The following is a 56128-nucleotide window of genomic DNA, read 5'->3' on the forward strand; positions in this document are numbered from 1 at the left end:
CACGGCGGCTGCTCACCCCTCCTCACGTTCAGACGAAACGACCCTCACATCCAGTCGGTTACGCCCACCCTCAAAAAGTTAGGACCTCTTAACACGCGCCATCGGCGCGCCGAACGCGCCGCCCGTCCACGCGACGGCGTGGGCGGCGACGGCGCGGCACGTCAGAGGTCGGTTACCCGGATGCCGGCGTGCGCCTTGTAGCGCTTGTTGATCGCGATCAGGTTGGCGGTGAACGCCTCGATCTGGTGGGCGTTGCGCAGCCGCCCGGCGTAGATGCCCCGCATGCCGGGGATCCGCGCGGCCAGCGCGCCGACCACGCCCACGAGTTCCCGGTCCTCGGTGCAGATCAGCACGTCCAGGTCGATCCGGTCGATCTCCGGGTCGGCCAGCAGCGGCGCGCTGACGTGGTTGAACGCGGCGCAGACCCGGGACTCGGGCAGCAGCGCGGCGGCCTGCTGCACGGCGCTGCCCTCGGCGACGGTGAGCGCGTACGGGCCCTGCTTGTCGAAGCCGAGCGGGTTGACGCAGTCCACCACGATCTTGCCGGCCAGCGGCTCGGCGAGCGCGGCGACGGTGGCGGCGTGCCCGTCCCACGGCACCGCGACGATCACCACGTCGCTGCGCCGGGCGACGTCCTCGTTGTCGCCGCCGGACACGACGGCGCCCTCCGGTACGCCGGGCAGGGCGGCGATCTCGGCGGCGGCCTGGGTGGCCCGCTCGGCGGTGCGGGAGCCGATCAGCACCGTCTGCCCGGCCCGGGCGAACCGGTAGGCGAGCCCCCGTCCCTGGTCGCCGGTGCCACCGATGATGCCGACGGTCAGCCCGGAGACGTCGGGCAGCGTGGTCGCGTCGTAAGCCATGGGCTCATCCTCGCAAAGCGCGGCGGCGTGCGGTGCATCCCGTCGCTGTGACAATCGCCGCGCTGGTCACGCCCGTTCGAAGGCGACCCGGCGCTGGGCCGGATCGGCGGCGGTGAGGCGTACCCGGACGCGTTCGCCGAGCGGCAGCTCGCCGGTGCAGCGGGCGCGCACCGGCGGCTCGTCCAGTGCGATCGTGCCGCCGGGCTGACGGCCGGGGCGTCCGTTGCCCGCCGGACGCGGTTCGTCCACGTCGAGCACCGCCGCCTCGAACGTCTCCCCCACCCGGTGCGCGAGCAGCACCGCCTCGGCCAGTTCCACGGCGCCCCGGGTGGCGGCTCCAGCGGTCCGGTCGGTCGCGGCCATCACCTCGGGCAGCTTCGGCAGCGCCGCCCGGACCTGCTCGGGCACCTCGCGGCCCTCGTGCAGCGCCAGGCAGACCTCGGTGGCGTAGCGGTCGGCCAGGCGGCGCAGCGGCGCCGTGACGTGCGCGTACGCGGCGGCCACCCCGCCGTGCCCGGGCTGCTCGGGCAGCTCCCCGTCGAAGGCGGTGTACGCCGCGCCGCGCATCAGTTCGGCGGCCTGGTCGACGAAGGCGGCGACCCGGGGCTGGGAGGTGTCCAGCCCGTCGAGCACCTGGCCCACCGGGGTGCCGTCCGGCCAGGGCACGCCGAGCGGTCCGGCGGCCAGCCGCAGCCGCTCGACCGCCTCCGGGCGCGGGCCGGGCATGGTGCGCAGCAGCCCGATCCGGCCGGCCAGCATGATGTCGGCGGCGGCCATCCCGGTCAGCAGCGAGATCTGGGCGTTGTGCTCCTCCATCGGGCCGGGGCCGCGCAGCACCAGCCGCCACCCGTCGCCGTCGGGCTCGACGTCCTGCTCCGGCAGCGGCAGGTTGATCGCGCCCCGGCTCAGGCCCCGGGCGGTGAGCAGCGCACCGATCTCGGGCAGCAGGGCGATCGGCTCGGGCAGCCGGCCGGCGTCGGCGTCGCGCTGCACGCCGCCGTAGTCGAGCTTGGCCCGGCTGCGCACCAGCGCCCGCTCCAGGGTGACCGCGACGGTGCCGCCGTCGGCGTCCAGGTCGACGGTCCAGAGCACGGCGGCCCGGTCGGCGTCGGGCAGCAGGCTGGCCGCACCCTCGCTGAGCGTGTGCGGGTGCAGCGGCACGTTGCCGTCGGGCAGGTAGACCGTCTGTCCCCGGCGCCACGTCTCGGCCTCCAGGTCACCACCGAGGCGTACGTGCGTCAGGACGTCGGCTATCGCGTACCGGACGCGGTAGCCGCCGCCGGGACGGCGGGTGAGGTGCATGGCCTGGTCGAGGTCGCGCGAGCTCGCCGGGTCGACGGTGACGAACGGGATGTCGGTCCGGTCGGCGACGGCGGGCGGCGGCGCGGCGGCGGCCAGGTCGGCCTCGCGCGGCGCCGCGGCCGGGAAGCTCTCGGGCAGTCCCAGCTCGCGGCGCAGCGCGCCGAAGTCGATACGGGGCGCCAGTACGCGTCGGATCACCACGCCGTCAATCCTGACAGCGCCCCGCTCGTTCCGCCCTCCGGGGCGAGCGCCGTGTCCGCCCGGCGCCGCGCGGGAGGGCGGCGGGGGTCAGGCGCGGCGGGCCGGCGCCTTCCGGGCGATGCTCTTGGCGGCGGTGGTCTTGCGGGCGGGCGCCTTCTTCGCGGCGGTGGTCTTCTTCGCCGTGGTGGTGGTCTTGCGCGCGGTGGTGGTCTTGCGCGCGGGCGCCTTCTTGGCCGCCGCCTTGCGCGCCGTGGGGCGGGTCGAGGCCGTGGTCTTCTTCGCCGGGGCCCTCTTCGCCGCTGTGGTCTTCTTGGCGGCGGTGGTCTTCTTCGCCGCCGCGGTGACCTTCCGCGCTCCGGTCGCCTTCGTCGCCGCCGCCGTCTTCTTCGCGGTCGTCGTCTTGCGGGCCGGCGCCTTCTTCGCGGTGGTGCTCTTGCGCGCGGTAACCGTCGACTTCGCCGCCGTGCTCTTGCGGGCGGCGGTGGTCTTCTTCGCCGCCGTGGTCTTCTTCGCTGTCGTCTTCTTGGCGGTGGCCTTCTTGGCGGGCTCGCTCTTGGCGGTGGCCCGGCCGGCCGGCGCCGTCCGGGTGCCTGCCTTCTTCGCGGTGGTCTTCTTGGCGGTCGTCCTGGTGGTGGCCTTCGTGGCCGGGGCCCTGCGGACCGCCGACACGACCTTCTTGGCGGCCGCCTTCTTCGCCACCGCCTTCTTCGCCGGCGTCCGTCCGGCGCCGGCACCCGAGGCGTTCGGCGACGCCTTGGTGACCGTGGTCGACCTGCCCGCGGTGGTCCTCTTCGCGGTCGTCCGTTTCGCGGCCGGGCGGGTGGCCTGCTGTGCTTCGGCCATCTCGGTTCCCTTTCCTGGGGACGTGCTCTCGCCCTCGCGGAGCACGGATCACCTCGACGCGGGCCCTCCCGCGCCGTCTAGCGGCCCTCCCCGGCCCAACGGGCGTCCTCGGCGTCCCACGCGTCGTTCCGCTCCCGCACCGTCTGCAGGGCGTTGTCCGCGTCGGCGGCTGAGGCGTACGGTCCGAGAACATGCCGTGCGGGGCACACGTCGGCATCGGTCTCGACCCGGTGGTGTCGCGTGCACCAGTAGTAGTGCCCACCACTTCCGTCGTCGCTCATGCGATCACTGTGCACCGCGAACCGCCCGTCCGCCACCGGAACGGCGCAAATAGTCACTCTTCTCCACATTAGACCTGGTCGGGGAGTTGCGACGGGGAACGGCGGAAGACCGGCGCGAGCCCTGTCCTCGTCCGAACGGCCGGTACCGGCACCGGTGCGAACCGGACAGGATCAGCGCTCGTGATCATCAAGACGACGGGCACGGGGGCCTGTCCGCGATGCGGCGCGACGCCGGTGTCGCTGGACGGGGCGTTGCCGTGGTGCGCCGGATGCGACTGGAACCTCGACACCTATGACGCGGGCCGCCAGGCGCCGGAGTTCGGCTGGTCGTGGATCGACCGGCGGACCCACCGGCTCGCCGCACGGCTGACCCGTCAGCAGTACGCCGCACTGGCCGGCCGGCCGCTGGAGTCGACCGGGCGCGGGCTCACCGGCGTCCTCGTCGCCGGCATCTCGGTGCTCCTCCTGCTCGGCGTGGCCGGACTCGCGGTGGCCGGGGTGTGGCTGCTGTTCGCGTACCCCTTCCCGAACCTCGCCGTGGTCGGCGGCGTGGCGCTGATCGCGCTGGCGGTGGCGCTGCGCCCGCGTTTCGGCCGGGTCGACCCGGACCTGGACGTGCTCACCGAACGGGACGCGCCGGAGCTGCACGCGCTGGTCCGGGAGGTGGCGTCGGCGGTGGGCGCGCCGGTGCCGCACGTGATCGGCGTCGACGGCGGCATCAACGCGTACGCGACAGCGGTGGGGCTGCGGCGGCGGCGCGTACTCGGCCTCGGTCTGCCGCTGTGGGGCGCGCTGGACGGCCCGTCGCGGGTCGCGCTGCTCGGCCACGAGCTGGGCCACTTCGTCAACGGCGACGTACGCCGCGGGCCGGTGACCCAGCCGGCGCTGACCATGCTCGGCAACGCCGCCGACCTGTTCCGGCCGCGGGGCGGGTCCGACGGCGGCGGGCTGCTGGTGATGGTCGGCGAGTGGCTCGGGCACCTCGCCTCCTGGACGCTGTCCCGGCTGCTGTTCGCCGGGCACGTGGTGCTCGTCGCCACCGCGCTGCGCGACAGTCAGCGGGCCGAGTACCTGGCCGACGAGATGGCCGCCCGCGCCGGCGGCACGGCGGGCGCGACCCGGCTGCTGGACACGACGCTGCGGACCGACTCGGTGGCCACAGCGGTGCGCAACGCGGTACGCGGCGGCCACGGGCCGGACGCCTGGCGGGTGGAGACGGGGCGCGCGCTGGACGCCGCTACCGAACGGCTGTCGCTGGAACGCCAGCTCACCGTCCGGGAGGAAACCTCGCTGTTCGCCACCCACCCGCCGAACGGCCTGCGGCACCGGATGCTCGGCGCGCGGCAGTGGCAGGATCCGGCCGTGACGCTCACCGAGGAGCGGGCCGCGCGGATCGACGCCGAGCTGGCGCGGCACTACGAGCGGGCGGGCCGGGCGCTGAGCTGGAGCGCCTGACCGCTCAGGCGAGGACCGGTACGGGCGCCGGACCGGCCACGGCGGCCGGCGCCGGCCGGGCCGCCGTGATCGCGTACGCCACGGCGTAGGGCGTGCAGGCCAGGTAAAAGATCGGCTCGACGAGCACCCGGTCGGTGATGAGGAACCGTTCCCACCCGGTCGGCCGGGGCAGCCCGAACGAGGAGTCGGTCCAGCAGGTGAACAGCCAGAGCGGCGCGGAGATCCGGTCCACCGAGTCCGGCGGCAGGCCGTCCGCCACCGGTGCGCCGGCCGGGATCGAGGTGACCACCGCGAGCACCACCGCCGCGTCCGCCGCCACCAGCGCGCCGGCCAGCCCGAGCAGCCACGCGAGGCGGAGCCGGCCCCGTCGCGCCAGCGCCCCGGCGGCCCAGAGCGCCGCCGTCAGCAGGCCCAGCCAGAGCAGCAGCCCTGATGCTCTCTCCCAGACCCGGCTCTCGCCTCGGGCGGCGAGCAGCGCCGACGTGACGGTCACCGTCGCGGCGATCGGCAGCACCACGCCGAGCGCGGTGGGCAGCGCCCCCACGCGTACGGTCCGGCGGGCGGCCCGGGCGACGACGAGCGCGAGCGCCACGCCGAGCAGCGCGGTGAGCCCGGACCAGGCCGGCAGTTGCGCGGCGGCGCGCATCTCCAGCCACCCGTGCGCCAGGGCCATCACCGCGGCCGCGACCGCGAGGACCGCGAGGCAGGCCGGCGGCGCGAACAGCAACACCCCTGCGGTACGCCCCAGCCGCCGCGACCCGGCCCGGCCGGTCAGTGGCGTGGCCGACCGGGCGGCCGCGAGGCTCCCGGCGAACCGGAGCATTCCCCACCGCCGGCTGGTCCGGGCCAGCTCGTGCAGCTCGGCGTCCCATTCCCGGGCCAGGTCGGCGCGTAGCTCCACCGGCCAGCGGCGCGCCGCGACGCGCAACAGCAGCATCGCCACCCGCCGGGTCACCACGCCGGCGCCCCGGCCGGGTCCGCGCCACCGGCACGTTCGGCGGGTACGAGGGCACGCAGCTCGGCCAGCGCCAGCCGGGCGGACCGGACGCCCTCGCCGGTGAGGCGGTAGTAGCGGCGGGCCGGGCGGCCGGCGGCGACCGGGTCGACGTCCTCCCAGTCGGCGGCAAGCCAGCCGGCCGCCTGGAGGCGGTGCAGCACCGGGTAGAGCGTCCCGCTGGGCAGGCCGGTGAGCCGCATCAGGTCGAGCCCGTAACGCGGCCCCTCGGGCTCGGAGAGCAGCGCCGAGAGCACCTTCACCACCGGGATGGTCAGTCGCACAGCGGTACTCTATCGGAACTCTACATAGGGCGAGTGCACCCCGAGGTAGCAGGACGAACGGTGATCGACAATGGGACGGTGTGTCCCCTTCGGCGGGACCGGTGGCCGGTCCGGCGGGGCCCGCTCAGGTGGATCACCGGTGGCCCTGGTGCACCGCACGACTCCATATGCGAGCCTCGACGGACGAATCCGCTGTCGCGCTTCCGGCGACAGCGGCCCGAGTTGGGGAGAGAAATCGTGGGCAACCTTGACATCGCGCTGAAGAACGCGATGAACATCGACGGCGCGATCGGTGCCGCGCTCGTCGACTACACCAGTGGCATGACCCTCGGCGTCGCCGGTGGCACCGGCGAGATCGACCTGACCGTCGCCGCCGCCGGCAACACCGACGTCGTACGCGCCAAGCTGCGCACCATCGAGATGCTCAAGCTCGACGACGAGATCGAGGACATCCTGATCACGCTGGGCAGCCAATACCACCTGATCCGCCCGCTGAGCAACCGCACCGGCAAGGGCCTGTTCCTCTACCTGATGGTGAGCAAGAGCCGGGCCAACCTCGCGATGGCGCGGCACCAACTGCGCACGATCGAGGAGAGCCTGGAACTGTGAGCCGGGTGGACGACCTCCCCCGCCGTTCGCGCGCCCAGGCCGGCACGCTGCCGCCACTACGCGCGCTGCCGCCATCGCTGGCCGGCAACCCGGCGCTGCCGTACCCGGCCATCGGCCAGGAGCTGTCCGCGCTGCGGTTGCAGATCCCCGGCGTGCACGGCTGCGTCCTCGGCGGCGTCGACGGCCTGCTCGTCACGCACAACCTGCAGAACGGCGCCGACCCGGACGACCTGGCCGCGCTCGCCGCCACCATGTACGGCCTCGGCCGCCAGGTCGGTTTCCGGCTCGAACAGGGCGACTTCCAGCAGTCCACAGTGCGCAACGCGGGCGGTTACCTCAGCGTGTACGCGATCAACGGGCAGGCGCTGCTCGCCGTGATCGGCACCGACAGCATCAACGTGGCGCGGCTGCACCTGCACGCCCCGACCACCGCGGCCCGGCTCGCCGAGCTGCTCGACGGCGTCAGCCCGGCCACGTCCTGACGTACGCCGGTCGTCCCGGTCCCACCCGTCCGGGCCGAGGCGGCCGGCGTACCCCTGGATCCTGCCGCTCGTGTGACGCGGCGGGCGGTCAGAGGCCGAAGCGGCCGGCCCACGCGGTCACGTCGGCCACTGTGGCGTTGCCGCCGCAGACCACCAGGCCCAGCCGGACGTCGCCGCCCACCCGCTCGACCACGCGGCGGGCGGCGGGCAGCAGGCACCCGGCGGCCGGTTCGGCCCACACCTTGGCGTGCTCGGCCAGCTCCAGCGTGCCCCGCACCGCCTCGGCGTCGGAGACCACGAGGACGTCGCTGACCAGCGCCGTCACGTGCTCGTAGGTGAGCTGCGAGACGCTCGGCGCGCTGAGCGTGGTGACGATCGACGACAGCGGCACCTCGACCGGGCCACCCTTGGCAAGCGCCTGCGACATCGCCTGCGCGCCCTCGGTCTCCACGCCCCAGACGCGTACCCCCGGCCGCCGCGCCCGCAGCGCCGCCGCCACACCCGAGATCAGCGCGCCCCCGCCGATGCTGACCAGCACGTCGGTCAGCTCACCGGCGTCGTCGGCCAACTCCAGCCCGACAGTGCCCTGCCCGGCCAGCACGATCGGGTCGTCGAACGGGTGCAGCAACGTCATTCCGTCGTCCCGCAGCCGGTTCATCAGCGCGAACGCGCCGGCCATGTCCTCGGTCAGCCGCACGTCGGCCCCGGCCGCGCGGGCAATCTCGACCGCGCGGGCGGGCGCGCTGCGGGGCATCACCACAGTCGCCGCCACCCCGAGCGCGCCGGCCATCACCGCGACCGCGATGCCGTGGTTGCCGCCGCTGACCGCGACCACCCCGGCCGCCCGCTCGGCGTCGTCGAGCGTGAGCAGCTTCGCCGCCGCGCCCCGGGCCTTGAACGATCCGGTACGTTGCAGCAGCTCCAGCTTGGCGATGACAGGTACGCCGAGCAGATCGGACAGTCCCGGGCTGGGCAGGGTCGGGGTACGTACGACGACGTCGGCGATCCGGTGCGCGGCCGCCTCGATGTCCGCAAGCTCGATCACCTCCGCAGCGTCCCACACGCCGCCCCCCCGCATCCCCAAGCCGTCCGACCGCCCGGCACCCGTCGCAGGCCCCGGCACCGTCGCCGCGTCTCCCGTGCCGGCACTCGACTACCGGTCAGAACTGCCCTCTGTAGCGCAGGACGACGTCACCCAGGCGCGCGGTGGGCTCCCTGCCGCAGTCGTAGGAAATGGCGTTCGGCGCGAGCGGGACCCCCGTATTGACGCCGAGCTCGGCTCCGATGCGACCAAGACCCCGCTGGGCTTCCTCAGCGGGCGCCTCCAGGAATTCCTGACAGGTCGAGTCCTCCGTTATCTCACCCGAGTCAGTGAATTGCCGGACACCGAGGAACATGGCGAGCCCCAGCAAGCAGGCCACGACGATTCCGCCACCGATGATGACGGCTTTCGAATTCGTGGCGCTGTGTGAGTTCGAGGCGTAGTCGTCGACGTAGGTATCGCCGTACACCAGGCCGCTGACGAAACTGGAGTCTTCACCGTCCTCGACGGAACTGTCGGCCTGGTCTCCCTCGGCCAGCCTGCCCTCCTGCACGATCGACAGCGCCCTGGCCTCGTCGATCAGCTCCTTCAGGTTGGCCCCGAAATCAGGATCGTCTCTGGCCAGGAAACCGATGGCGGCTGCCAGATCGCCCTGCTTCCGGGTGCTCCGCGGGGCAACCTCCCAATTCTCGTAGATCTCGCTGCTATCCACATCCACCAGTTGAGAATGAATTCGCGCACGCAATTTCTCAGCCGCTGCCTGAAGTCCGGCGCTCGCGGTGCCGCCCAACGCCGCGACCAGGACACCGACAGCCGCTTCACCAGGTTCCTCGTCCATGACGTTCGAGTGTCAGCCACTTTCCGCAGGTGCGGACCAACCGATCGGACGCGCTCCAGGTCGGGAATCCGACAAGGCTCTGACCAGACGTCGCCTGCCGGCCATCTCGCGGTTCACCACAATCGGGTCGTCACGCGGACGGGTCCCACGCCGCGAGCTGATCGAAGATGCGACTGTCGCCCTCGAACTGCAGCGAATCCAGCGGTATGCGGCCGTAGAAGAACAGCACCAGGTCACTCGCCGTGCCCCGGGCGGAGGCGTCGGCCGTTTCGGGACCCTCTCCGGTAGCGGGCGTGAGCCGGGCGACCTGTGCGCCGTCGCGGGAGAGCCGAAGCCGCCAGGAGCGACCCTCGACGGCGTGGTACTCGACGACGGCGGGGGCATGCGGCCAGGCGACAGTGGTCGCGCAGAGGGTGAACTGGCAGTCGTCGAAACCGTCGAGGGCGACCTCTTCCGGTAACGGCTGCGGGGCGCCCAGAGTGAGCTGGGCATCATAGGTGTGCACCGCGATCTCGGGGACCTGCCGCCGCGCCCAGGCACCAGAGGTCTGCGGTGACGGCGAGTCGTCCCACCACGTCCAACAACTGCGGTCCGGGCCGGCCTCACGCAGCACGCTCGTCAGTTGTTCGATGGACTCGGTCCACCAGGCCAGCAGCGCCTCACGTTCCCGAGGCGCACCCGTGCCGTCGTCCCAGGCCGACTTCTCCGGGGGTGCGTCCGCGGGCCCCGCGGCGACGATGGCGGCCGACTTGCGACGCGCCAAGCCCACGTGTTGCACGAGATCGAACAGCGTCCGGCCGGGGTGGGTCGGAACCTGCATGTCGAGAGCGGGGGCCGCGGCGACCGCAGCGCGGAAGGCCGCAGAGCGTTCGCTGATCAGCCGCAGGTGATCGGCGAACGTGAGAGTTTGATCCACGCGGCTTTCTATCACCGGTCTCCGACGACCGGACAGCGATTTTCGTTGCAGCCGTCCTGCCATGGCCAGCTGGACACCCAGCGGACAACCTCGATGCCCTCACCGTGAGGACCGAGGAACTGCTCGATCTCCTTCCTGCGGTGCGGCGCGCCGAGGAGGAACGACCGGCTGAGGTAGCGCATGCTCGGCGGCTATCCCGCAGCGCCTGGGGTGGGCGACGGACGAGTCGACCTGTACGCCGGATTCTGTGCCCGGCACGCCCGTAGGCGCACCGGCGGCGGCCATCCATCTCGGCCTGCCGTCGCCGGCAGGCTCCAGCGGCCTACCCGCAGACATCGGGCGGGCAGCCCTCAAGCGTCTGCGCGGGTCGTCATCTTGCGGTGACGGCCCTTTCTTGGCCTTGCTCCGGGTGGGGTTTACCGAGCCACCCCGGTCACCCGGGGTGCTGGTGGGCTCTTACCCCACCGTTTCACCCTTACCGTCCCGTGACGGGCCGGCGGTCTGTTTTCTGTGGCACTGTCCCGCGGGTCACCCCGGGTTGCCGTTAGCAACCACCCTGCCCTGTGGAGTCCGGACGTTCCTCGGCGACGGGCCGGAGCCCGTCGACGCGACCGCCCGGTCGACTCGTCCGTCGCGCCCTCATCCTAACGACGCACCCGCCGCCGCCATTTCCACCCCGGTCCACCCCGAGCCAGGGCAGCACGCAAAGCCAGAACAGACCGCATACGGGACGCGCAAGGCCAGCGCGGCAACGAGGCTGGCGCCGTACTAGCCTCGGGGGACCATGGATCTCTCCGACGCCGCGCTCCTGCTCGCCGCCGGTCTCGCCGCGGGCACAGTCAACGCGGTGGCCGGTGGTGGCTCGCTGATCACGTTCCCGGCGATGATCGCGACCGGCCTGCCGCCGGTGGCGGCCAACGTCTCCAACTCGGTGTCGGTCTTTCCCGGGTACGTGGCGAGCGTGGCGGGCAGCCGGGTGGACCTGCCGCGCGGGCGGGAACTGTGGTCGCTGCTGCCCACCGCCGTGCTCGGCACGATCGCCGGGTGCGCGCTGCTGCTCGCCACCCCGGCGCGCGCGTTCGAGCTGGTGGTGCCGTTCCTGGTGCTGGGCGCGACAGCCGTACTCGCGTTCCAGGGTCCGCTGCGCCGGCTGGTCGGCCACCCGGAGCGACTCAGCGCGCGCCGCCGTACCGTCACGGTCCAGACCATGGTCGCGCTCGGCACCGTGTACGGCGGCTACTTCGGCGCGGCCCTCGGGGTGATGCTGGTGGCCGGGTTGGCGCTGGTGCTGGACACGACGCTGGCCCGGGTGTCGGCGGTGAAGAACCTGCTCTCGGCGGTGGTAGGGCTGACCACGCTCGTCGTGTTCGCCCTGTTCGGCCCGGTGAACTGGGCGGCGGTCGCGGTGGTCGCGCCGGCCACCCTGTTCGGTGGGTACGCGGGCGCGCGGCTGGCCCGCCGGCTGCCGCAGGTGGTGTTGAAGACGGTGATCGTGGTGTTCGGCACGGCCATCGGGTGCTACCTGCTGTGGCGGGCGCTCACCTGACGCCGTGCGGCAAGACCGGACCCGTCAGTAGACCTCCCCCACCGGCTCCTCCGGTGCGTGCTCGGCGCGGCGGGCGGCCCGGTTCCAGATGACCCGTTCGCCGTAGCCGGCCGCCATCAGGTGACCGAACGCGAGGTAGGCGATCATGCCGGCGGCGAGCACTCCGAAGCCGACCCAGAACGGCAGCGCGAGGCTGTGCTCGGCGAGTTTGCCGGAGATGATCGGCGCGGGTGCGGCGGCGCCCCAGCGGACCAGGTTGAACGCGCCGGTGGCGACGCGCCGGTCGGCGGAGCCGAGCCCGAGCGCCAGGTCGGTGAGGTTGGCGTTGGCGAGGCCCATGAACAGGCCGGCGATCACCAGGACTACCAGTGACATGGCGGTGCCGGTGGAGGTGGCGAACAGGACCATGCAGGCCAGCAGGCCGAGGAGGGCGACGCCGACGGTCTGCACCGCGCCGATGCGGTGGGCGAGCCGGTGGCCGATCAGCAGGATGCCGGCGGCCAGGCCGAGGCCCCAGCCGGTGAACGCCAGGCCGAGCGGGATGACGTCGAGGCGCAGGAACAGCGGCGTGTAGCCGAGGACGACGAAGAAGACGAAGTTGTACGCGGCGGTGACCACGCAGAGCGTCACGAACGCGGGTCTGCGGTAGGTGGCGAAGATCTGGCCGAGGCGTACCGGCGGCTGTTTGTGAGCCGGTTCGCGGAGCTTGCGGGCGGCGACGCCGAGTGCGAGCACCATGAACACGCCGCAGACGAAGAACGGCAGCCGCCAGCTCACCTCGCCGAGCAGGCCGCCGATGAGCGGGCCGACGGCGAAGCCGAGGCCGAGGGCGGTCTCGAACAGGCCGACCACCCATTCCCTGTCGTTCGCCAGGTTGACCAGCACCACCATGGCGGTGGCGAAGAACATGGCGTTGCCCAGGCCCCAGACACCGCGCAGCACGGAGAGCTGCACGATGTCGTTGCTGAACGAGGCTCCGATCGCGGCCAGGCCGACCACCGAGACGCCGGTGACGAGCACCGGCTTGAAACCGAACCGGCCGCTGGCCAGCGTCGCCGGGATCATGCCGACGGCCATGACCGCGATGTACGCGGTGAAGAGCAGCTCGACCTGCCAGGCGGTGACGCCGATCGCCTCGCCGATGGCGGGCAGGATCGGGTCGACGACGGCGATGCCGGCGATGGCGAGGAACGCCACGAGCGTGGTGGCGTAGATGGCACTGCGGTTGGGCTCGGATCGGCGATCCACCCCGCAACCTCCCAGATAGCTGTATCGTACAGGTATTTTCCTTGTATCATACAGCTATGAGCGATGACGTCCATGCCCCCGAGGCCACGCTCGGCCGGATCGAGACCGAGGTGGCGCTGCTGATGCGCCTGGGCGAGGCGACCCGCCGGGGCACCGGCACGATGGAGCACCGGCTGCTCGACCGCGCCGCGTACGTGATCCTGCGGCACCTCGACGCGGCCGGCCCGCAGAACGTGTCGGCGCTCGCCGCGCGGCTGAGCCTGGACGGCTCCACTGTGACCCGGCAGGTCTCCGCGCTACAGCGCGACGGGCTGATCTCGCGTACCCCCGACCCGGCCGACGGGCGCGGCACGGTGATCTCCGCGACGGCGGCCGGCCTGCAGCGGATGGCCGCCGTGCGGGCGGCCCGCACCCGGCTGTACGGCGACATCCTCGCCGCCTGGCCCGAGGCGGACCGGGAGACGCTGGCGGAGATGTTGCACCGCCTGAACGAGGCGCTCGACGCCCGCAACCGCCGCCGCTGAGGCGTGTTAGGAAGGGCCCCTTGTTATGCAGAATGCGTTAATAAGGGGCCCTTCCTTTCACGCCACGGGCTCCGGCGCGGAGTCGGCGCGGTCGGCGTCGGCTGTGACGCGCGGGTCGCCCTCGTCGGCGAAGTAGTCGTCGGGCGTGGTGCCGTCCGGGCCGTCGGCCACCTTCGCGGCGCGCAGCACAAGCGTGAGCAGCGCCGCCACCACCAGGTTCACCAGCACCGCCACGATGCCGACGTAGATCGTCTTCGGCGTGTCGAAACCGAACTTCTCCAGTGGGAACGCCGACCCGGCGAAGTGCTTCTTCCCGGTCGCCGGGTTGCCGACCTGGTAGAGCATCCACATGCCCAGGCCCATCCCGGCCGCCCAGCCGGCGATCAGCGCGCCCCTGTGGAACCAGCGGGTGTAGAGGCCCAGCGCCACCGCCGGCAGCGTCTGGAGGATGATCACGCCGCCGATGAGCTGGAGGTCGATGGAGAACTGCGGGTCGAGGAAGACGATGCAGGCCACCGCGCCGACCTTCACCACCAGCGAGGTGATCTTCGAGACGTTCGCCTCCTGCGCCGGGGTGGCGTCCCGCTTCAGGTACTCCTTGTAGATGTTGCGGGTGAACAGGTTCGCCGCCGCGATCGACATGATCGCCGCCGGGACCAGCGCGCCGATGCCGATCGCGGCGTACGCGACCCCGGCGAACCAGTCCGGGAACTGCTGGTCGAACAGCAGCGGCACCACCGTGTTGCCGTCGGTGGTGCCCTCCTTCGCACCGGGCAGCGGCTTCACGTTCGCCGCGATGGCCATGTAGCCGAGCAGCGCGATCAACCCCAGCAGCAGGCTGTACGCGGGCAGCGCGGACATGTTCCGCTTGATCACGTCGCGGTTCCGGCTGGCGAGCACGCCGGTGATGCTGTGCGGGTAGAGGAACAGCGCCAGCGCCGAGCCGAACGCCAGTGTCACGTACTGGATCTGGTTGTTCTGGTTGAGCAGGATGCCGTCGCCGGGCGCCGGTGACGCCTGGAACTTCGCGTCCGCGGCGTCGAAGATGGCGCCCCAGCCGCCGAGCTTGTACGGCAGCCAGATCACCGCGACCAGGATCACGATGTAGATCAGCGAGTCCTTGACGAACGCGATCAGCGCCGGGGCGCGCAGCCCCGACTGGTACGTGTACGCGGCCAGGATCGCGAACGCGATGATGATCGGCAGGTGCCGGGCCACCGCGCTGTCCCCGGTCACGCCCATGGTCTTGAGCACCGCCTCGATGCCGACCAGTTGCAGCGCGATGTACGGCATGGTGGCGACGATGCCGGTGATCGCGATCAGCAGCGCCAGGATCGGCGAGCCGAACCGGTTGCGGACGAAGTCGGCAGGGGTGACGAAGCCGTGCCGGTGCGAGACCGACCAGAGCCGGCACAGCACCAGGAACACCAGCGGGTAGATGACGATCGTGTACGGCACGGCGAAGAAGCCCGCCGCGCCGGCCCCGAAGATCAGCGCCGGCACCGCCACGAACGTGTACGCGGTGTAGAGGTCACCGCCGACCAGGAACCAGGTGATCCAGCCGCCGAAGCTGCGCCCGCCCAGTCCCCACTCGTCCAGGTGGGCCATGTCGGTCGGCCGGCGCCACCGCGCGGCCACGAAGCCCATGGCGCTGACCAGCAGGAACAGCAGGGCGAAGACGATGATCTCGGTGAGGTGGTCCCGCCACATCACTGTGCCCCCTTCGTTCGCGACTGCGGGGCTCGCAGGCCCGGCTCACTCCTCGCGCTCACCGGTCACCCCGCTTCTTGGTCATCTGGTAGACGAGCGTGGTGGTGCCGACGCCGAGCAGGATCCAGACCAGTTGCAGCCAGTAGAAGCGCGGGAAGCCGAACAGCCGGGGCGAGTCGGCGTTGAACAGTGCCGGGATCAGCGGCACCACGATCGGGATGAAGAGCAACCAGTTCCAGGGACTCTTGTCCTTCGCCCTGGATCGCGCCGTGTCCGGCGCCTCGGATTCCGGTGCGGCCATGTGACACCCTCCGGGCATTCGTAGCGGGCCATGTGACGGCCGGAGGCTACGACCCTGTGACAGGGGTCACGTTCGATCGGGGGATGTCGATGCGCCGAGCGGCCGTCGGCATGCGCCGAACGGCCGTCAGACGTCCGTGAGGTGAGAGGTGTCGTTCACCGAACGGACCGCGACGCCGCCGTCCGGGTACAGGTCCAGCACCGAGATGCCGGCGGTGTCCAGGTAGAGCCGGTGCAGGAACGCGTCGCTCGCGGCGAGCGCGTCGCGCAGCACCAGCTTGATCGGCGAGACGTGCGAGACCACCACCACCGTCTCCCCCGGGTACGCCGACCGCAGCCGGTCGACAGCCCGCCCGGTCCGCTCGGCCACCGTCACGAACGACTCGCCCTTCGGCGGGGCGACCGCCGTGGAGGCGAGCCAGGCGTCCAGTTCCGCCGCCCAGCCCTCGCGTACCTCGGCGAACGTGTGCCCCTCCCAGGCCCCGAAGTCGCACTCGATCAGGTCGTCGTCGGTGCGTACCGGCGGGTTTCCGACCTGCGCGGCGACCGCCTCGGCGGTGGCCGTACACCTCGACAGCGGCGAACTGACCACCGCCGCGACGGACGGCGCCAGCGCGGCCACCCGGGCGGCGCTGGCCCGGGCCTGGGCGCGGCCGCGCTCGGTGAGCGGCACGTCGCCCCGGCCGGAGTAGCGCTTCTGCACGGTGCGCTCGGTCTCGCCGTGCCGCACCAGGATCAGCCGGGTGGCCTCCTCGGTCGGGCGCGGCTCCCAGGAGGCGGGCGTGGTGGCCGGATCGGTGCCGGTGGCCCGCACGACAGTCGCCGCCCGCGCCTCGGCCTTCGCTTCCGGCGCGGCACCGGACGCGGCGGCGTCCATCGCCGCGTTGGCCAGGGCGTCGGCGTGCCGGTTGCGCTCCCGGGGCACCCAGGTGAACCGTACGGCGGTGAAGCGGCCGACCAGCCCGGCGGCCTGGGCGGCGAGCGGGCGCAGCCCGGGGTGCTTGATCTGCCAGCGGCCGCACATCTGCTCGACCACCAGCTTGGAGTCCATCCGCGCCTCGACCTCGGCCGCGCCCAGCTCGGCGGCGGCCTCCAGCCCGGCGATCAGGCCCCGGTACTCGGCCACGTTGTTCGTCGCCGTACCGATCGACTCCGACCGTTCGGCGAGCACCTCGCCGGTCTCCGGATCCCGGACCACGGCGCCGTAGCCGGCCGGGCCGGGGTTGCCCCGGGAGCCGCCGTCGGCCTCGATCACGACCGCGCGCACCGCCACGGCGGCTACAGTCCCGACTCGTTGGTCCGGACCATGATCCGCCGGCACTCCTCGCAGCGGACCACGTCGTCCGGGTCGGCCTTGCGGATGCGGGCCAGGTCGGCGCCGGACATCTCCAGCCGGCAGCCGCCGCAGCGGCCACCGGTGAGCAGCGCGGCGCCCATACCGGTGTCCTCGCGGATCTTGTCGTAGAGGCCGACCAGGTCCGCCGGGAGGTCACCGGCGAGCGGCTGGCGGGCCGTGCGCTTGAACTCCTCCTCCTTGGCGATTTCCGCCAGGGTCTCGTCGCGGCGCTGCTCGGTCGCGGCACGCCGCTCGCGGGTCTCGGCGAGCCGGCTCTCGATGCCGTCGAGCACACCCTGCGCGGTCTCCCGCTGCTCCATCAGCTCCAGCTCGGCGTCCTCCAGGTCGCTCTGCCGGCGGTTCAGCGAGACCAGCTCGTGCTGGATCGCCTCCAGCTCCCGGGCCGGGCCGCTGCCCGAGGCCAGGCGGGCCTCGTCCTTGCTCTTGCGCGCCCGCACCTGGTCGACGTCCTTCTCGATCCGGGCGATGTCCCGGTCCAGGTCGTCGACCGCCACCTGGGCGCGGACCCGCTCGTCCTCCAGCGCGGACAGCTCACGCGCCAGGGCCTCCAGCTCGGCGCGCTCCGGCAGGCTGCGGCGGCGGTGCGCGAGCTGGGCCAGCGCGGTGTCGATCGCCTGGAGGTCGAGCAGGCGGCGCTGCACCTTCGGGTCAGCCTTCACGTCGGGGCTCCTTGTCGTCCGGCCGGGGCGCGGCGGCGTGCACGGTCCACGGGTCGGTGTCCAGGTCGGACACCACGGTCTCGACGTCCAGCTCGGCGGCCAGGTAGGCGGCCAGGTCGTCCAGCCAGGGTCGCTCCGTCGCCCAGTGGGCGGCGTCCAGCAGCGCCGGGCCACCGGCGGCGAGGTGTTCCCCGGCCGGATGGTGGCGCAGGTCCGCGGTGAGAAACGCGTCCACCCCGGCCGCGGTCGCCTCGGCCAGGAAGCCGTCCCCCGAGCCGCCGCTGACGGCGAGGGTACGAACCATACGCCCGGGATCCCCGGCGGCGCGAACTCCCCAGGCGGTGACCGGGAGCACGGCGGCGGCCAGCCGGGTCAGCTCGGCGAGCGTCATCGGGGTGGGCAGCTCACCGATGCGGCCGATGCCCCGGCCGGGCCCGGCAGCGGGCGAGCCGGGGCGGGGCGGGTGCAGCGGGCGCAGCCCGGTGAGCCCGAACCGGGCGGCGAGCGCGTCGGACACCCCCGGGTCGGCCACGTCGGCGTTCGTGTGCGCCACGTGCAGCGCGACGTCCGCCTTGATCAACCGGTGCACGATCCGGCCCTTGTACGTGGTGGCGGCCACCGAGGAGACGCCGCGCAGCAGCAGCGGGTGGTGCGCGACGATCATGTCCGCGCCGACGTCGAGCGCCTCGTCCACGGTCTCCGGGACCACGTCCACCACGCAGGCGACCCGGCGTACCGGGTTGTCGGGCTCCCCCAGCACCAGGCCGACCCGGTCCCACTCCTCGGCCCAGGCAGGCGGATAACGGCGGTCCAGGGCGGCCACCACGTCGGCGACGGTTGTGCTCACGGGCGGCCAGCTTACCGGCGTCCGCGCCGGTACACGCCGACCGCCGCCGCGCGTGGTCCCCGGGCGAGCCCGGGAACCACGCCCACCGCTCAGGCGACCGGGGCGACCGGCCGGTCCGCGCCGCGCAGGGCGGTCAGGCCGGCGTCCCACGGGAAGGCGTCCGCGCGTCGCTCACCCGTGCCGGGCGGGTGCAGGCGTACGACGTGGTCGCCGAAGACCACCCGGACGCCCCACTGCGCGAGCCGGTCGAGGCTGGCCCGGAACGCCGGGTGCGCCGCCATCGCCTCGTTCGTGTACGGGACGGCCGCGATCGGCACCCCCATTCCCTGCGCCTCGATCAGCAGGCCGAGCGCCAGGGTGTCGGTGATGCCGACCGCCCACTTGTTGATCGTGTTGACGGTCGCCGGGCACACCAGCATGGCGTCGGCCGGGGGCAGCACGTCCGGGTCACCCGGGTTCTTGTAGTGCGTACGCACCGGATGGCCGGTCTGCCGGGCCAGCGCCGTCCGGTCGACGAACTTCGCGCCGTCCGGCGTGGTGACCACGCAGACCGTCCAGCCCTCCCGCTGGGCGAGGTCGACCAGCCGGCCGACGTGACGGGCCAGCGGCGAACCGCAGGCGATGACGTAGAGCACGCGCCGGTGCCCGCTGGCGATGCGCGGATCGCTCATACTCCGACTCCCATGTGCTCAGCCAACTCCGCGATCGGCGGAGGCGGCGCACCACGTGTGCGACGGAGAATCTCGGACATCAATTCGTGCGCGATCGGGCGGCACCGGATCTCGGAGGGCGCGAGCCGGTCGCCGCGCAGCAGCATGTCCCCCGCGTTGGCGACGTCACCGATCTGGGAGTAGCCCCGGGCCAGGTCGAGCAGGTGATGCGCGCGCCGTTCCGGCAGCAACGCGTTGAACGCGGGCACCGACAACCGCATGTGCGTCTCCACCGCCCGGCCGCCGTCGCCCAGCTCGACCGCCGCCGCCGCGCGGTGCAGCTCCAGGTTGGTCGGGCCGAACGAGGTCCAGTAGTGGTTGTGGTCGCCGCCGAGCATGGTGGCCGCCTCACCGGCGCCCGCGAGCAGGTCGTCCACCGTCGCCGAGTCGCCGATCCGGGCGGCGGCCATCGCGCCCTGGAGCAGCAGCAGGCCGTACACGGAGAGCCGTTCCGGTGTGACGTCGTTGTCGCCGCCGGGCGCGAGCCGGCCCGCGATGCGGACGTTGAGCTCCAGCGCGGGCCGGGGGCGGCCCATCGCGACGAGCGCGTTGCAGACCCTCGTGGTGGCGATGCCGGCCAGCAGCGGGTCGTCGGCCCGCTGGGCCACCGCCATCGACCGGTCGGCGGCGAGCCAGGCGAGGTCGCACTCGCCGAGCTTGCGCAGCACCGAGGAGGCGATCTGGTAGACCTGCCCGAGCAGGTGGGCGGCCTCGCGTACCTGGTCGTCACCGGCGCAGCCGGCGTCCGCCGCCTGGGCGTCGCGCAGCAGCTTGGGCAGCGCGCGGGTGAGCATGCCGTACCGGCCGTACTGGTAGGTGAGCCAGGCGTGGTTCACGGCCTTGCGCATGTCGGCGAGCGGCGGGGGGCAGGGTGCCGCGTCGAAGTAGGCGCTCATCGAGTCGTACCGCTCCAGGGCGGTGCGGATCTCCTCCACCTCGACCTGGTCGATGCAGTTGAGCGCGTCGGTACGCCGTTCCGGGTCCCGGCCGTGCAGCAGTTGCACGTCGATCTGGAGGATGTCGGCGATCTCGTAGAGCACGGAGAACTTGTCCAGCCGCCGGACGCCGCGCTCCACCTTGTCCACCCAGCTCTTGGACTTGCCGAGCCGATCGGCGAAGACCTGCTGGGACATCTTGCGGCGACTCCGCCAGTACGCCACGCGCCGGCCTATGGGTAGTTCGTCCATCCCCGCTCCCTCCCCCTCACGGTGCCGGCCGGTCCCCCCACGTCCCACAGGTTGCGCCGATCGCACAGGTTGTGCGTCCACCGTCCAGCCAGTTCTCGTAGCTTTCGTGCAAGTTGCACCGGCCGTTCGTCAGCACAACGAGCGGGGGTTACGGCAGTGACGGGTTTCGACGTATGGCTTGTGGACGGTTCGGCGGACCATCTTGTGGACGGTCCGGCGGGCTATTTCGTGGAGGGTCCGGCGGGGCCAGAGGGGACGGCAGACATGTGGAGGAACGTCCGACCGCGCGTCGCTCACCTCTCGCCGCTGGAGCGGGTCCGGCTGCGCCGGGTCGCGATGCGGTACGCGCTGCACCACTGGCCGGTCACCCCCGGCGCCTGCCTCGCGAACAGCCGGTTCGTCTGCGGCCGGCCCGGCTGCCCCACTGTGGGCTGCCACCCGGCGCTCGAGGACTGGGAGCACGCCGCCAGCGCCGACCCGGCCCGGGTGGCCGCCTGGTGGCGCAACCGCCCGCACGGCATCCTGCTGCCCACCGGGCGCGCGTTCGACGTCCTGGAGGTCGCCGCCCACCTAGGCCGGCAGGTGCTGGACGCGGTCGCCACCCATCCCGCCGGCTTCGGCGTACGCGGGCCCGCGCTGGTCACCCCGACCGGCCGCTGGATGTTCCTGGTACGCCCCGGCGACCCGCTGCGGCCCGAGTTGGAGCACTGTTTCCACGTGGTGCGCCACGGACCCGGCTCGTGGATCCCCGCCCCGCCGACCCGGCTGCCCGAGGGTACGGTGCGCTGGGTGGTCGCGCCCGAGCACGCCCGCTGGCGGCTACCCGACTCCTATCTGGTGCAGAACGCGCTGATCGCCGCGTTGCGCGCGGCCGGGGTCACGTTCGGCACCGAACTGCTGCCCGGCCACCTGCCGCTGCCCCGCCGGGGCCGCTGACGCTCCTCCTGGTCACGGCCGGTCCGGTGACCCGGACGGGTGTCCGACAGCGACCTCCCCGGCACCGGACTCGTTGAACCTGGCGAGGGCGCGTGTGCGCCAGAGCGGGGGTTTTGACCATGTCCAGGGACGACGCTGCCCGCCACACCGGCGGTACCGAGCCGGCGCGGCCCCGCCGCCGCCGGCACCCGTGGGGCTTCACCCGCCCCCTGGGCGTCCGCCCCGGCCGCCCCCGCCCCACAGGCTCCCGCCCCGCCACCCTCCACCGCCCCCTCCGCTGACCCACCCCGCTCCCGCCCCGCCCCACCCCGCCCCCGCCCCGCCCCCACCGGTTGATCAAGGAGTTTGTGTCCGCCCAGCGCGCCCTGGAGGACACAAACTCCTTGATCACCGCGCCGACGGCCGGGGCAGCGGGCAGGTCAGGAAGGCGGGAGGGTGGGGAGCGCGCGGGAGTGGTGCAGGTGACCGTCTTCGGTGACCACGGCGTGCTGCCAGGGGGACGGTAGGTGGTCCAGCCAGGTCAGGCCCGACTCGCCCATCGCCACGGCGGCCGTCGCGTACGCGTCGGCTGTGCCCAGGTCGGGGCCGGCCAAGGTGACCGAGCGCAGACCGGTCGCCGGTACGCCCCGGCGCGGGTCCAGCACGTGGTGCCCGCGCTCGTACACGCCGGAGGTGGCGACCGCCAGGTCGGTGCCGGTCAGCACCAGACAGGTCGCCGTCGCGTCCCAGGGATGCCGTACCCCGATCCGCCACGGCTGCCCGGTCGCGTCGTGGCCGCGTACCCGCACGTCGCCGCCCGCGTTCACGCAGTGGTTCGGTGCGCCGGTGGCCACCAGCCGGTCCGAGGCGACCTGCGCCGCCCAGCCCTTCACGTAGCCGGACGGGTCGAGCCGGCCCGTCGCGTACGCGTCGAAGAACCCGTCGGTGGCGGTCCACAGGTCGGCGCAGGCCGCCAGCACGGCCCGTAGGTCGGCGGACGCGTCGGCGGCCCGCAGCTCGCCCCGGTCGACGCGGCACACCTCGCTGTGGTCCCGGTACGTGCTGAACCGCGCGTCCACCTCGCGCAGCCAGCCGAACGTCTCCTCGGCCAGCTCGTCGAGCGTGGACGCGGGCAGGTCGTCGGCCAGGTCGAGGCTGATCGCCGTACCCATGACGTGTTCGACCCGGCGCAGGCCGCGCCGGGCGGACGGACCGGGACCGACGGCGGACGGACCGGGACCGACGGCGGCGCCGGCACGAGCCGGCACCGTCACGCCTTGTCCAGCGCGGCCTGCAACGACTGCTTGTACGCGGTGCTGGTGTAGGTGGCGCCGGAGACGGTGCTCAGGTTGGCGCTCTGCCGGGCCACCACCTCGCCGGAGGTGCCGCTGTAGCGGGCCTGCACGTCGTCGCTGCGCTGCCCGGACTGCCCGCCCAGCGGCAGTCCGATCGCCGTGGCGTCGACGATCCGGCTGCCGCTGAGCGTGATCCGGACCTGGAGCGAGCCGTACTCGTAGGTGACGGACGGTCCGGTCACCGTGCGGGTGGTGACCTTCGGCGCGCTCTTGGTAGTGGTCCGGGGCGCGGCCGGCGTGGTGCGCGTGCCGGTGCCGCCCCGGCTGGCCGCGCTGCGGTCGGCACTGGGCTTGACCGTCGGCTTCGCCGAGGCCCGGGGCGTTCCCGGCGGGGTGGAAGCGGGCGCGGAGCCGGTGGGCGACGGCGGTTCGGGCGCGGCCGAGCCGCCCGGTACGACGGGGGCCAGCGCGGCCGGTACGTCCGGCGCGGTCTGCCCGGCGCCCGGCGCGCCCTTGAGCACCACCAGCGCGGTGGTGCCGGCGGCCAGGCCGGTGATCGCGAACAGCGCGCGACGCATGGCGGTGCCTCTCCTACAGCTCGAACGCGGTCAGGTGGATCTGGCGGCGGGGCACGCCCGCGGCCCGCAGCGCGGCGACCGCCTCGTCGACCAGGCCGCCCGGGCCGCACAGGTAGACGTCGCGGCGGGTCAGGTCGGGCACCAGCCGGCGCAGGCCGTCGGGGTTCATCACCTGGCGGGGGCCGGGGTCGCCGCGGCGGCCGACGACGTACCAGACGGAGGTCTGCCGGGCCTGGGCGAGCCAGTCCAGCTCCTGGTGCAGCAGCACGTCGGCCGGGGTACGCGCCCGGTAGATCAGCGCCGCGCCGGGCGGCAGTTCCTCAAGCATCGCCCGCAGTGGAGCGATGCCGCTGCCCCCGGCGATGAGCAGCGCCCGTTCCCGGGTGCGGTGCGCGGCGGTGAACGTGCCGGAGGGGCCCTGCGCCCAGACCCTGGTGCCGGGCGTCAGGTCGCGCAGCTCGGCGGTGTACCCGCCGACGACCTTGACGGTGATCCGCAGCCAGCGGCCGTTGGCGGCGGCGGAGACGGAGAACGGGTGCGACTGCCACCAGCAGCCGGGGTTGAGGAAGCGCCAGCGGAAGAACTGCCCGCCGAGCAGGTCGATCTGGTTGAGCCGCTGCCCGGTCAGGTAGACCGAGACGGTGTCCGGGCTCTCCGCCACCACGTCCGCGACGCGCAGCCGGTGCCGCAGGTTGAACACCAGCGGCGCGACCACCCGGCCCCACACCAGCGCGGCCACCACCAGCAGGTACGCGGCGATCCAGCCGGTACGCACCGGGCCCGGCTCGTAGAGCTGAGCGCCGTTGCTGAACTGGTGCGCGTAGCCGAGCAGCAGCGTGAGGTAGCTGGCCGCGTGCAGCAGACGCCACAGCTCGTAGGGCAGGCGGCGGCGCACGGCGCGTACCGCGGTGAACGCGACGGTGACCAGGACGCCGGCCGCGGCGAACGCGGTGATCATGTCGTCGTAGTCGGTCAGCAGCGCGCCGACCTCGCCGAGCACCGTCTTGCGTTCCTGGCGGGCGTAGCCGACCACCAGCAGCGACATGTGCGCGAGCACCGCCACCAGCAGCGTCGCGCCGAGGTCCCGGTGCAGCCGGGAGATCCGTTCGCCGCCGAGCGCGCGTTCCAGCACGCCGAGCCGGCTCATCATCAGCACCTGCACCAGCAGCAGGTAGCCGGCGATCAGCCCGGTGATCCGGCCGCCCGCGGTGAGCAGGTCGGCGGTGTCGGCGAGCGTTCCCGCCGGGGTGTCCAGCCACCACGGCAGGACGGCGGCGACCAGGCCCAGCCAGAACACCGCGGCGAGCGTACGCCGGCCGCCGGGTCCGCGCCGGGGACGACCCGGGGGTACGGGGGCAGCCGGACGGCCGCCGTACGGGGTGGGATGCCCGGTACGGCGGCCGGCGGCGTGGGTGTCCTGGTACGTCACGCGTAGATCTTGACCGGGGCGAACTTCTGCCGGGGGAAGACCTTGTCCACCTGGGCGGTGGTCAGGCCGAAGCGGCCCTGCGCGACCGATCCGTAGACGTTGAACATGTTGTTGTATTCCGGCACGTCGCCGCTGTCCAGCTTGTCCAGGCCGTTCCAGGTGCCGAGCAGCGAACCGGCCAGCTTGCGGCCGGACAGCACGGTGACCACGCCGCCGTGCCCGTGGTCGGTGCCGCCGCCGTTCGAGCCGACCCGCCGGCCGAACTCGCTGGACACCATGATCGTCACGTCCGCCGCCTGGTCGCCCAGGTCGGTGAAGAACGCGGCCATCGCGCCTGCGAGTTCGTTCAGCCGCCGCCAGAGCTGGCCGCCCTCGCGGGTGCCCTGGTTCTCGTGGGTGTCGTAGCCGCCCATGCCGACGGTTGCCACCCGGACGTTCGCGCCGCCCTTGATGAGCTGGGCGAGCTGCTTGAACGCGTTGCCGACGCCCTGGTACTGGACGCCCTCGGCGGCGGCGTACGGCTTGGCGGCGAGCTTCTGGGCGGTGGCCAGCGCGCCCATGCCCTCCTGCACCGCCTCCTCGACCGGGTGGTTGATGCCGGTGAACAGGCCACGGATGGCCTTCTCGGTGGCCGCGCGGAACTTGTCGTCGCCGTTGAGCCGCAGGTCGCCGACGTTGTTGAGGGAGATCGCGCCGTTCATGCCGACCAGCGAGCGCGGCAGCGTGCTGCCGATGCCGACGCTGCGGAACGCGGTGCCCTTGCCGAGCGAGTCGACCAGGCTGTCCAGCCAGCCCCGGCCGCCGGTCTCGCCGGGCAGGCCGCCCAGGTTGCAGGCGTCGGCGGCCTGGAAGTGGCTGCGCGACAGCCGCGGGTCGGACACGGCCGGCACGAAGCCGAGCTGCCCGGCCTTGAGCCACTTCTCCAGCGGCGCGAACGCGCTGGTCAGCTTGAAGCCACGGGCCAGCGCCAGCGAGTCGTCGCCGAGCAGCAGGTCGGGGCGGGCCTTGGCGAGCACCGGGTCATCGGCCGGTGCGACAAGGCTCAGCCCGTCCAGCCCGCCGTAGAGGAAGACGTGGATCAGCGTGCCGGTCTTCGTCGCGGCGAACGACGCCGAGGTGGTGACGAACTGCGCGGTCGCCAGCGCGGTGGCGGTCGCGGCGGCGCCGGCGACGAAGGTACGCCGGGTGACGCCCCGGCCGTCCTGCTGCGCCTCCTCGACCTCCTCCAGCCGGCGGTACCGGTCGGCCTCGGCGGCGTTCTCGGCCGCGACGATGTCCGCCTCCGCGCGCAGCAGCGCCTCGGCCGGGTTGTCGGCCAGCCGCCGCAGGTCGGGGCATTCGGGGTGCAGGGGGTACGGGTTCACGGTCATCTCCATCGAATGCCTCACCGGAGGTGGTGCTGGGGGGACGCGAGGATCGTCCGCGCGACAGCGGCGATGGCCCCGTTGAAGGTGGCGTCGACCTTGGCGCTCTCGGACACGCCGGCCACGGCGAGCACGAGCTTCTTCTCCTTGGCGCTGAGCTTCTGCTGCACCAGCCGCTGGGCCAGCGCGTCCACGTACGCCCCGGCGGTGGCCGGCGGCTTCGCCACCAGCTTCTCCGGCTTGGCGAAGGTGAACTGCTTGCGGTAGCCGGCGATCAGGTCGCCCGCCTCGTTCCAGCCGTCGATCATGGTGCCGGCCGAGGTCCAGGCCAGGTAGACGTCGGCGTAGCCGTCCGGGGTGGGCTTGCCCATCGGGTACTGGCCGAGCTCGCGCATCTTGTCCTGGATCTGCCGCAGGCCCTGCCCGAACGGGGTACGCCGGTTGTCGCCGGAGGAGTAGCCGGGGGCAGCCTCCGGCGAGACACCCAGCGCCCGGTACGTGGCGACCAGGTACTCCATCGGGCGGCGTACCTTCTGGCCGACCGCGGCCCAGAACTCCGAGGAGCTGAACAGCGTGGCCAGCACCGGGCGGATCTGCCCCTTGTTCGTGGTGTACGCCTTGGCGAGGCGGTCCACCACGGACTTCGGCGGGGTGTCGGAGACGAACCGGGTGGCGAGGTTCTGTGCCACGTACCGCGCTGTCGACGGGTGCATCGCGATGTAGCGGATGTACGAGTCGATCACCTTGTCGGCGGCCACCGGGTCGTCGGAGTTGTTGGCGTGGCTGAACCCGAGGATCTTCACCTTGCCGAGGTAGTGGCGCTCGGCGAAGAACTTGTACTTGCCGTCGGCGACGCCGCGTCCGGTCTGGAGCAGCGCGGCCTGGCGGACGTCCTTCTCGGTGTAACCGCCGTCGACGCCGACCGAGTACAGCTCCAGGTTCTCCCGGGCCAGGTTCTCGTTAACCGCGTCCTTGCGCGAGTCGACCTGGTTCAGGTAGAGCAGCAGCGCCGGGTGCTTGTTCGCGGCGACGAGCATCTCCGGGTAGCTGCCCAGCGCGTGCTTGCGGATGACGTCCCGGTCGAACGCGTTGCGGTAGTTCTCCCCGCCGTCGAAGTCGGCGGCGACGTGCAGGAAGTCGTTCCAGAAGTCGACCATGACCTCGAACAGCTGCCGGTCGGACCAGATCTGCCGGGCGATGGTGGCGTCCACCGTCTCCCGGGCCGGGTCGACGCCCTTCTCGTTGAGCTGCTCGCGCTGGTCGCGCAGCTGCGTCGGGCTGAGCTTGAGCGACTGCAGGTCGGCCAGCTTCAGCTCGGCCTTCGTCGGGGCGATCTTCTCCGGTTCGAGCTGCTCGCGCAGCCAGTCGTCGATGCCGAGCCGCTTGATGTCGGCCATCACCTTCGGGGTGGCGCCGAACGTGGTGCGGACCGCGAGGTGCCGGATCGGGTCCTTGGCGAGGACCGTCTTCACCGTCACCTTCGTCGCCTCGGCGGCTGCGGCCGGGCTGCCGTAGAGGCGGCCACCGGACGGCGCGTTGCGCTTGAGCGCCTCACCGGCCCGGGAGCCCATGTAGCTCTCGTTCTGCTCGGTGTAGGTCCGTACCGTGCTGGGCTGCTGGCCGCTGGGCCGGGCGGAGCTGCCGTCGGTGGTGACGGTGCCGGTGGCGTCACCGGCCGGCGCGTCACTGAAGAGGCCACGCACCTGCGGGGACATGGCCAGGGCGGCGCCACCGGCGACCACCACGGCGCCGCCGAGGGTGGCCAGCGCCCGGCGCCGGCCCCGCTTGGGGGCCCCGTCACCGTCGTCGTCCAGGTCGGGCAGTCCACCGCCGGTCGGCGGGCCGTATCCGCCGACGGGCTGGGCGTATCCGCCGGGCTGGGGGTAGCCGGCGGGGGCCGGAGCGGCGGGGGCGAAACCGTTCGGCCCGACCCACTGCGGGCCCGGGGCGGGGTGACCGCCGGCGTACGGTGCGGCGTCCAGGTCGCGGTACCCGTCCGGTTGGGGGTGCTGGTATCCGTCCCAGCCGCGGTCGTCCCGGGGGCGACGCGGTGGCACGTTCTGGTCGGCCATGTAGCTGTCCCGTTTTCTTCGAGCGCCGGCACGCTGCCACCCGGGGGGTCGGGTGACGCAGGGGCGGCGACGGTTGCCGGAGAAGTTGCCTACGGGAAAGTAGCCATGCCGTCCCGGCCACTCAAGGCGCGCCGAACGCGCTCGTGAGCGCACTTAAGACAGTGCTGAGAACCGACGGGAGAGACCGGTCGCGACGGCCGGCGCACGGCGGCTTCCGGAGCAGGGACGACCCGGGCCCGCACCGACCGGATGCGAGGTTTCGCACCCCGGCGACGCCGCCGGGCGCGTTCACCACCTCACCGAAACTTAAGGTACGGATAAGCCTGCGCTGAGAACCTCGTTCCGCCTGTCCGGCCCGCCGAAACAGCAGCAGCGGCGGCGCGTGACCGGCCTCCGATCCGGGTATGCCGCCGAACCGCTGAAGCCGTGAGGGGAAGGCACCGCCATGCTCAGCCAAGAGGATCAGCGCAGGTTCGAACAGATCACCCGCCATCTACGGGAGAGTGACCCACGGTTCTTCGCCCGGTTGAACAACCGGGCCAAGGGCCGCCGGGGCCGGTACATGATGCTGTTGACGATCGTGCTGTGGGCCTCGCTGCCGGCGATGACAGTGCTCGTCGGGCGGCTGGCCGGGGCGATCTGCGCGGTGGTGCTGGTCGCCAACGCCGCGGTGATGTGGCGCTTCCGCCGCCGCTTGCTGTAGGCGTAAGGAAGGGCCCCTTCTTAACGCATTCGGTAGAGGAAGGGCCCCCTGTTAACACTCGCCTTCGGCGCGACCGAACTCCCTGGGGGACGCGGCTCCGCCGCTGCCGAACTCCCGGTACGCCCGGCGCAGCCGCTCGGCCAGGCCCGGCCCGCCGACTGCGGCCCCGGGCGGCCCGAGCTGACGCAACAGCAGCTCCGGGCCGGTGGCGAGCGTGGGTGGCCGGTCCGGCAGCGCCACCGGCGCCAGCCAGAACCGGTCCAGCTCGTCGTCCGGCTCGACCGCCGGCAACCCGGCCAGGGCACGCGCCGCGCCGCCAATCCCATCCGCGCCGCCGGCCCGGTCCGTACCGCCGGTCCCGGCCGAGCCGGGGTGAGCGCCGCGCAGCGTACGCAGCCGGTCCAGCAGGTCGGCGCGGGACCGTCCGCGCCAGTGCAGCAGGTGGAACGGGTCCGCGTCGAACGCCTCGGCGAGCAGGTAGAACGTGGCCGCCAAGTGTTTGCACGGCACCGCGAAGTCGGGGCAGCCGCACCGCTGGTCGAGTTCGTCGACGTCGGCCGGGAACAGCGGCGCGCCCGCCTCGGCGAACAGCTCCTCCAGTTCGGCCGGCAGGTCACCGGCGAGCAGCCGGGCGCTGAAGAACGCCTGCCCGGCCAGCTCCGCCTCGATCCGCCGCCACGTCTTCTCCGGGTACGCGGCCAGCCCGATCCGCACCGGGTAGGGACGCGGCCGGGAGCCCTGCACCTCGGCGGTGACGGTTCCCGGTGACACGTCCAGCCGGAGCACCTGCCCACGGCGCGCGTACGCCCGGCCGCGGGTGAGCCGGGAGCCCAGCGCGAACGACTCCAGCACCTCCACGAACCGCCGGGACCACCAGGACTGCCCGATCGCGCCCCGGGTGCTGCGCGCCCGTAGCCCGCCCTCGACCCGTACCGGCGGACCGTAGTCGTCAAAACCGGGGCTCACTCGACCACCGCCCCGGACTCCAGCCGGAACAGGTCGCGCAGCGTCTCGGTCGACAGCTCGGTGACCCACTGCTCGCCGCTGCCCACCACCGAGCGGGCCAGGCTGCGCTTGTCGGCGATCATCGCGGCCACCTTCTCCTCGACGGTGCCGGCGCAGACGAACTTGCGTACCTGGACGCGGCGGCGCTGTCCGATGCGGAACGCCCGGTCGGTGGCCTGGTCCTCGACGGCCGGGTTCCACCACCTGTCCACGTGCACCACGTGGTTGGCGGCGGTCAGCGTGAGCCCGGTGCCGCCGGCCTTGAGCGAAAGGACGAACAGCGGCGGCCCCTGCGGCGACTGGAACCGGGTCACCATGGCGTCCCGTTCGGCCTTGCCGACGCCGCCGTGCAGCAGCAGCACCTCCCGGCCGGTACGCGCCGACAGGTGCCCGCGCAGCATGCCGCCGAACTCGGCGTACTGGGTGAACAGCAGCGCCTGCTCCCCCGCCGCGAGCACCTCGTCGACGATCTCGTCGAGGCGTTCCAGCTTGCCGGACCGGCCGTCCAGCGCGGAGCCGTCGTGCAGCAGCTGGGCGGGATGGTTGCAGACCTGCTTGAGCCGGGTCATGGTGGCCAGCACCAGCCCGCGCCGCTCGATCCCGTCGCTGGACTCGATCTTCGCCATCATGTCGTCGACCACTGCGCGGTAGAGCGCGGCCTGCTCGGCGGTGAGGTTGCAGACCACCTCCATCTCCAGCTTCTCCGGCAGGTCGGTGATGATCGTCGGGTCGGTCTTGAGGCGGCGCAGCACGAACGGGCCGGTGATCCGGCGCAGCCGCTCGGCCACCTCGGCGTCGCCGTGCCGCTCGATCGGTTCGGCGAAGCGCTTGCGGAACGTGGCGGCCGGGCCGAGCAGCCCCGGGTTCGCGAACTGCATGATGGACCAGAGGTCGGCCAGCCGGTTCTCCACCGGCGTACCGGTGACCGCGACCCGGTGCCGCGCGGGCAGCGACCGGACCGCCTCGGCCTGCCGGGTCGCGGCGTTCTTGATCGCCTGTGCCTCGTCCACCACCACCCGGTGCCAGTCGACGCCGGCGAGCTCGAACGCGTCCCGGGCCGCCACCGAGTACGTGGTGAGCACCAGATCCGCCTCCCCGACGGCGGCGGCGAAGCCCTCGCCCCGGGCCCGCTCGGCGCCGTGGTGCACGTGCACCCGCAGCCCGGGGGCGAACTTCGCCGCCTCCCGCTGCCAGTTGCCGACCAGCGACATCGGGCAGACAAGCAGCGTGGGCCCGGTCTCCGGCGGGTCACCGGCGAGCAGTGCGAGCAGTTGCACGGTCTTGCCCAGGCCCATGTCGTCGGCGAGGATCCCGCCGAGTCCGAGCGACTGGAGGAACGCCAGCCAGGCCAGTCCACGCCGCTGGTACGGCCGCAGCGTCCCGCTGAAGCCCGGCGGCGGGTCGGCCGGGGTGAGCCGCCGCTCCGCCTCACCGGCCAGCAGCTCGCCCAGCGCGCCGTCGGCGACGACGTCCAGCACCGGCAGTTCACCGGCGTTGTCGTCGCCGGACAGGCCCATCCGCAGCAGGTCGGCCACCGTCAGCTCGCCGGAGGAGCGCAGCAGCTTCAGCCCCGCCTCCAGCCGCTGCGGGTCCAGCTCGACCCACCGGCCGCGCAGCCGGACCAGCGGCGACTTCAGGTCGGCCAGCGACGCCAGTTCCTCGGCGGTCAGCGGCTGGTCGCCGAGCGCCAGCTCCCAGCGGTAGTCGACGAGCGCGTCCAGCCCCAGCTTCCCGGCGGTGGTGGCGACCGCACCCGGCGCGGTACGGCTGCGCGCCCGCAACCGTGCTCCCAGCCGGGACGAGGAACGCCGCCACCACGACGGCAGCAGCACCCCGAACCCGGCCGCGTGCAGCACCGGGGCGCCGTCGCGCAGGAACCGGTGCGCGCCCTCGGCGTCCAGCTCCATGCCCTCCGGCGCGGCGGTACGCAGCGCGACGTCCACCTCCGGCCATAGCCGGCTGGCCCGGCCCAGCTCGGCGAGAAGCGTCTCCTGCGGCTCCACGCCCCGGGCGGCGAGCGCGGGCGCGGGCCGCTGCCAGATGTGCGCGGCGTCCACCACGAGCCCCGGCTCGTCGGCGGGGTGCAGGCCGAACTCGACCCGCCAGACCGCATCCTCGACCAGTTCGGCGACCGGGTCGACGGCCGGTTCGACCAGGCGGAACGTGGCCCGTACCGCGCCGCCCGCGGCGTCGCGCTGCCAGGCGTCCATTTCCTCGCGCAGCGTCGCCAGCGCGTCCGGCTCGGCCGGGAAGGCGCGTTCCGGTCCGGTGAGCGCGGCCAGCCAGCGCGGCACCGCGCCGACCGGGCGCATCCCCCGGTGCAGCCGGGTGTCGGCCAGCGCCACCCGGGCGGCGGCGTCGACGAGCGCGTCCAGCGCCTCCGCCACCAGCGCACCGGCCCCGACGTCGTCGGCCCGCCCGTCCCACGCGTCCGTCGTCGTCGCGGCAGACCCGCTCAGCGGAGGCTCCGGTCGCCACTCCCGGGCGGCGCGGGCCGCCGGTGGCAACGCCAGCGCCAGGTCACGCGCCCAGGCCGCGTCGGTGCCGGTGAGCAGCGGCCGCCAGAGCGCCCATCCCATCGCCACGTCGTCCGCGCCCACGGCCCGCAGCCGCCGCCCGGCCCCCGCGACACCCGAGACCGCACCGGCCGCACCCGCCCCCACGGACCGCCGCCCGGCCGCCGCCCCGTCCGAGCCGGCGACGCCCGGGACCGTCGGTGACCGCCGCGCCGAGGTCCGTCCGCCGGTCAAGGCCGGCCCTCCGTCGGCCACACCAATGGGGTACGCCTCCAGCGCGACCGGCAGCAGCCGGCCGCGGGTCACCAGATCGGCGGCGAAGTCTGCCAGTTCGCACAGGTGACGCAGGCTCGCCCCGGCCGGGCCCGGCATCGGGGCGCGCAGCAACGCGTACGCGGCGTCCGGGGCGTACGCCAGGGCGGGTGCCCGCCATCCGGCGCGGGTGACCGGGCCGCGGACCGGTTCGGTGACTGTGGCCCGGACCAGCTCCGGCGAGTCCAGCGGCGAGCCGGCCCGGGTCGGCAGGTCCAGCAGGACGGAGACCGGCTCGCCCGGCATGCCGTCGAGCGCGGCGGCGAGCGTGGCGTGGTCGGCGGCGAACGGGTGCGGGCGCTCACGCGGCACGCGGCCGGGGCGGCGCGGCGCGCGGGCCGGGAGCGTGCTGTCCTCGGCCCACAGGGCGAGTCCGGCGCCGGGCAGCCACAACCCGTGGATGACCAGCACTGCTCCCCCTCGCAACCCGGGGCGGAAGGACGGCGCCCCGGGGAGTCAGGATAGGCCGCCGGGCGCGGATATCGTCGGCGCCATGGTCGACCTTCTCGTGATCGGCGGACTCGGCGTGGACATCCGTGCCCGGGTGCCCGCCCTGCCGCCACCGGTGGCCGACTCGCTGCTGGTGCCCCCGATCGACCTGCGGATCGGCAACACCGGCTCCGGCGTGGCCCTGGCCGCGCACGCGCTCGGCCTGCGGGTGGCGCTCGTCGACGTGCTGGGCGCCGACCCGGCCGGTGACGTGGTGCGGGCGGCGCTGGCGCGTACCTCGATCCGGACCACACTGGCCGACGCGCCGGCCGGCACCCGCCGCTCGGTGAACCTGGTCGACCCGGACGGCCGGCGGATGTCGCTGCACGATCCGCGCCCGTGGTCGGGGCTGGCGCCGTTCGCTGAGGCGGAGCTGGCGGCGCTGGTCGCCGAGGCGGCCCACGTTCACCTGTCGATCATGGATTGGGCCCGGGACGCCCTGCCGGTGCTGCGTGCCGCCTCGTCGGTCTCCACCGACCTGCACGACTGGGACGGCGAGAACGACTACCACCGCCCGTTCGCCCGGATCGCGGACCTGGTCTTCGTCAGCGACACGCGGCTCGGCGAGCGGGCCGGGACGGAGGCGGCCGGGCTGGCGCCGCGCACGGTGCTGGTGACCGGCGGGGCGGCCGGCGCGACCCTGCACACCCCCGGCGCGCCGCCGGCGCACGTCCCAGCTGCCACCCCGCCGGGGCCGGTGGTGGACACCAACGGCGCCGGGGACGCGTTCGCGGCCGGGGTGATCGCCGCCCGGCTGCGTGGCGCGGACGTCCTCGACGCGGCCCGGTACGCCGCACGGGTGGCTGCCGCCGCGTGCACGCACGACGGGATGGAGTACCCGGACGGGCTGCTGCCCCGCGAGTGACCCGTCAGATCGCGCCGGTCTCGCCGTCGGTCAGCTCGCGCAGGATGTCGGCGTGCCCGGCGTGCCGGGCGGTCTCCTCGACCAGGTGCACCAGCACCCAGCGCAGCGACACCTCGCCGAGCTGCGGGTGCGGCACCACATGGTCGAGGTCGAACCGCGCGGCGACCCGGCGGGACTGTTCGCACGCCGTCTCGTAGGCGGCGGCGAGCGCCTCGACTGTGTCGCCGGGGCGCAGCGCGAAGCTGGCGTCGGCGTCGGCCTGGGAGGTGACGTAGACGTCGCCCGGCTCGGGGTCGAACAGGCAGCGGAACCAGTTCCCCTCGACCACCGTCAGGTGCTGGAGCAGCCCGGCAAGGGTGGTCAGCGAAGGCACCAGACGCCGGGTGGCGTCGGCGTCGGTCAGGCCGCGCACCTTGCGCAGCACGGTGGCCCGGTGGAAGTCGAGGAACGCGTCGAGGATCGCCCGCTCGCCGCCCGTGCGGGCGAGGACCGGACCGAGTGTCGGATCGATCGTCGGGTGCGCCATTCCCGCACCCTAGTACGCGGTGTGCTCGGCCCGCTGCCCCGCGTGATCCCCTGCGCGGCCGGGCCGGCCGGGGCAGGATGGGCGCATGGCTTCCTCGGTGCAGATCCCTCTGGTGGGCGGCGCGGCCGACGGCGAGACCGTCACCGTCGAGCTGGACGGCAACGGCCGTCCGCCCCTGACCCACCACCACCTCGGGGCGCAGGGTCTGGCGGAGGCGCAGATCTACGAGCTGGAGTCGGACGACCGGCCGGGGCAGGAGTGGGTCTACGCCTGGCGCGGCCCGGCGGTCTGACGGCTCATCCCGCGTGCGTCAGCGTGCGGGCCCGGATGCTGTCCAGCACGCTGCGGGTCACCTGCGAGGTGCCGCGCGCCTGCTCGCAGACCTCCGCGACCCGGCGCGCGGTCGCCTCGGCCCGGGCCGCCCGCTCGTCCCACAACCGGTCCACCTCGGCCAGCAACGGCCCCTCCACCTCCCGTTCCACGCCGCGCAGCGCCGGCACACCGAGCCGCTGGGCCAGGTCGAAGACCTTTCCGGCGTACGGCAGCGGCAGGAACGGCGTGCCCATCATGGCCGCGAAGATCAGGAAGTGCAGGCGCATGCCGACCGCGAGGTCGAAGTGGCGCATCAGCCCGAGGATCTGCGCCGGACGGTAGTCGCCGTGCAGGATCCGGCCCCGGTCGGCGGCGGTCATGTGCGACAGCACGCCGTGGGAGTGCCGGATGTCGTCCCGCTCCATCGGCACGAACAGCACGTACGCGTCGATCCGGTGCACCAGGAAGTCACCGATCTGCGCCAACAGGCGGTGGTAGCCGTCCACGTCGAGCCGTTCGGCGGCCCGGCCCGGCTCGCGCACGCTGAGCCCGACCAGCCGGGAGCCGGCCGGTACGCCCTCGTCACGCAGCCACTGCTGGGGGAACTCCTCCGGTTCGAGCAGGAACGCCGGGTCGGCGGTGACGGTGATCGGGTTCACCAGGCCCGCCTCCTCCAGCACCATCCGGGACTCCTGGTCGCGGACTGTCACCTCGACTGCCTGCGCCAGCGTCTCGCGCACCATGCCGCTGTCCAGCGTGTCGGTGAGCGGGCCGACCCCTACCGCGTACGTGAGCAGCGGCAGCCCTCGTTCCTGGGCCACCCGGACCACCCGCAGGTAGCGCCGGGCCTCCTTGTCGTAGAGGATCCCGCCGCCGCCGAGGATGAGCAGGTCGAGCTGGTTGAGCACCGGGGACGAGTCGACCCGGCTGACGCCCTCCCACGGCACCGCCTCGACCTCCGGGTGGGCCAGCGCGGTGTGCGCCGGGTTGCGGGAGAAGACGATGATCCGGGCGTTGGGCTCGTGGCGGCGCAGATCGTCCAGCAGACCCGTGAGGATCGCCTCGTCGCCGAGGTTGCGTCCGCCGTAGGAGCCGAGCACGCCGATGGTCAGTCCGGTGCGTTCCCTCATCCGTTGCTCCTTCCCAGGGGCGTCCGGGCCAGCGTTCCCGCTGGCCACCCCGGGTTAACGCGCGGCGAGGACGCTCAACCGGTGGTGTCGCCGACCAGACGGGAGACGAGGTCCGAGACCACCTGATCGGTGTCGAAACCGGCGTCGATCGAGGTGGTGAGCAGGTCGAGCAGGAGCCCGTCGACCGCGTAGTGCAGCAGCGCCACCTCGTACGCCCCGCCTGGTAGCCCGGCGGCGGCGTGGTGGGCGACGTCGTCCGCGTACCCCTGGCGCAGCACGCCGCCGAGCGCGGACCGCAACTCGGGGCGGCGCGCGGCCTCCAGCCGCAGCTCGAACAGCGCCCGGGTGAGGCCCGGCTCGCGGGTGGTGCGGGTGACGATGTCGCGCAGGTAGTCGGTCATCAGCGCGAGCGACGGCTCGCGGCGGCCGAGGTCGGCCAGCACGGCCGGGTCGGGCGCGATCCGGTCGAAGATCCGTTCGGCGAGGCCGGCGAGCAGCGCGGCGCGGGACGGGAAGTAGTTCGAGGTGGTGCCGGTGGGCACGCCCGCCTCGGCGTCGACCGCGCGGTGGGTCAGCCCGCGCGCGCCCGCGTCGGCGAGCACCCGCAGGCCGGCGTCGGCGAGCAGGGTACGGCGTTCCGGGTTCCTGGCCACGCGAACACACTAGCAACAACCACGACAGGTGTTGTAGATTCGCCACCGAACCACGACAGCCGTCGTGGATCACCTCGGACATCGGAGCCGGTTTGCGCAAGCTCGTCTACTTCGTCGCCAGCACCCTCGACGGCTTCATCGCCGCGCCCGACGGGTCGTTCGACTTCCTCCCGCTGATGCCCGACGTGGCGCCCTACCTGGTGGCCGAGTGGCCCCAGACGCTGCCCACGTTCGCCCACGCCCAGCTCGGCGTCGACTCCCCGCCGAACGGGCGCTTCGACACCGTGCTGATGGGCCGTGGCACCTACGAGCCCGGCCTGAAGATCGGGGTGACAAGCCCGTACGCGCACCTGGAGCAGTACGTGTTCAGCCGCTCCCTGCCCCCTGCCGACTACCCGGACGTGCACGTCGTCGACGGCGACCCGGCCGCCTTCGTCGGCGAGCTGAAGAGCCGGCCCGGGCGTGACGTCTGGCTCTGCGGCGGCGGGCAGCTCGCCGGTCAGCTCCTCGACGAGATCGACGAGCTGGTGGTCAAGCTCAACCCGGTGCTCGTCGGCAGCGGCATCAAGCTCGTCGACAGCGGCTTCGACACGCGGCGGCTCACGCTCACCTCGACGCGTCCGTTCGACTCCGGCGTGGTGGTCCTGCGCTACACGCGCAACGGTTAACCCGCTTGCCCCGGACGGCGGGCGGCACGCACCGTGTAGCGGTGACGAAGATCCGGCTGCACTGGCCCGAACTGCCCGCGCACGTCCGCGACGCCGTCGAGGCCGTCCTCGGCGACCGGGTGGTGGCGGCGGTGTCACAGCCGGGCGGCTTCTCCCCCGGCACCGCCGACCGGGTCCGTACCGCGGGTGGCGGCCGGGCCTTCGTCAAGGCGGTCAGCCCGGCGCAGAACGACCGCAGCCCCGGCCTGTACCGCGCCGAGGCACGGATCACCGCCGCCCTGCCGCCGGGCGCGCCCGCACCCCGGCTGCTCGGCAGCTACGACGACGGCGACTGGATAGCGCTCGTCCTCACCGACGTGGAGGGCCGGCACCCGGCCACCCCGTGGCGGGCTGACGAGCTGGCCGCCGTGCTGTCCACGCTGGAGGCCATGGCCGCCGCGCTCACTCCGGCACCCGCCGGCGTGAGCGTGCCCACCGCCGCCGAACTACTCGCGCACGACTTCGGCGGGTGGCGACGCCTCGCCGCCGACCCGCCGGCCGGCCTCGACCCGTGGGCCCGGTCCCACCTGCCCGAACTGTGCGCCGCCGCCGACCGGGGACTGGCCGCGCTCACCGGCGACACGCTCTGCCACGTCGACGTACGCGCCGACAACCTGCTGCTCGGCCCGGACGGGTCGGTCACCGTCGTCGACTGGCCCTGGGCCTGTCGCGGGCCGGCCTGGTTGGACACCCTGCTCACCGTCGTCAACGTGCAGGTGTACGGCGGCCACGACCCCGACGCGCTGCTGGCCGCCCGACGGCTGACGGCTGATGTCGACGCGGCCGACCTGACCGGAGTGCTGGCCGGGTTCACCGGCTTCTTCCTCGACGGCGCCCGCCAGCCCCCACCACCCGGCATCCCGACCGTACGCGCGTTCCAGCGCCTACAGGGCGAGTCCCTGCTCTCCTGGCTGACCCACCGCCTGCCCTCCTGACCCGCCCCGCGTGGCTATGCGCGGGCGGGGGTGCCGAGGGGGTCGGCGAACAACGGGGAGAAGCCCAGTTCGGCGGCGCCGATCAAGGTCGCGTCGTAGCCGAGTGCGGAGACGCGCAGGCGGGCCTTGTCGCGGGAGATGGGCAGCACGTTGGCGGCGATCCGGCTGCGTACGTGCGCCGCCGAGGCGGGGAAGACCTCGCTCAGCGTGCCGCCGAAGATCACCACGCCGGGGTTGAACAAATTGATCACGTTCGCCACGCCGATGCCCAGCCAGTCACCGATGTGCCGCAGCGCGTCCTGGGCTGCGGGTTCGCCCCGCGCGGCGGCGGCGACGACCGCCCGTACCGCCTCGCGCCCCTTCTCCCGCGCCGGGCGGCCGGCCACGTCGAGCAGCGCCCGCTCCCCCACCTCGGCCTCCAGGCACCCGCGCGAGCCGCAGCCGCAGGGCCGCCCCTGGTACGGGTTCACGAGCATGTGCCCCACCTCGGAGGCGTACCCGCCGTCGCCGTCGAGCAGTTCCCCGCCCACGATGATGCCGCCGCCGACACCCACGTCACCGTGCAGGTAGACCAGGTTCTGCACGCCGACGCCGGCCCCGCGCTGATGCTCGGCCAGCGCACCGAGGTGCGCCTCGTTGCCGACCAGGACCGGCAGGCCCAGATCCAGCCGCCGCGCCAGCTCGGCGCCGAACGCCTGGTCCACCCACCCCATGTCCGGTCCGAACCGGACCATCCCGTCGCCCGGCCGGATCATGCCGCAGTAGGAGGCGCCCACACCCACGCACACCGACCCGGGTGGCGCGGCGTGGTGCAGGGCCCGCCCGAAGTCGGCGAGCACCGAGACCACGGAGTCGAGGTCGGCCCCGGCACGTGGGCGCTCCGCCTCCAGCCGTGCCGACACCACCCCGCCGAGCCCGACGCGGGCGGCCACGAGCCGGTCCACGGCGATGTCGAAGGCCAGGACGTAGACGGTGTCGGAGGCGGGACGCACCACTCGCGAGGGACGCCCGGCCCGGCCACTGCCGCCCGCCGTCACCTCCCGGACCAGGCCGGCCGCCGCCAGTTCCGCGGTGAGCCCCATGACCGTGCTGCGGTTGACGCCCATCCAGTCGGCCAGCTCGACCCGCGTCACCGGGCCGGTGAGGTGGACACGCCGCAGCAGCGCGCCGAGGTTGAGCCGGCGGCTGTCCCCCTGCGCGTGCCGGTCTGCTGCCAGACCTTTCAGCATCGACAACTCCGTCGGATGGCGACTGGCTCTCCACGACCGAGGATAGTGGCCACACATCGACCGCTGCCAGCGTGCAGACCGCTCACCCGGCAGCGGGTCCCGCGCGCCGGACGGCGAGTGGAACACCACGGGTGCCTCCCGGTTCCGGAGACACCCACGGCGTTCCACCCGCACGGCGAACAGCGCCGGAGAAGGGTTACTCCGCCTCGCGGACCGGGCTCTGCGGCACCACGAGCACCGGCCGGTGCGCGCGGTGCAGGGTGGCCATGGCGACGCTGCCGAGCAGGATCTTGCGGACCGCCGTCCGTCCGCGCGAGCCGACCACCACCAGGCTCGCCTTACGCTCGGTGGCGACCGTGGAGAGCGCCTCGGCCACCGCGCGCCCGGGCGCGCCACCACCGGCGCGGACCCGCACGGTGGTCACCGGCTGCCCGTCGAGGGTCTCCGGCGTGTCCCCCTCGTCGCCGTCAACGGCGACCAGGACGATCTCCCGCTCGGGGAGGAGACGGCGGGCGGCCGCGAGCGCGGCCTCGGACCCGGTCGAGGCGTCCCAGCCGACCACCACCGGCCCGGCGGCGAGCGCGTCGTGCTCGTCGGTCAGCAGCGGGTGCGGCACCACGAGCACGGGACGCGGGCTGTAGTGCACTGCCATGTCGGAGACGCTGCCGAGCACCGCGCGGGCGCCGCCGAGGCCGCGTGAGCCGAGCAGCAGCACGTCGGCCTGCTTCTCGTCGGCCAGCTCGGCGAGCCGGAGCCCCTCACCGCCGTAGCTGCGGCACACGAGCGGCTCGGCGTCCCAGCCGGCGGCGCGGCCCAGCATCACGCCGACCGCTGTCATCCGGTCGGCCTCCCGGCCGCCCTCGCGCTCGATGGCCTCCACGAACACGTTGATGTTGCGGTTGCCGGTCCAGAGCCGCTTGCGCAGTTCCTCGCTGGCGAACGGGGGTGTCCACAGGTGCCCGATCCACGCGTGCGCGCCGGGGAACAGCAGCGCTCCCGCCTCGATAGCGGCACTGGCGGCCGGAGACCCGTCGTAACCCACCACCACTTGCCTGACCTGCACGTCGCTCACCGCACCAAACCCCTCTCGCCGACGACTTCTCACAAGATCGTATCCGGGCCCGGACCGGGTCCGAGCCGGATCGTCCGGCACGGAAGCATCGGTACGCTGGGCGGATGAGCAGCCCGGACCTGTCGTACCTCCTCGACCACACCAGCCACGTGTTGCGTACGCGGGTGGCGGCGGCGCTCGCCGAGATCGGGCTGACCGCCCGGATGCACTGTGTGCTCGCACATGCGCTGCCCGAGGAGCGTACGCAGATCCAGCTCGCCGAGATGGGCGACATGGACAAGACGACGATGGTGGTGACGGTGGACGCGCTGGAGCGGGCCGGGCTGGCCGAGCGGCGCCCGTCGCGTACCGACCGGCGGGCGCGGATTATCGCGGTGACCGAGGAGGGCGCCCGGGTGGCCGCCCGCAGCCAGGAGATCGTCGACCGGGTGCACGCCGAGACGCTGGCGAGCCTGCCGGACGACGAGCGGGAGGTCTTCCTGCGCGCGCTGCGGCGCCTGACCGCCGGGCACCTGGCCACGCCGGTGCAGAGCCCGAAACCGGCGCGCCGCGCCCGCCAATAGTTCCCCAATAGATTGTCTGTAACGGAACAATCCGTTACGGTCTCTCCTGTCGCACCTCTCGACAGGAGGACTCCATGTCCGCTCCCCGCTCCCGCCGGCTCGCCCTCGGCGTGCTCGCCACCGGCACCCTGATGACCATCCTGGACGGCAGCATCGTCACCGTGGCGATGCCGGCCATCCAGCGCGACCTGCGCTTCTCCCCGGCCGGCCTGAGCTGGGTGGTGAACGCGTACCTGATCGCGTTCGGCAGCCTCCTCCTGCTCGCCGGCCGGCTCGGCGACCTGATCGGGCGCCGGGCGATGTTCCTCGGCGGCACCGCGCTGTTCACCGCCGCCTCCGCGCTGGCCGGGCTGGCGACGAACAGCGCCACGCTCGTCGCGGCCCGCTTCCTCCAGGGCGTCGGCAGCGCGGCGGCGACGGCGGTCAGCCTCGGCATCCTCGTCACGCTCTTTCCCGACGCCGCCGGGCGAGCCTGGGCCTTCGCCGTGTTCGCCTTCACCGGCGCGGCCGGGGCAGCCATCGGACAGGTCGCCGGCGGCCTGCTCACCGACGCGCTGGGCTGGCACTGGATCTTCCTGATCAACCTGCCGATCGGGCTGGCCACCATCGTCCTCGCGGTCCGCACGCTGCCCGCGGACCGTGGTCTGGGCCTGGCCGCCGGAGCCGACGTGGCGGGCGCGCTGCTGGTCACCGCCGGGCTGGTCCTCGGCATCTACACGGTGGTCACCATCGAGCGGTACGGGGTGACGTCGGCGCACACGCTCGGCCTGGGCGCGCTCGCCGTCGCGCTGGTCGCCGGGTTCGTGGCCCGGCAGGCCACCGCGCGCCGCCCGCTCATGCCGCTGCGGCTGCTGCGCTCACGCGGCGTCGCGGTGGCGAACGTGGTGCAGGTCCTCACCGTGGCCGCGACGTTCGCGTTCCAGGTCCTCGTCACGCTCTACCTCCAGCAGGTGCTCGGCTACGACGCCACCCGCACCGGGCTGGCGCTGCTGCCGGCCGCCGTGGTGATCGGCGCGGTGTCGCTCGGCGTCTCGGCCCGGCTCAACGCCCGCTTCGGCGAGCGAGCCGTGCTGACCGCCGGGCTCGTCCTGCTGGTGGCCATGTTCGGGCTGCTGGCCCGGGTGCCGGTGGACGGCCGGTATCTGCCCGACGTGCTGCCGGTGATGCTGCTGGCCGGCGGGTTCGGGCTGGTGCTGCCGGCGCTCACCGCGCTCGGCATGTCCGCCGCCCGCACCGAGGACGCCGGTCTCGCCTCCGGGCTGTTCAACACCACCCAGCAACTCGGGATGGCGTTCGGGGTCGCGGTGCTGTCCACGCTGGCCGCCGCGCGCACCGCGGGCCGGGCCGCGCTCGGCGACGACCGGGCCACGGCACTGACCAGCGGCTTCCACGCGGCGTTCGCGGTCGGCGCGGGGCTCGTGGTGGTCGCCGTCGTGCTCGCGTACGCGCTGCTGCGCCCCCGCACGGCGAAGCGCGCCGACGCCCCGGCCCTTGTGGGGTGAGTCAGCGGGAGGCGCGAGGGCGGGCGCGCAGGTGGGCGCGTTCGCCCTGGCTGCCGAAGAGGCTGAGGAACTCCACCCCCTCGCTGTCGGCGCGGCCGAACCAGTGCGGTACGCGGGTGTCGAACTCGGCCGCCTCACCCGGCACCATCACCAGGTCGTGCTCGCCGAGCACGAGCCGCAGCCGCCCGTTCAGCACGTAGACCCACTCGTACCCCTCGTGGGTCTTCGGCTCGGGCTCGGACCGCCCGCCGGCCGGGATGATCAGCTTGTACGCCTGGATGCCGCCGGCGCGGCGGGTGAGCGGCAGCATGGTCATCCCGTGCGCGGCGACCGGCCGCAGGTGGACGCGCGGGTCGCCGGTGGGTGGGGCGCCGACCAGCTCGTCGAGCGTGACGCCGTGCGCGCGGGCCAGCGGGAGCAGCAGTTCCAGCGTGGGCTTGCGACCGCCGGACTCCAGCCGGGACAGCGTGCTCACCGAGATGCCGGTGGCGGCGGAGAGGTCGGTGAGGGTGGTCTCCCGCTCGCGGCGCAGCGCGCGCAGCCGGGGGCCGACCGCGTCGAGGGCCTGGTCGAGGTCGTCGTCCATGCCTGCCAGTTTGCCACATCAGCAACAGAGTTTGCAGTTCTGCCGGACCCGGTCGCAGGCTGGTCGCGGAGGTGGTCACGATGACCGAGAACTACGAGGTACTGGTGATCGGCGGCGGCGCGGCCGGGCTCAGCGGCGCGCTGATGCTGGCCCGGGCACGCCGGTCGGTGCTGGTGGTGGACGGCGGCGAGCCGCGCAACGCATCCGCCGACGGCGTGCACGCGCTGCTGGGGCACGACGGCGTGCCGCCGGCCGAGCTGCTGGCGCGCGGCCGGGACGAGGTCCGCGGCTACGGCGGGCACCTGACCGAGGGCCGGGTCGAGACGGTGGACCGGGACGGCGACGGGTTCGCGGTGGCGCTCGCCGACGGCCGCCGCTTCCGCGCCGGCCAGGTGCTCGTCACCACCGGCCTGGTCGACGAGCTGCCGGAGGTGCCCGGCCTGCGTGAGCGCTGGGGGCGGGACCTGGTGCACTGCCCGTACTGCCACGGCTGGGAGGTGCGCGAGCAGCCGATCGGGGTGATCGGCACCGGCCCGATGTCGGTGCACCAGACGCTGCTGTTCCGGCAGTGGAGCGACGACGTGGTCTACCTGCGGCACACCGCGCCGCCACTGACCGGCGAACAGGCCGAACAGCTCGCCGCGCGCGGCGTGCCGGTGGTCGAGGGCGAGGTCGCGGCCATCGAGACGGCCGGGGACCGGCTGACCGGGGTACGCCTGCGCGACGGCCGCACGGTCGAGCGTGAGGTGCTCACCGTCGCGCCCCGGATGGTGGCGCGGGCCGGGTTCCTGGCCGGGCTGGGCCTGCGCCCGCAACCGCACCCCAGCGGGATGGGCGAGTACCTGCCGGTCGACGAGTCGGGGCGTACCGACGTCTCCGGGGTGTGGGCGGCGGGCAACGTGACCGACCTGTCGGCGCAGGTCGGGGCCGCCGCGGCGGCGGGCGCCCGGACCGCGGCGATGATCAACGCGGACCTGGTGCAGGCGGAGACCCGCCGGGCGGTCGAGGCGCGGCGGGCCGCGCGGGAGAGTGGGTGACCACTAATCCCCCCTAACCTGACAATTCTTCCCTTAGGTTGAGCCGGAGAGGGCAGCCGAACCGGGGAGACGACGTGAAGAGCTATCCGGCGATCGAGGATCACGGGCTCATCGGCGACCTGCAGACCGCCGCGCTGGTGACCTGCGACGGAACGATCGACTGGTTCTGCGCGCCGCGCTTCGACTCGCCGAGCATCTTCGCCGCGCTGCTGGACAAGGAGAAGGGCGGCTTCTTCCAGATCGCCCCACACGAGGTCCGGTACGTCACCAAGCAGCTCTACCTGCCCGGCACGCCGATCCTGATCACCCGGTTCATCAGCGCGGACGGCGTCGCCGAGGTGATCGACTTCATGCCGGTCACCGGCGAGCGCGTCACCGACTCCCACCGCATCGTGCGCATGGTCAACATGGTGCGCGGCACCATGCGCTTCCGGGTGGAGTGCCGGCCCCGCTTCGACTACGCACGCGAGAGCCACGAGTTGGAGCGGCACCGCAATGGCTACCTGTTCCGCAGCCCGTCGGAGACGCTCGCCTTCAACCCGATCGACCCGGTGCGGCAACTCTGGGCACAGACCGGCGAGATCCGCATGGAGGACGGCGACCTGATCGCGTACGGCACCCTGAAGGAGGGCGACACCGGCGGGGTGGTCCTGGAAACCAGCGGAGAGGAACCCCGGACCATCCCGCCGGAAGAGGTCCAGGGCATGTTCGAGTGGACCCGGGACTACTGGCGGCGCTGGGTCGAACGCTCCCGTTACACCGGCCGCTGGCGGGAGATGGTCGAGCGCTCCGCCATCACGCTCAAGCTCATGACGTACGCGCCGACCGGCGCGATGATCGCCGCGCCGACCGCCGCGCTGCCCGAGCTGGTCGGCGGCACCCGCAACTGGGACTACCGCTACACCTGGGTACGCGACACCTCGTTCTCCGTGCACGCGCTGCTCGGTCTCGGGTTCACCGAGGAGGTCAGCCGGTACATGGACTGGCTCGACGAGCGCATCCGGGAGGCCGGCGACCACCAGGACCCACTGAAGATCATGTACCGGGTCGACGGCTCCTCGGACCTGCACGAGGAGGTGCTCGACCACCTGGAGGGGTACCGGGGCTCGCGGCCGGTGCGGATCGGCAACGGCGCTGCCGACCAGATCCAGCTCGATATCCACGGCGAGGCGCTCTACGCCATGCACCTCGCCGACGAGCAGGGCATCCGTGTGTCGCACCAGGTGTGGAAGAGCACCGTGCGCCTGATCGACTGGGTCTGCCACAACTGGGACCAGCGCGACGCCGGGATCTGGGAGAGCCGCCACCATCCCCGCAACTACACGTTCGGCCGGGTGATGTCCTGGGTGGCGCTGGACCGGGCCATCCGGCTGGCCAGCCGCACCGGCCGGCCCGGGGACATGAGCTGCTGGATCGAGCAGCGCAACCGGATCTACAACCAGGTCATGGCCCGCGGTTTCCACCGGGAACGCGGCAGCTTCGTGCAGGCGTACGACGAGAACGTGCTCGACGCGGCCCTGCTCTACATGCCGGCGGTCGGCTTCGTCACGCCCAGCGACCCGCTGTGGATGTCCACCCTGGAGTCGATCGAACGGGACCTGGTCTCGGACAGCCTGGTCCACCGCTACGACCCGGTCCACTCCCCCGACGGGCTGCCCGGCCACGAGGGCACCTTCAACATGTGCACGTTCTGGTACGTCGAGGCGCTGGCCCGTTCCGGCCGGCTCGACGACGCCCGGCTCACGCTGGAGAAGATGCTCACCTTCAGCAACCACCTGGGCCTCTACGCAGAGGAGATCGCCTCCACCGGTGAGCAGATCGGCAACTACCCGCAGGCGTTCAGCCACCTCGCGCTGATCAACTCGGCGCTGGCGGTGAACGACCTGCTCGACGCCGAGGCCTCCGCCCGCCTCCGCCGGTAATTCCGGTGATCTCCGGCCCGGCCCCGGGTACTGTTGATCGCATGAGGTTCTTCGCCGCTGTCATGAAGCCCTGGTCCCTCCGCTGACGGCGGCAGGGTGACCGGCTTCTTCTGACGTACCAGCTCTGCTCCGCCGTCCTGGCGTTCCCGCCGGGCGGTGTCCTCGCGCTGCCCGGCTCCACGACGAGCCGAAGAGCGGACTGTGCGCAACCTCGACAACATTCCTTCCTCCCCATCCACCTCGGGCGGTTCGCTGCCCGCCGGACACCGGGCGCACGTGCGGGCCGACGGCGTCCGCGTCGTACGCGGCGGCCGGGTCGTGCTGTCCGACGTCAGCGTGACCGTCTCCGCCGCCTCCCGACTGGCCGTCGTCGGCGAGAACGGGCGCGGCAAGACCACGCTGCTGCACGTGCTGGCCGGCCTCCTCGCGCCCGACCAGGGCACCGTGGAACGGCTGGGCACGATCGACGTCGCCCGGCAGAACCTGGAGTCACGGCACGGCGAGACGGTCGGCACGCTGGTCCGGGAGGCGATCCGGGAGTTCGAACGCGCGTTGCGGGCGCTGGACGACGCCACGATCGCGCTCACCGAGGGCCGGGCGGGCGCGGACGACGCGTACGCGACCGCCCTGGACGCGGCGGCCCGCCTGGACGCCTGGGACGCGCAGCGGCGAGTCGACGTGGCGCTGGCCGGCCTGGACGCCTGCCCGGACCGGGACCGGGAGCTGGCCACGCTGTCCGTCGGCCAGCGCTACCGGGTACGCCTGGCGTGCCTGCTGGGAGCGCGGGTCGACCTGCTGATGCTGGACGAGCCGACCAACCACCTCGACGCGGACAGCCTGGCCTTCCTCACCGCGCGGCTGCGCGACCATCCGGGCGGCGTCGTGCTGGTGACCCACGACCGCGCGCTGCTGCGGGACGTCGCCACGGAGTTCCTGGACCTCGACCCCAGCGCCGACGGGCGTCCGCGCCGCTACGCCGGGGACTACGCCGCCTGGCAGGACGGGCGCCGCCGCGACTTCGCGCACTGGGTACGCGACCACGAGGCCCAGCAGGCCGAGCACCAGCGGCTGGCCGACGGGGTACGGGAGGCGCGGGACCGGCTCAGCACCGGCTGGCGCCCGGAGAAGGGGCACGGCAAGCACCAGCGCCAGTCCCGCGCGCCCGGACTGGTCCAGGCGTTGCGACGCCGGCAGGAGGCGCTCGACGCGCACCGCGTCACCGTGCCGCAGCCACCGCAGCCGCTGCGCTGGCCGCCGCTGGACACCCGCCCCGGCCTGCCGATCCTGCGATGCCACGACGTCACGGTGGCCGGGCGCCTGCGTACCCGGGTCACGCTCACGCTCGACGGCGGGGACCGCCTGCTGGTGACCGGACCCAACGGCGCCGGCAAGTCCACGCTGCTCTCCGTGCTGGCCGGCGACCTCACGCCGTCGACCGGGGAGGTCCGGCACCTGTCCGGGGCGCGCGTCGCGTACCTCGGTCAGGAGGTGCCCGACTGGCCACCGGCGCTGCTCGCGCACGACCTGTACGAGCAGCACGTGGGCCGGTTGCGCTCCACCGGGCGTCTCGGCGCCGGCACGACCCTGCCGCTGGGCGCGACGAACCTGCTCGACGCCGAGGCCCGGCGTACCCCCGTCGGCCGAATGTCGCACGGACAGCAACGGCGGTTGAACCTGGCACTGCGCCTGGCCGAACGTCCCGACCTGCTGATCCTCGACGAACCCACGAACCACCTGTCCGCGCCGCTCGTCGACGACCTCACCGCCGCCCTGCTGACGACCAGGGCCGCGGTGGTCGTCGCCACCCACGACCGGCAGATGCTCCACGACCTCGCGGCCTGGCCCACGCTGCCGCTCACCGCCGGCAACGCCGGGCCATCCGGTCACACAGGGTCATGCCTGCCGGAAGATTGATGCCGTCGAGCCGATATGACTGAGAGGAATATTTATGCCTCTCAGTCATATCGCTCGTGCGGACCGGCTTCCCGGGTCCACCCGACGAAGCGGCGGTGCGGTGCGCCGGCCGGCGACCACGAGGTAGGCGCCGAGGTAGAGGGCCAGCGACACCGGCGCGCCGGCGTACTCGGCGCGCCGCTCCCGCCTCCGCATCCACAGTGACGTCCAGGTGCACCATCACCTCGACCAGTGGACATGAACAGTGCTCGCGTCGACTACTCTCCAGCGGAATGCGGCACGGCGGGGTGTCCGCACCCAGGCGAGGCGCACATCGTGCTCGCGACGACAACAGGAGAGCGCTGTGACAGTCCGCGCCACGGGCCGGCCGTTGACCCGACTGGAAGCCGCCCAGGCGCAGGCAGAGCACGTGCTCGGTGCCCGGAAGGCCAAGCGGATCGCGATGTTCGGCAACGGCACGCTGTATGTCAAGGCCGGCACGATGGCGCAGGTCATGTCCTGGCTCATCGACTTCGTGGTGTGCCTGTTCGCTGTCGCGGTAGGTGTCGTCGCCCTGTCCGTGGTGGACCGCGCCGTGACCCTCTCCGGCGGTGCCCTCGCCGGGGCGGTGCTCGCGTTGTTCGTACTGGTGCCGGTTCTCTACGGCCTCTGCTACGGCAACGGCCGCGCGCTCGGCGCGGTCCTCACCGGCACACAGCTCGTGCGGGTCGAGGACGGCAGCCGGATCGGCGTCAAGGCGTGCTGGGCCATGCTGGTCCGGACGCTGTTCATGCCGGTGCTGTCCGTCGTGCTGGTGGTGAGCGCGTTCAGCACCGGTTCCGCGGATGCGCCCGGTTCGCTCGCGCGGACCAGCATCGACCCGGACGCCACCCGGCGCCTCCACGCCGCGGGCATCCACTGACCCCGCGCTACACCTCATCGCGACGGTCGACGCTGTTCTCGTCCGTCGCCTAGCCTCTCGGGCGTGGAGCACCTGCGCGACCTCGCCATCCGGCTGGCGATGGACGAACCGGTCGGCGAAGCCCTGCCGATGGCGGCTGCTCACGCTCTGACCCGAGGCATCGACTCGCCGGGTCTGCGTGAGCTTGCCGGCCTGTCGAAGGGCCAGTCGCGGGAGGCCGTCGATCTGTTCCGGCAGGCGATGGACGAACTCGCTCGCCGGTGCCGGACGAGCGCGGCGCTCGGCTGCACCTCATGCGTCAGGCAGCGGCGAGCATCGTTGCGGGAGAGGGTGACGCCCAGGACCTGGCGCACGAGATCTACTGCCAGGCGGCCACATCCCGGTTGCCGGAGCTGCGACCCGTGGCCGATCGCTTTTTCGAGCTGTACGTCGGATGGGGCGCGGCCTTCGACCAGACGGAGGAGGCGACCGCGGCCGCGAAGGCGGCGGCCCAGTCGTTCCTGCACGACCATCCAGCCTGAGCGGCTCCCGAGAGCGAGCCAAACAGCGGTGATCGCGAGGGAGCGGGCCCTTGACCGGCTGCGGACACTGGGGGCAGGCATATGACCCCGGGAGGTCGACATGCGCTGGGTGATCCTCGTACTCGTCATCGCGGCCGCCGTGTTCGTCGCCGGCCTGTTGCGTCGTCGTCGGCAGACACGCGTGGACGGCCGCCGGGTACGCGACCTCCGGGCATCCGCCGAGGCCCGCCGCCGGCTCGACGACCACCGGAATCGTTCGGACGGCAGCAACACCGGGAGCGGCGGCGTGGGCGGCTGGAGCTCCTGACCTCGACCGGAACTTCCAGCGCCAGGGCAAGAAGACATCCGTCGGAGCTACCAGGTAGTCCTTCCAGGTCGTCCACCAGATCCATCCGGCCTGCGGCGACGGGCTCGGTGATCGTCGAAGGGGCCCTGGTGACGGACGCGGCGTCCCGCGACGGGACAACCGCCGTGAATTGATTCTGTTACTGTTTCGCCAGGGAAAAGAGGAGCTTCTATAGCCCTTAGTGCGGCTGCGGTGCGCCAACACCGCAGCCGCTGTGTTCCCACGTCAAACCCTCGGAGGTCCCGTGAGTACACAGTCCATCCTACCCGTAACGAGAAGGACAGTGCAGGCCGGGCTCATGGCCGCTGCTCTCGTCGCCGTCGTTGCCGCCCCGGCAGCACCGGCCTCGGCGACGGAGGCCGGGCCCACGGCCTGCGTCGCCGACTCCTACTACTACAACATCTCGAGCTTGGGTAACGATCACGTGCGCGTCGGTCCCGAGCTCTATGTCCGGAACCAGAATCCGACACCCACAAGCGCCTCCTTCACCTCGGAGGTAACCGGCTCGGTCTCCGTTACCGCGAGCTACTCGACTACCATTTCGGGTGGCATCAGCCTTGCGGTGATCAATGCGGACGCCGCAACCACCCTGGGCATCGCCGCTACCTACACCCTGACGGCAAAGGCCGGAATTACCGCCGGTCCGATGACCGTCCCGGCGAACAAGATCCAATGGGCCACCTACGGCGTGAACGTGCGGAAGACCAAGGGAACTTTCGGTCGCGAATACACCAACTGCACGGGTGCGACGACCTCGATCACCCTTGCCAAGCATCCCACCGGTGTCGGCTGGAAGTTGTGGCAGACCTCGATCTGAGCTCGTAGGGTCCAGGCGTCCATTGGGACGCCTGGACCCGAGCGGTTTCGATACACCGGCCGAAAGGGCGTTCACATGTCCAAGCGAACCTTGTCGACTTCGCTCGTCGTCGGCGCGCTGTGCGCCGTGGCGCTTGGCGGATGCACCTCGGCGGGCACCAGGTCGACGGAGACCGCCACGACAACGGGCAGCGCTCCGACGCCGGACACCTCCCGTCGACCCACGCCCCGGCCGGAGCCCATTGTCGGGACCCCGCCCGCCGGAGACGGTCCGACACTTCTGGTCGTCGCGGCCACCACCGGATCACGCACGGTGGGCAAGGCCAGCGTCGCGGTGGGCGATCTGTGGCTGACCGGTCGGTGCGACCACGGCACGTTGAAGCTGCATATTGAGCCGCTGGCTGTCCTGCCAGTGCCGTGTGACGACTTGGCGGGCGCGCCTTTCGCCAATCAAATCGTCATCGACACACCCGCCACGTACCGCATCCGGGTCGAAGCCCCATCCGGCCTCACATGGAACCTGCGGGTGGAACAGTAGTGCTGAAGCTCGCTATCCAGCAGGGCATCGCTCGACCCTACCGCCTGGTCACCACGATGGCGGCTGTCGTCATCGTCATGAGCGGATTCCTCGTCCTGGCTGGAACGTCGGAAAGTCGTCGACTGGCGATCGATCAATTCGTCAGCGCCAACTCCCGAGGAGCGTACGACCTGCTGGTCCGTCCCGCAGGTTCGCGCAGTCGTTCCGAGGTCGAGTCCGGTCTGGTCCGTCCGGGATATCTCATCGGACATGACGGCGGCATCACCCTCGCGCAGTGGAAGGCGGTCAGCTCGATCGCTGGAGTGGACGCCGCCGCTCCAGCAGGGGTGCTCGGGTACATCGGGGTGAACCTGGAGGTACCGATCGCCCTGTCGTCGATCATCGACCGCACCCGCGAGCAGCAAGTGGTCCGGGTTCGACCGTCGACGCTCGCGGATGCCGGCCTCACCAGGGTTGATGATTCCGAGCCGCGCTTCGCGTACGTCACTACCCGCCCCGTGGCGGTTCCCCGTCACATCGTGACAGACGACGGACGCGAGGGCTTCACCACGCCCGACAACCGTCTCCTCTCGCAGGAAGACCTTCTGGACCTCGGCTGCGCGCACGTTCAGGTGCCGTACGTCTATCTTGAGAAGACCGACGCGGGCGATTGGGTTCCCATCTGCGGCACGCAGTTCCTGGCGCCGCAGCCCGGGGTCGACCGAGGCAGTCCGCAGCTGAACATGTCCACGTTTTCGGTCTTCCAAGCTCTGCCGGACGGCCGATACAAGGATTTCACCGGCGTCAACGAACTGCCCGATCCAGTCACGGGCGCTCCCACTGCCCCGGCAGTCGTCACGGATCCGCAGCTCGTCATGACGACTCCGCTGTGGCTGCCGATCGGTGTGATCGATCCGGCCGCCGAAGCCGATCTGGTCGACCTCCCCGCCTCGGTGCGACGCGGACGCTACCTGGCCGGTGGCGTGGGAGAGTCCACGGCGGACTCCGAGCTGATCGTTCAAGCACTCGTCGCCGAACGGCTTCCGCTCGATGAGCGGCTCTTGGTCGAGACCGCGCTGGTCGACGCAGATGATCTGGTCAAGCGCCCTCCTCGCGAGTTGTTGTCGGAGCTGACCTCGGCTCGCAGTATCCGGAAGGTGACTTCCTCGCACGACCTGGCGGACGTCTACCATTCCCAGGTCTCGCCGGGCAGCGAGGTTCGGCTGGATCGCGGTCTCAAGATCGGCCCGGCCAGCGTCTCGACCGCCCCGGACGGCCGGCAGCAAGGCATACCCGTTTCCGCTGATCCTCCGGCCGCATGGAGCACGGCAGTGTCCGACCATGGCGAACGGGCAACCGGGCGCCGGGCGCTGCAACCGTTGTTGAGCGGGGACGTCGTTTTCCGGTCCGTGGTCGGCCCTGCCTTCCTCGACCCGCAGGACGTCAGGCGTCCCGCGCGCGTTCGTACGGTGGGCACGTTCGAGCCGGACTCAATCCGACAGTTCTCCGAGTTCGCTGCTGTGCCACTCGAGCTGTACGACGCTGGGCTTCCCGCGCTGGCCGACGGTCGGCAGGTCCACCTCGGTCCGAACTCCAACCCGACGAGCTATCTGGCGCTGCCACCGTCGGCCCTGATCTCCGTCGAGAACGCGGTGCGGCTGACAGGACGCGACGATGTCGTGGGGGCACTGCGGGTACGAGTGTCGGACGTCGACGGTGTCGACGGACGCTCCCGCGAGCGGGTCACTCAGGTGGCGGAACAAATCGCGGCTATTCCAGGCCTCGAGGTCGACGTGACCCTCGGTTCCTCGCCTGAGGTGCGGTCGGTCAACCTGCCATCCGGCCAGTTCGGACGGCCACCCGTGCTCCTTGATGAGATGTGGCCCCGAAAGGGCGCTGCCCTGACCGTCGTACGCGCTACTGACGAAAAGACGGTGACGCTGTTCGGTCTGGTGACCGTGATGTGCTTCGGGCTCCTCGCCGGCAATATGGTGGCCAACCTGCGAGGTCGCCGCCGGGAGTTGGCCGTCCTCAGCGTCCTCGGCTGGCGTCGGCGTCGGGTCGTGGGCCTCCTGGTCGTCGAGGCGACGATACTCGCTTTTCTGGGGGGCCTCGTCACGCTTGCTCTTGGCGGGGTACTGGTTGCGATCACCGCACTTCACGTGCCTTTGGTCGCGTCGCTTGCCGCACTCGCGATCGTGACTGTGATGACCGCTCTCATCGCGCTCGTTCCGGCGCTCCGCGCGGCCCGTCGTTACCCTTCGCTGGCCCCAGATGTCCGGGCAGTGTCCGTACGCCGGACCCGAGGCCGACCGACGCCAGCAGGCCTCGCCTGGACCAACGCCCTGAGCTCGCCGGGTCGCACCCTTACCGCGGCGACGGCGGTGGCCTTGACGGTGATCGCAGGATCGGCACTGTTGGCGATCAGGAACGATTACGCGGGAACAATCACCGGAAGTCTGCTCGGCAACGAGGTGCAGGCCCGGGTGTCGGGCGCTGACGCAGCCCTGATGGCGATGCTCCTGGCGACGAGCCTGATGACGGTCGCCAATGTCATCTACGTTGGTCTTCGGGAGCGAGCCATGGAGATCAACACCCTGCGAGCAGTGGGCTGGACCGAAAGTTCGATCCGACAGCTCGCGGGCGTCGAAGGGGCGATCATCGGTGGAGCCGGTGCTCTCCTGGGCGCTGTGGGCGCCGTCATCGCCGTGGGATGGCCGCTCGGCGGCGTGTCAGGGGCGACGATCGGCACGGTCGTTGTCTTGGCGGCAGTTGCCGTGGCCTTGACCAGCGCCTGTGGGGCGGTAGCAGCCGCCGCGACGCCGGCACTCTCCGCTGCCACGATGTGTGATGAGGGGTGAGCATGGGATCGGAGGTCTTGCAACCCGACCGGACCGTGTTGTTGACGAACGTCTCCAAGTACTTCGTGTCGGGCGACGTGCATACCACCGCACTGGACAATGTCTCCCTGCGCGTTGATGGTGGCACGTCCCTCGCCGTGACAGGTGCGAGCGGTTCCGGGAAATCGACGCTCCTGCACCTGATCGGAGGTATCGAGAAGGCCAGCGCCGGCACGATTCAGGTGGGTACCCGGCAACTGGCCGCGCTCCGCGCATCAGAGTTGGTGCGGCACCGGCGTTCCGTCGGTTTCGTGTTTCAGCGCTTTAATCTGCTCCCGGCACTCACTGCCGCCGAGAACGTCATGGTCCCGCTGTACGGCACCGGCCTGAAGGCCGCACGTCGCCGGAGCCTCGCATTCGAGGCGCTCGAACAGGTGGGGCTATGTGAACGCGCGGGCGCCCTCCCATCGCAACTGTCTGGGGGCCAGCAGCAACGCGTCGCCATCGCCCGTGCGATCGTCACAGACCCGAGCGTCATTCTGGCGGATGAGCCCACCGGCAATCTCGACAGCGCCAGCGGGGCCATGATTCTGGAACTTCTGACACGCACGTGTCATGAACGTCAGGTAACCCTCCTCATCGTGACGCACGACCATGAGATCGCACGGTCCTGCGCGCAGGTGATCCGCATGGCGGACGGGGCGGTACTGACCGCTCCCTCTCCTGACTGATCACCGGCGCAGGCATCCTGCCGGGGTCAAACGCGGCGCAGGTCCGCCGACGCGGCGTCAAGCGGTTGCTGCGGCGAGCCGGCCAGAAGCGCCGGCTGTTGCCACCGCTGGAGGCAGCCTGAGCAGGTGCATGATCCAATGTCGCGGTGGAACTCACCAAGCAGTTCAGTGAGCGGGAATTCGCTGCGGCGCTGGAGTCATGGGCATGGCTGGATCTCGACGGGAAGGCCGCGCGGTTCACCTCGCTGTTTGGTGATGTGTTCCTTGAGTCTGCCGACGGCGCGTGGTGGTTCCTCGACACCTTCGAAGGGCAGCTCATACGGGGGTGGGGCTCCCGTGCCGACCTGACTGCCGAGCTGGACACCGAGGATGGCCAGGACCGGTATCTTCTGGCCCCCCTCGCCATGGGCGCATACCAGCGGCGCGGGCTCCACCTGGACGCCAGTCAGATCTACGCCTACGCGCCACCGCCGATCGTCACGGGAAGCTTCGACGTCGATCGGATTGAGGTGTTCGGCTTCGTCGCAGTGGTCAACACCACCGGTCAGCTCCACAGACAGCTACGGAACGAGCCCACCTAGGAGCTGAGGGCCGGCCGGTAGTGCCCACCACGACCGACATCCTGTCGCCGCTGGCTTGCTGGATTCTGTTGCACATCACCTCGCGGAGCTGCGTCGACATCAACTGTCGGATCGCATCGCCGGCGGCCGTTCCGGATTGAACGTGCGTTCGATGGAACAGGGCCAGACGCCTTGTGCTGGCGGCGGCTCAGCCTCTCAGCCGGTGACAAGCGAGGCGCCCTCTTCTAGGTAGGCGGTACGAGCCCGCATGCTTGCTCGTAGAGCTTCGATCCGATCTCCTGGAGGCAGAACGCCTGTTCGGCACGACCTGGCCGCTCGAAGCCACCGCGTACGCCGACGACCAGGACGCCGAACACCGGCCGGGCAACGCCCGGCAGTGACGGCTCGGCTCACAGGTGCGGTCGATGCCGGTAGCGGTTATTGAAAGGCGTCGCCGGACCTTCGGACCCTAGAGTGACGCTCATGTCGGGCCGCCGGGAACGCATGCGCCGGGAGCTGGGCGGCTTCCTCAAGGAGTACGGCCGCAGCTCTCGGTCTCGCAACGGGATGAATCCGAACGACCGTCACTACAGCCGCAAGTTGGAGACCCAGATCAAGCGGATGCGTCCCGAGGATCTGGACCGCCTGATGCGAGACGATGACGAGGACCAGTAGCACCGGGCCGTCCGCCGGGGAGGTAGCGTGCCTTCGCTGTTCTCCTCGCCGGCCCGAAGGACGCTCATGGACGACCGCATCGACCCGATCGAGATCATCGCTCGGGTGTCAGAACAGCAGGGCAAGCACCGCGCCTTCGAGGTGTGGCTCTACAGAGCCGACAAGGAGGGTTGGTCGGTGACTGTGGAGTCGACCTCGCTGGATCAACCGGGCGACGAGTGCGGTGTCGTGAACGTGGAGGGTCTGAGGTACCGGATCCGCCACACCAAGAGAGTCCGGCGAGAAGTCATCATTGTCCCTCCGGGCCGGCACTTGATCACTGCGCCCCTGAACCCGGCACGGGCCGAGGCGGACGGCCTCCGGCAGACATGGCAGTTCCACCACGCCGCGTGGGC

The 56128-nt window shown here is 72.4% G+C and carries 58 protein-coding genes and 1 other RNA gene (1 of these 59 cut by a window edge); 27 read left to right on the forward strand and 32 right to left on the reverse strand.

The genetic code is table 11. The features are described 5' to 3' along the window. Positions 1-161: 161 nt before the first annotated feature. The 4 genes from npdG to AB0D28_RS23810 form a co-directional block, all read right to left on the reverse strand. The gene (npdG, locus tag AB0D28_RS23795; RefSeq protein WP_355015308.1) at positions 162-860 is read right to left on the reverse strand and encodes an NADPH-dependent F420 reductase; all 699 of its coding nucleotides are present in this window, start codon (positions 858-860) and stop codon (positions 162-164) included. Positions 861-926: 66 nt separating this feature from the next. After that, positions 927-2363 (reverse strand): RNB domain-containing ribonuclease, encoded by a 1437-nt coding sequence (locus AB0D28_RS23800; RefSeq protein WP_357389078.1) that lies wholly within the window; start codon positions 2361-2363, stop codon positions 927-929. A gap of 87 nt (positions 2364-2450) precedes the next feature. Continuing rightward, positions 2451-3206 carry a histone gene (locus AB0D28_RS23805; protein ID WP_357389080.1) on the reverse strand — a complete coding sequence of 252 codons (756 nt, stop codon included), beginning with the start codon at positions 3204-3206 and terminating at the stop codon, positions 2451-2453. A 77-nt stretch (positions 3207-3283) separates the two neighbouring features. After that, on the reverse strand, positions 3284-3487 hold the full coding sequence (locus tag AB0D28_RS23810) for a hypothetical protein (protein WP_018787041.1): 204 nt from the start codon (positions 3485-3487) through the stop codon (positions 3284-3286). A 180-nt stretch (positions 3488-3667) separates the two neighbouring features. Here AB0D28_RS23810 and AB0D28_RS23815 point away from each other — a divergent pair, with 180 nt between their 5' ends. After that, on the forward strand, positions 3668-4942 hold the full coding sequence (locus AB0D28_RS23815; RefSeq protein WP_357389082.1) for a M48 family metallopeptidase: 1275 nt from the start codon (positions 3668-3670) through the stop codon (positions 4940-4942). 4 nt (positions 4943-4946) lie between these two features. Here the strand turns inward: AB0D28_RS23815 and AB0D28_RS23820 are convergent, their stop codons facing one another. Further along, the gene (locus AB0D28_RS23820; protein ID WP_357389084.1) at positions 4947-5900 is read right to left on the reverse strand and encodes a hypothetical protein; all 954 of its coding nucleotides are present in this window, start codon (positions 5898-5900) and stop codon (positions 4947-4949) included. After that, positions 5894-6220 (reverse strand): PadR family transcriptional regulator, encoded by a 327-nt coding sequence (locus tag AB0D28_RS23825; RefSeq protein ID WP_357389086.1) that lies wholly within the window; start codon positions 6218-6220, stop codon positions 5894-5896. The genes AB0D28_RS23820 and AB0D28_RS23825 overlap by 7 nt, the downstream gene beginning before the upstream one ends. 237 nt (positions 6221-6457) lie before the next feature. Here AB0D28_RS23825 and AB0D28_RS23830 point away from each other — a divergent pair, with 237 nt between their 5' ends. Then, positions 6458-6829: a hypothetical protein gene (locus tag AB0D28_RS23830; protein ID WP_013287772.1), complete on the forward strand. Its 372-nt coding sequence runs from the start codon at positions 6458-6460 to the stop codon at positions 6827-6829. Next, entirely contained in the window at positions 6826-7311 is a 486-nt protein-coding gene (locus tag AB0D28_RS23835; RefSeq protein ID WP_357389088.1) for a roadblock/LC7 domain-containing protein, read from the forward strand. The genes AB0D28_RS23830 and AB0D28_RS23835 overlap by 4 nt, the downstream gene beginning before the upstream one ends. 88 nt (positions 7312-7399) lie before the next feature. Here the strand turns inward: AB0D28_RS23835 and AB0D28_RS23840 are convergent, their stop codons facing one another. From AB0D28_RS23840 to rnpB, 5 genes are all read right to left on the reverse strand, one after another. Next, a complete protein-coding gene (locus AB0D28_RS23840) occupies positions 7400-8356 on the reverse strand; it encodes a threonine/serine dehydratase (protein ID WP_357389090.1) in 957 nt (318 codons plus the stop codon). A 115-nt stretch (positions 8357-8471) separates the two neighbouring features. Continuing rightward, positions 8472-9191, reverse strand: coding sequence for a hypothetical protein (locus AB0D28_RS23845; RefSeq protein ID WP_357389092.1), 720 nt, complete (start codon positions 9189-9191; stop codon positions 8472-8474). Positions 9192-9321: 130 nt separating this feature from the next. Then, entirely contained in the window at positions 9322-10107 is a 786-nt protein-coding gene (locus AB0D28_RS23850) for a maleylpyruvate isomerase family mycothiol-dependent enzyme (protein WP_357389094.1), read from the reverse strand. A gap of 11 nt (positions 10108-10118) precedes the next feature. Continuing rightward, positions 10119-10289, reverse strand: coding sequence for a hypothetical protein (locus AB0D28_RS23855; protein WP_357389096.1), 171 nt, complete (start codon positions 10287-10289; stop codon positions 10119-10121). A 36-nt stretch (positions 10290-10325) separates the two neighbouring features. Beyond that, positions 10326-10734, reverse strand: an RNA gene (gene rnpB, locus AB0D28_RS23860) — RNase P RNA component class A. 157 nt (positions 10735-10891) lie between these two features. Here rnpB and AB0D28_RS23865 point away from each other — a divergent pair. Beyond that, entirely contained in the window at positions 10892-11653 is a 762-nt protein-coding gene (locus AB0D28_RS23865; RefSeq protein WP_357389098.1) for a sulfite exporter TauE/SafE family protein, read from the forward strand. A 24-nt stretch (positions 11654-11677) separates the two neighbouring features. Here AB0D28_RS23865 and AB0D28_RS23870 read toward each other — a convergent pair whose 3' ends face one another. Further along, positions 11678-12901, reverse strand: a complete 1224-nt coding sequence (locus AB0D28_RS23870; protein ID WP_357389100.1) for an MFS transporter — start codon at positions 12899-12901, stop codon at positions 11678-11680. 56 nt (positions 12902-12957) lie between these two features. Between AB0D28_RS23870 and AB0D28_RS23875 the strand changes: the two genes are divergently transcribed. Beyond that, complete coding sequence (locus AB0D28_RS23875; protein WP_357389102.1) at positions 12958-13425, forward strand: MarR family transcriptional regulator; 468 nt, start codon at positions 12958-12960, stop codon at positions 13423-13425. Positions 13426-13482: 57 nt separating this feature from the next. On the opposite strand, the gene mctP is transcribed toward AB0D28_RS23875, so the two are convergent. The 7 genes from mctP to AB0D28_RS23910 form a co-directional block, all read right to left on the reverse strand. Beyond that, positions 13483-15135, reverse strand: a complete 1653-nt coding sequence (gene mctP, locus AB0D28_RS23880) for a monocarboxylate uptake permease MctP (RefSeq protein ID WP_357389177.1) — start codon at positions 15133-15135, stop codon at positions 13483-13485. A gap of 58 nt (positions 15136-15193) precedes the next feature. Next, a complete protein-coding gene (locus tag AB0D28_RS23885; RefSeq protein ID WP_357389104.1) occupies positions 15194-15436 on the reverse strand; it encodes a DUF3311 domain-containing protein in 243 nt (80 codons plus the stop codon). Between the two features lie 126 nt (positions 15437-15562). Then, positions 15563-16708, reverse strand: coding sequence for a bifunctional RNase H/acid phosphatase (locus AB0D28_RS23890; protein WP_357389106.1), 1146 nt, complete (start codon positions 16706-16708; stop codon positions 15563-15565). A gap of 5 nt (positions 16709-16713) precedes the next feature. Then, positions 16714-17451: a C4-type zinc ribbon domain-containing protein gene (locus AB0D28_RS23895; protein ID WP_151501372.1), complete on the reverse strand. Its 738-nt coding sequence runs from the start codon at positions 17449-17451 to the stop codon at positions 16714-16716. Then, entirely contained in the window at positions 17441-18298 is an 858-nt protein-coding gene (locus AB0D28_RS23900; RefSeq protein WP_357389108.1) for a Nif3-like dinuclear metal center hexameric protein, read from the reverse strand. Before AB0D28_RS23900 ends, AB0D28_RS23895 begins: the two co-directional genes overlap by 11 nt. 89 nt (positions 18299-18387) lie before the next feature. After that, complete coding sequence (locus AB0D28_RS23905; protein ID WP_357389110.1) at positions 18388-18969, reverse strand: flavoprotein; 582 nt, start codon at positions 18967-18969, stop codon at positions 18388-18390. Further along, positions 18966-20195: a helix-turn-helix domain-containing protein gene (locus AB0D28_RS23910; protein WP_357389112.1), complete on the reverse strand. Its 1230-nt coding sequence runs from the start codon at positions 20193-20195 to the stop codon at positions 18966-18968. Before AB0D28_RS23910 ends, AB0D28_RS23905 begins: the two co-directional genes overlap by 4 nt. A gap of 264 nt (positions 20196-20459) precedes the next feature. On the opposite strand from AB0D28_RS23910, the gene AB0D28_RS23915 reads away from it, so the two are divergent. Continuing rightward, positions 20460-21131, forward strand: a complete 672-nt coding sequence (locus AB0D28_RS23915; protein ID WP_357389114.1) for a bifunctional DNA primase/polymerase — start codon at positions 20460-20462, stop codon at positions 21129-21131. A gap of 419 nt (positions 21132-21550) precedes the next feature. Here AB0D28_RS23915 and AB0D28_RS23920 read toward each other — a convergent pair whose 3' ends face one another. The 5 genes from AB0D28_RS23920 to AB0D28_RS23940 all read right to left on the reverse strand — a co-directional run bounded on the left by AB0D28_RS23920 (position 21551) and on the right by AB0D28_RS23940 (position 27848). Beyond that, a complete protein-coding gene (locus AB0D28_RS23920; protein WP_357389179.1) occupies positions 21551-22282 on the reverse strand; it encodes an FAD:protein FMN transferase in 732 nt (243 codons plus the stop codon). A 98-nt stretch (positions 22283-22380) separates the two neighbouring features. After that, positions 22381-22983, reverse strand: coding sequence for an FMN-binding protein (locus tag AB0D28_RS23925; RefSeq protein WP_357389116.1), 603 nt, complete (start codon positions 22981-22983; stop codon positions 22381-22383). A gap of 13 nt (positions 22984-22996) precedes the next feature. Beyond that, a complete protein-coding gene (locus AB0D28_RS23930) occupies positions 22997-24412 on the reverse strand; it encodes a ferredoxin reductase family protein (protein WP_357389118.1) in 1416 nt (471 codons plus the stop codon). Further along, positions 24409-25782 carry a DUF1501 domain-containing protein gene (locus tag AB0D28_RS23935; protein ID WP_357389181.1) on the reverse strand — a complete coding sequence of 458 codons (1374 nt, stop codon included), beginning with the start codon at positions 25780-25782 and terminating at the stop codon, positions 24409-24411. Before AB0D28_RS23935 ends, AB0D28_RS23930 begins: the two co-directional genes overlap by 4 nt. Before the next feature lie 14 nt (positions 25783-25796). Next, positions 25797-27848, reverse strand: coding sequence for a DUF1800 domain-containing protein (locus tag AB0D28_RS23940; protein WP_357389120.1), 2052 nt, complete (start codon positions 27846-27848; stop codon positions 25797-25799). Positions 27849-28293: 445 nt separating this feature from the next. On the opposite strand from AB0D28_RS23940, the gene AB0D28_RS23945 reads away from it, so the two are divergent. Further along, a complete protein-coding gene (locus tag AB0D28_RS23945; protein WP_354872192.1) occupies positions 28294-28551 on the forward strand; it encodes a DUF3040 domain-containing protein in 258 nt (85 codons plus the stop codon). Positions 28552-28602: 51 nt separating this feature from the next. On the opposite strand, the gene AB0D28_RS23950 is transcribed toward AB0D28_RS23945, so the two are convergent. Further along, complete coding sequence (locus AB0D28_RS23950; RefSeq protein WP_357389122.1) at positions 28603-29517, reverse strand: SWIM zinc finger family protein; 915 nt, start codon at positions 29515-29517, stop codon at positions 28603-28605. After that, on the reverse strand, positions 29514-32795 hold the full coding sequence (locus tag AB0D28_RS23955; protein WP_357389124.1) for a DEAD/DEAH box helicase: 3282 nt from the start codon (positions 32793-32795) through the stop codon (positions 29514-29516). Before AB0D28_RS23955 ends, AB0D28_RS23950 begins: the two co-directional genes overlap by 4 nt. Positions 32796-32877: 82 nt before the next feature. Here AB0D28_RS23955 and AB0D28_RS23960 point away from each other — a divergent pair, with 82 nt between their 5' ends. Next, a complete protein-coding gene (locus tag AB0D28_RS23960; RefSeq protein ID WP_357389126.1) occupies positions 32878-33738 on the forward strand; it encodes a carbohydrate kinase family protein in 861 nt (286 codons plus the stop codon). Between the two features lie 4 nt (positions 33739-33742). On the opposite strand, the gene AB0D28_RS23965 is transcribed toward AB0D28_RS23960, so the two are convergent. Beyond that, positions 33743-34264: a DinB family protein gene (locus tag AB0D28_RS23965; protein ID WP_357389128.1), complete on the reverse strand. Its 522-nt coding sequence runs from the start codon at positions 34262-34264 to the stop codon at positions 33743-33745. 85 nt (positions 34265-34349) lie between these two features. Here AB0D28_RS23965 and AB0D28_RS23970 point away from each other — a divergent pair, with 85 nt between their 5' ends. Beyond that, complete coding sequence (locus AB0D28_RS23970) at positions 34350-34556, forward strand: hypothetical protein (protein ID WP_357389129.1); 207 nt, start codon at positions 34350-34352, stop codon at positions 34554-34556. Between the two features lie 4 nt (positions 34557-34560). On the opposite strand, the gene AB0D28_RS23975 is transcribed toward AB0D28_RS23970, so the two are convergent. Together AB0D28_RS23975 and AB0D28_RS23980 are read right to left on the reverse strand one after the other, a co-directional pair. Then, a complete protein-coding gene (locus tag AB0D28_RS23975) occupies positions 34561-35706 on the reverse strand; it encodes a polysaccharide pyruvyl transferase family protein (RefSeq protein ID WP_357389131.1) in 1146 nt (381 codons plus the stop codon). A gap of 74 nt (positions 35707-35780) precedes the next feature. Then, positions 35781-36359, reverse strand: coding sequence for a TetR family transcriptional regulator (locus AB0D28_RS23980; RefSeq protein WP_357389133.1), 579 nt, complete (start codon positions 36357-36359; stop codon positions 35781-35783). A 92-nt stretch (positions 36360-36451) separates the two neighbouring features. On the opposite strand from AB0D28_RS23980, the gene AB0D28_RS23985 reads away from it, so the two are divergent. Continuing rightward, positions 36452-37027 (forward strand): dihydrofolate reductase family protein, encoded by a 576-nt coding sequence (locus AB0D28_RS23985; protein ID WP_357389135.1) that lies wholly within the window; start codon positions 36452-36454, stop codon positions 37025-37027. 41 nt (positions 37028-37068) lie between these two features. Next, positions 37069-38001: a phosphotransferase gene (locus AB0D28_RS23990; RefSeq protein ID WP_357389137.1), complete on the forward strand. Its 933-nt coding sequence runs from the start codon at positions 37069-37071 to the stop codon at positions 37999-38001. A gap of 14 nt (positions 38002-38015) precedes the next feature. Here the strand turns inward: AB0D28_RS23990 and AB0D28_RS23995 are convergent, their stop codons facing one another. Then, positions 38016-39230 (reverse strand): ROK family transcriptional regulator, encoded by a 1215-nt coding sequence (locus AB0D28_RS23995; protein WP_357389139.1) that lies wholly within the window; start codon positions 39228-39230, stop codon positions 38016-38018. A gap of 196 nt (positions 39231-39426) precedes the next feature. Then, positions 39427-40302 (reverse strand): universal stress protein, encoded by an 876-nt coding sequence (locus AB0D28_RS24000; protein WP_357389141.1) that lies wholly within the window; start codon positions 40300-40302, stop codon positions 39427-39429. Positions 40303-40406: 104 nt separating this feature from the next. Here AB0D28_RS24000 and AB0D28_RS24005 point away from each other — a divergent pair, with 104 nt between their 5' ends. After that, complete coding sequence (locus tag AB0D28_RS24005) at positions 40407-40865, forward strand: MarR family winged helix-turn-helix transcriptional regulator (RefSeq protein ID WP_357389143.1); 459 nt, start codon at positions 40407-40409, stop codon at positions 40863-40865. A 74-nt stretch (positions 40866-40939) separates the two neighbouring features. Further along, entirely contained in the window at positions 40940-42367 is a 1428-nt protein-coding gene (locus AB0D28_RS24010; protein ID WP_357389145.1) for an MFS transporter, read from the forward strand. Position 42368: 1 nt separating this feature from the next. Here the strand turns inward: AB0D28_RS24010 and AB0D28_RS24015 are convergent, their stop codons facing one another. Next, positions 42369-42953 (reverse strand): XRE family transcriptional regulator, encoded by a 585-nt coding sequence (locus AB0D28_RS24015; protein WP_357389147.1) that lies wholly within the window; start codon positions 42951-42953, stop codon positions 42369-42371. A gap of 80 nt (positions 42954-43033) precedes the next feature. Here AB0D28_RS24015 and AB0D28_RS24020 point away from each other — a divergent pair, with 80 nt between their 5' ends. The 14 genes from AB0D28_RS24020 to AB0D28_RS24085 form a co-directional block, all read left to right on the forward strand. Next, positions 43034-43990 (forward strand): NAD(P)/FAD-dependent oxidoreductase, encoded by a 957-nt coding sequence (locus AB0D28_RS24020; RefSeq protein ID WP_357389149.1) that lies wholly within the window; start codon positions 43034-43036, stop codon positions 43988-43990. A 74-nt stretch (positions 43991-44064) separates the two neighbouring features. Next, positions 44065-45912: a glycoside hydrolase family 15 protein gene (locus AB0D28_RS24025; RefSeq protein WP_357389151.1), complete on the forward strand. Its 1848-nt coding sequence runs from the start codon at positions 44065-44067 to the stop codon at positions 45910-45912. A gap of 201 nt (positions 45913-46113) precedes the next feature. After that, entirely contained in the window at positions 46114-47826 is a 1713-nt protein-coding gene (locus AB0D28_RS24030; RefSeq protein WP_357389153.1) for an ABC-F family ATP-binding cassette domain-containing protein, read from the forward strand. Between the two features lie 370 nt (positions 47827-48196). Then, positions 48197-48727 (forward strand): hypothetical protein, encoded by a 531-nt coding sequence (locus AB0D28_RS24035; RefSeq protein WP_357389155.1) that lies wholly within the window; start codon positions 48197-48199, stop codon positions 48725-48727. A 293-nt stretch (positions 48728-49020) separates the two neighbouring features. Further along, positions 49021-49248 carry a hypothetical protein gene (locus AB0D28_RS24040; protein ID WP_357389157.1) on the forward strand — a complete coding sequence of 76 codons (228 nt, stop codon included), beginning with the start codon at positions 49021-49023 and terminating at the stop codon, positions 49246-49248. A gap of 100 nt (positions 49249-49348) precedes the next feature. Continuing rightward, the gene (locus AB0D28_RS24045; protein WP_357389159.1) at positions 49349-49555 is read left to right on the forward strand and encodes a hypothetical protein; all 207 of its coding nucleotides are present in this window, start codon (positions 49349-49351) and stop codon (positions 49553-49555) included. Between the two features lie 322 nt (positions 49556-49877). Further along, positions 49878-50411 (forward strand): hypothetical protein, encoded by a 534-nt coding sequence (locus tag AB0D28_RS24050; protein ID WP_357389161.1) that lies wholly within the window; start codon positions 49878-49880, stop codon positions 50409-50411. 75 nt (positions 50412-50486) lie between these two features. After that, on the forward strand, positions 50487-50948 hold the full coding sequence (locus tag AB0D28_RS24055) for a hypothetical protein (RefSeq protein ID WP_357389163.1): 462 nt from the start codon (positions 50487-50489) through the stop codon (positions 50946-50948). Continuing rightward, entirely contained in the window at positions 50948-53788 is a 2841-nt protein-coding gene (locus tag AB0D28_RS24060; RefSeq protein ID WP_357389165.1) for an FtsX-like permease family protein, read from the forward strand. The genes AB0D28_RS24055 and AB0D28_RS24060 overlap by 1 nt, the downstream gene beginning before the upstream one ends. 2 nt (positions 53789-53790) lie before the next feature. Further along, positions 53791-54498 (forward strand): ABC transporter ATP-binding protein, encoded by a 708-nt coding sequence (locus AB0D28_RS24065; protein WP_357389167.1) that lies wholly within the window; start codon positions 53791-53793, stop codon positions 54496-54498. 146 nt (positions 54499-54644) lie between these two features. After that, positions 54645-55079 carry a hypothetical protein gene (locus AB0D28_RS24070; protein WP_357389169.1) on the forward strand — a complete coding sequence of 145 codons (435 nt, stop codon included), beginning with the start codon at positions 54645-54647 and terminating at the stop codon, positions 55077-55079. A 251-nt stretch (positions 55080-55330) separates the two neighbouring features. Continuing rightward, the gene (locus tag AB0D28_RS24075; RefSeq protein WP_357389171.1) at positions 55331-55459 is read left to right on the forward strand and encodes a hypothetical protein; all 129 of its coding nucleotides are present in this window, start codon (positions 55331-55333) and stop codon (positions 55457-55459) included. Positions 55460-55541: 82 nt separating this feature from the next. Next, positions 55542-55733, forward strand: coding sequence for a hypothetical protein (locus AB0D28_RS24080; protein ID WP_357389173.1), 192 nt, complete (start codon positions 55542-55544; stop codon positions 55731-55733). A 66-nt stretch (positions 55734-55799) separates the two neighbouring features. Continuing rightward, positions 55800-56128, forward strand: partial view of a hypothetical protein gene (locus AB0D28_RS24085; RefSeq protein ID WP_357389175.1) — the 5' portion only. 25 nt of this gene lie beyond the right edge of the window; the window shows 329 of its 354 coding nt (coding positions 1-329); the start codon lies at positions 55800-55802; the stop codon falls past the right edge of the window.

Origin of the sequence: Micromonospora sp. NPDC048169, assembly GCF_040652815.1 — a bacterium.
In the GTDB taxonomy this organism is placed as follows: domain Bacteria; phylum Actinomycetota; class Actinomycetes; order Mycobacteriales; family Micromonosporaceae; genus Micromonospora.

Bases quoted from the DNA above. Each gene is read 5' to 3' on its own strand.
- npdG (WP_355015308.1), bottom strand. From the start codon at position 860: ATGGCTTACGACGCGACCACGCTGCCCGACGTCTCCGGGCTGACCGTC.
- AB0D28_RS23805 (WP_357389080.1), bottom strand. From the start codon at position 3,206: ATGGCCGAAGCACAGCAGGCCACCCGCCCGGCCGCGAAACGGACGACC.
- AB0D28_RS23810 (WP_018787041.1), bottom strand. From the start codon at position 3,487: ATGAGCGACGACGGAAGTGGTGGGCACTACTACTGGTGCACGCGACAC.
- AB0D28_RS23845 (WP_357389092.1), bottom strand. From the start codon at position 9,191: ATGGACGAGGAACCTGGTGAAGCGGCTGTCGGTGTCCTGGTCGCGGCG.
- AB0D28_RS23855 (WP_357389096.1), bottom strand. From the start codon at position 10,289: ATGCGCTACCTCAGCCGGTCGTTCCTCCTCGGCGCGCCGCACCGCAGG.
- AB0D28_RS23865 (WP_357389098.1), top strand. From the start codon at position 10,892: ATGGATCTCTCCGACGCCGCGCTCCTGCTCGCCGCCGGTCTCGCCGCG.
- AB0D28_RS23875 (WP_357389102.1), top strand. From the start codon at position 12,958: ATGAGCGATGACGTCCATGCCCCCGAGGCCACGCTCGGCCGGATCGAG.
- mctP (WP_357389177.1), bottom strand. From the start codon at position 15,135: ATGTGGCGGGACCACCTCACCGAGATCATCGTCTTCGCCCTGCTGTTC.
- AB0D28_RS23885 (WP_357389104.1), bottom strand. From the start codon at position 15,436: ATGGCCGCACCGGAATCCGAGGCGCCGGACACGGCGCGATCCAGGGCG.
- AB0D28_RS23905 (WP_357389110.1), bottom strand. From the start codon at position 18,969: ATGAGCGATCCGCGCATCGCCAGCGGGCACCGGCGCGTGCTCTACGTC.
- AB0D28_RS23910 (WP_357389112.1), bottom strand. From the start codon at position 20,195: ATGGACGAACTACCCATAGGCCGGCGCGTGGCGTACTGGCGGAGTCGC.
- AB0D28_RS23915 (WP_357389114.1), top strand. From the start codon at position 20,460: ATGTGGAGGAACGTCCGACCGCGCGTCGCTCACCTCTCGCCGCTGGAG.
- AB0D28_RS23920 (WP_357389179.1), bottom strand. From the start codon at position 22,282: ATGGGTACGGCGATCAGCCTCGACCTGGCCGACGACCTGCCCGCGTCC.
- AB0D28_RS23925 (WP_357389116.1), bottom strand. From the start codon at position 22,983: ATGCGTCGCGCGCTGTTCGCGATCACCGGCCTGGCCGCCGGCACCACC.
- AB0D28_RS23935 (WP_357389181.1), bottom strand. From the start codon at position 25,782: ATGACCGTGAACCCGTACCCCCTGCACCCCGAATGCCCCGACCTGCGG.
- AB0D28_RS23940 (WP_357389120.1), bottom strand. From the start codon at position 27,848: ATGGCCGACCAGAACGTGCCACCGCGTCGCCCCCGGGACGACCGCGGC.
- AB0D28_RS23945 (WP_354872192.1), top strand. From the start codon at position 28,294: ATGCTCAGCCAAGAGGATCAGCGCAGGTTCGAACAGATCACCCGCCAT.
- AB0D28_RS23960 (WP_357389126.1), top strand. From the start codon at position 32,878: ATGGTCGACCTTCTCGTGATCGGCGGACTCGGCGTGGACATCCGTGCC.
- AB0D28_RS23965 (WP_357389128.1), bottom strand. From the start codon at position 34,264: ATGGCGCACCCGACGATCGATCCGACACTCGGTCCGGTCCTCGCCCGC.
- AB0D28_RS23970 (WP_357389129.1), top strand. From the start codon at position 34,350: ATGGCTTCCTCGGTGCAGATCCCTCTGGTGGGCGGCGCGGCCGACGGC.
- AB0D28_RS23975 (WP_357389131.1), bottom strand. From the start codon at position 35,706: ATGAGGGAACGCACCGGACTGACCATCGGCGTGCTCGGCTCCTACGGC.
- AB0D28_RS23995 (WP_357389139.1), bottom strand. From the start codon at position 39,230: ATGCTGAAAGGTCTGGCAGCAGACCGGCACGCGCAGGGGGACAGCCGC.
- AB0D28_RS24005 (WP_357389143.1), top strand. From the start codon at position 40,407: ATGAGCAGCCCGGACCTGTCGTACCTCCTCGACCACACCAGCCACGTG.
- AB0D28_RS24010 (WP_357389145.1), top strand. From the start codon at position 40,940: ATGTCCGCTCCCCGCTCCCGCCGGCTCGCCCTCGGCGTGCTCGCCACC.
- AB0D28_RS24015 (WP_357389147.1), bottom strand. From the start codon at position 42,953: ATGGACGACGACCTCGACCAGGCCCTCGACGCGGTCGGCCCCCGGCTG.
- AB0D28_RS24020 (WP_357389149.1), top strand. From the start codon at position 43,034: ATGACCGAGAACTACGAGGTACTGGTGATCGGCGGCGGCGCGGCCGGG.
- AB0D28_RS24040 (WP_357389157.1), top strand. From the start codon at position 49,021: ATGCGTCAGGCAGCGGCGAGCATCGTTGCGGGAGAGGGTGACGCCCAG.
- AB0D28_RS24045 (WP_357389159.1), top strand. From the start codon at position 49,349: ATGCGCTGGGTGATCCTCGTACTCGTCATCGCGGCCGCCGTGTTCGTC.
- AB0D28_RS24055 (WP_357389163.1), top strand. From the start codon at position 50,487: ATGTCCAAGCGAACCTTGTCGACTTCGCTCGTCGTCGGCGCGCTGTGC.
- AB0D28_RS24065 (WP_357389167.1), top strand. From the start codon at position 53,791: ATGGGATCGGAGGTCTTGCAACCCGACCGGACCGTGTTGTTGACGAAC.
- AB0D28_RS24080 (WP_357389173.1), top strand. From the start codon at position 55,542: ATGTCGGGCCGCCGGGAACGCATGCGCCGGGAGCTGGGCGGCTTCCTC.